The sequence below is a fragment of the Chitinophaga filiformis genome (assembly GCF_900102545.1).
GTDB lineage: Bacteria > Bacteroidota > Bacteroidia > Chitinophagales > Chitinophagaceae > Chitinophaga > Chitinophaga filiformis.
This window is the reverse complement of record NZ_FNBN01000005.1, coordinates 115,344-173,014: the sequence shown is the minus strand read 5'-3', so window position 1 is coordinate 173,014 and position 57,671 is coordinate 115,344. Positions and strand designations below refer to the sequence as shown.

54 protein-coding genes (2 of these 54 cut by a window edge) are annotated in these 57,671 nt (G+C 45.7%); 32 read left to right on the top strand and 22 right to left on the bottom strand.

The features are described 5' to 3' along the window. Window positions 1-1,706 carry the 3' portion of a SusC/RagA family TonB-linked outer membrane protein gene (locus BLR32_RS20915; protein WP_089834809.1) on the top strand. Its footprint begins 1,369 nt before the window's first position, so only the last 1,706 of its 3,075 coding nucleotides appear in the window; its start codon lies beyond the left edge, outside the window; the stop codon is at window positions 1,704-1,706. Between the two features lie 14 nt (window positions 1,707-1,720). Then, window positions 1,721-3,247 (top strand): RagB/SusD family nutrient uptake outer membrane protein, encoded by a 1,527-nt coding sequence (locus BLR32_RS20910; RefSeq protein WP_089834808.1) that lies wholly within the window; start codon window positions 1,721-1,723, stop codon window positions 3,245-3,247. Window positions 3,248-3,354: 107 nt separating this feature from the next. On the opposite strand, the gene BLR32_RS20905 is transcribed toward BLR32_RS20910, so the two are convergent. Continuing rightward, on the bottom strand, window positions 3,355-6,144 hold the full coding sequence (locus BLR32_RS20905) for a sugar-binding domain-containing protein (protein ID WP_176842371.1): 2,790 nt from the start codon (window positions 6,142-6,144) through the stop codon (window positions 3,355-3,357). 159 nt (window positions 6,145-6,303) lie between these two features. Here BLR32_RS20905 and BLR32_RS20900 point away from each other — a divergent pair, with 159 nt between their 5' ends. Next, window positions 6,304-7,212, top strand: a complete 909-nt coding sequence (locus tag BLR32_RS20900; RefSeq protein ID WP_089834806.1) for an AraC family transcriptional regulator — start codon at window positions 6,304-6,306, stop codon at window positions 7,210-7,212. A gap of 56 nt (window positions 7,213-7,268) precedes the next feature. Here BLR32_RS20900 and BLR32_RS20895 read toward each other — a convergent pair whose 3' ends face one another. Next, window positions 7,269-7,820, bottom strand: a complete 552-nt coding sequence (locus BLR32_RS20895) for a dihydrofolate reductase family protein (protein ID WP_089834805.1) — start codon at window positions 7,818-7,820, stop codon at window positions 7,269-7,271. A gap of 206 nt (window positions 7,821-8,026) precedes the next feature. On the opposite strand from BLR32_RS20895, the gene BLR32_RS20890 reads away from it, so the two are divergent. Continuing rightward, complete coding sequence (locus BLR32_RS20890) at window positions 8,027-8,452, top strand: VOC family protein (RefSeq protein WP_245705482.1); 426 nt, start codon at window positions 8,027-8,029, stop codon at window positions 8,450-8,452. Between the two features lie 212 nt (window positions 8,453-8,664). Here the strand turns inward: BLR32_RS20890 and BLR32_RS20885 are convergent, their stop codons facing one another. The 3 genes from BLR32_RS20885 to BLR32_RS20875 form a co-directional block, all read right to left on the bottom strand. After that, window positions 8,665-9,387 (bottom strand): hypothetical protein, encoded by a 723-nt coding sequence (locus BLR32_RS20885; RefSeq protein ID WP_143011534.1) that lies wholly within the window; start codon window positions 9,385-9,387, stop codon window positions 8,665-8,667. 76 nt (window positions 9,388-9,463) lie between these two features. Further along, the gene (locus tag BLR32_RS20880) at window positions 9,464-10,081 is read right to left on the bottom strand and encodes a Crp/Fnr family transcriptional regulator (protein ID WP_089835072.1); all 618 of its coding nucleotides are present in this window, start codon (window positions 10,079-10,081) and stop codon (window positions 9,464-9,466) included. 19 nt (window positions 10,082-10,100) lie between these two features. Continuing rightward, entirely contained in the window at window positions 10,101-10,811 is a 711-nt protein-coding gene (locus BLR32_RS20875; protein ID WP_089834802.1) for an alpha/beta fold hydrolase, read from the bottom strand. 195 nt (window positions 10,812-11,006) lie between these two features. Between BLR32_RS20875 and BLR32_RS20870 the strand changes: the two genes are divergently transcribed. From BLR32_RS20870 to BLR32_RS20855, 4 genes are all read left to right on the top strand, one after another. After that, window positions 11,007-11,843, top strand: a complete 837-nt coding sequence (locus tag BLR32_RS20870; protein WP_089834801.1) for a hypothetical protein — start codon at window positions 11,007-11,009, stop codon at window positions 11,841-11,843. A 353-nt stretch (window positions 11,844-12,196) separates the two neighbouring features. Next, window positions 12,197-13,036 (top strand): SDR family NAD(P)-dependent oxidoreductase, encoded by an 840-nt coding sequence (locus tag BLR32_RS20865; RefSeq protein ID WP_089834800.1) that lies wholly within the window; start codon window positions 12,197-12,199, stop codon window positions 13,034-13,036. A gap of 84 nt (window positions 13,037-13,120) precedes the next feature. Then, window positions 13,121-13,546, top strand: a complete 426-nt coding sequence (locus tag BLR32_RS20860) for a MarR family winged helix-turn-helix transcriptional regulator (protein WP_089834799.1) — start codon at window positions 13,121-13,123, stop codon at window positions 13,544-13,546. 11 nt (window positions 13,547-13,557) lie between these two features. After that, window positions 13,558-14,556 carry a phosphotransferase gene (locus BLR32_RS20855; protein WP_089834798.1) on the top strand — a complete coding sequence of 333 codons (999 nt, stop codon included), beginning with the start codon at window positions 13,558-13,560 and terminating at the stop codon, window positions 14,554-14,556. A 63-nt stretch (window positions 14,557-14,619) separates the two neighbouring features. Here the strand turns inward: BLR32_RS20855 and BLR32_RS20850 are convergent, their stop codons facing one another. The 3 genes from BLR32_RS20850 to BLR32_RS20840 all read right to left on the bottom strand — a co-directional run bounded on the left by BLR32_RS20850 (window position 14,620) and on the right by BLR32_RS20840 (window position 17,122). Next, window positions 14,620-15,345 (bottom strand): hypothetical protein, encoded by a 726-nt coding sequence (locus tag BLR32_RS20850; RefSeq protein ID WP_089834797.1) that lies wholly within the window; start codon window positions 15,343-15,345, stop codon window positions 14,620-14,622. Window positions 15,346-15,433: 88 nt separating this feature from the next. Then, on the bottom strand, window positions 15,434-16,207 hold the full coding sequence (locus tag BLR32_RS20845; RefSeq protein ID WP_089834796.1) for an isocitrate lyase/PEP mutase family protein: 774 nt from the start codon (window positions 16,205-16,207) through the stop codon (window positions 15,434-15,436). A gap of 99 nt (window positions 16,208-16,306) precedes the next feature. Further along, window positions 16,307-17,122 carry a helix-turn-helix domain-containing protein gene (locus tag BLR32_RS20840; protein WP_089834795.1) on the bottom strand — a complete coding sequence of 272 codons (816 nt, stop codon included), beginning with the start codon at window positions 17,120-17,122 and terminating at the stop codon, window positions 16,307-16,309. 509 nt (window positions 17,123-17,631) lie between these two features. Here BLR32_RS20840 and BLR32_RS20835 point away from each other — a divergent pair. The 3 genes from BLR32_RS20835 (at window position 17,632) to BLR32_RS20825 (ending at window position 23,635) form a co-directional block, all read left to right on the top strand. Beyond that, window positions 17,632-18,912: a TCR/Tet family MFS transporter gene (locus tag BLR32_RS20835; RefSeq protein WP_089834794.1), complete on the top strand. Its 1,281-nt coding sequence runs from the start codon at window positions 17,632-17,634 to the stop codon at window positions 18,910-18,912. Between the two features lie 360 nt (window positions 18,913-19,272). Next, on the top strand, window positions 19,273-20,910 hold the full coding sequence (locus BLR32_RS20830; RefSeq protein WP_089834793.1) for a tetratricopeptide repeat protein: 1,638 nt from the start codon (window positions 19,273-19,275) through the stop codon (window positions 20,908-20,910). 100 nt (window positions 20,911-21,010) lie between these two features. Beyond that, the gene (locus BLR32_RS20825; RefSeq protein WP_089834792.1) at window positions 21,011-23,635 is read left to right on the top strand and encodes a T9SS type A sorting domain-containing protein; all 2,625 of its coding nucleotides are present in this window, start codon (window positions 21,011-21,013) and stop codon (window positions 23,633-23,635) included. Window positions 23,636-23,699: 64 nt separating this feature from the next. Here the strand turns inward: BLR32_RS20825 and BLR32_RS20820 are convergent, their stop codons facing one another. The 3 genes from BLR32_RS20820 to BLR32_RS20810 form a co-directional block, all read right to left on the bottom strand. Continuing rightward, window positions 23,700-24,107 carry a DUF6157 family protein gene (locus BLR32_RS20820; RefSeq protein WP_089834791.1) on the bottom strand — a complete coding sequence of 136 codons (408 nt, stop codon included), beginning with the start codon at window positions 24,105-24,107 and terminating at the stop codon, window positions 23,700-23,702. Window positions 24,108-24,243: 136 nt separating this feature from the next. Then, on the bottom strand, window positions 24,244-25,236 hold the full coding sequence (locus BLR32_RS20815) for an aldo/keto reductase (RefSeq protein ID WP_089834790.1): 993 nt from the start codon (window positions 25,234-25,236) through the stop codon (window positions 24,244-24,246). A gap of 6 nt (window positions 25,237-25,242) precedes the next feature. Beyond that, window positions 25,243-25,842: an NAD(P)H-dependent oxidoreductase gene (locus BLR32_RS20810; protein ID WP_089834789.1), complete on the bottom strand. Its 600-nt coding sequence runs from the start codon at window positions 25,840-25,842 to the stop codon at window positions 25,243-25,245. A 102-nt stretch (window positions 25,843-25,944) separates the two neighbouring features. Between BLR32_RS20810 and BLR32_RS20805 the strand changes: the two genes are divergently transcribed. The 4 genes from BLR32_RS20805 to BLR32_RS20790 all read left to right on the top strand — a co-directional run bounded on the left by BLR32_RS20805 (window position 25,945) and on the right by BLR32_RS20790 (window position 29,534). After that, on the top strand, window positions 25,945-26,847 hold the full coding sequence (locus BLR32_RS20805; RefSeq protein WP_089834788.1) for a LysR family transcriptional regulator: 903 nt from the start codon (window positions 25,945-25,947) through the stop codon (window positions 26,845-26,847). Between the two features lie 213 nt (window positions 26,848-27,060). Continuing rightward, the gene (locus tag BLR32_RS20800; protein ID WP_089834787.1) at window positions 27,061-27,543 is read left to right on the top strand and encodes a GNAT family N-acetyltransferase; all 483 of its coding nucleotides are present in this window, start codon (window positions 27,061-27,063) and stop codon (window positions 27,541-27,543) included. A gap of 411 nt (window positions 27,544-27,954) precedes the next feature. Next, window positions 27,955-28,818, top strand: coding sequence for a helix-turn-helix domain-containing protein (locus tag BLR32_RS20795; RefSeq protein WP_089834786.1), 864 nt, complete (start codon window positions 27,955-27,957; stop codon window positions 28,816-28,818). 65 nt (window positions 28,819-28,883) lie between these two features. Further along, complete coding sequence (locus tag BLR32_RS20790; RefSeq protein ID WP_089834785.1) at window positions 28,884-29,534, top strand: HD domain-containing protein; 651 nt, start codon at window positions 28,884-28,886, stop codon at window positions 29,532-29,534. Between the two features lie 59 nt (window positions 29,535-29,593). Here BLR32_RS20790 and BLR32_RS20785 read toward each other — a convergent pair whose 3' ends face one another. Continuing rightward, a complete protein-coding gene (locus tag BLR32_RS20785; RefSeq protein WP_089834784.1) occupies window positions 29,594-29,920 on the bottom strand; it encodes an ArsR/SmtB family transcription factor in 327 nt (108 codons plus the stop codon). Between the two features lie 102 nt (window positions 29,921-30,022). Here BLR32_RS20785 and BLR32_RS20780 point away from each other — a divergent pair, with 102 nt between their 5' ends. The 5 genes from BLR32_RS20780 to BLR32_RS20760 all read left to right on the top strand — a co-directional run bounded on the left by BLR32_RS20780 (window position 30,023) and on the right by BLR32_RS20760 (window position 35,599). Continuing rightward, complete coding sequence (locus tag BLR32_RS20780; RefSeq protein WP_143011533.1) at window positions 30,023-30,265, top strand: hypothetical protein; 243 nt, start codon at window positions 30,023-30,025, stop codon at window positions 30,263-30,265. Between the two features lie 17 nt (window positions 30,266-30,282). Then, a complete protein-coding gene (locus BLR32_RS20775) occupies window positions 30,283-30,819 on the top strand; it encodes an alpha-amylase family glycosyl hydrolase (RefSeq protein WP_089834782.1) in 537 nt (178 codons plus the stop codon). Window positions 30,820-30,926: 107 nt separating this feature from the next. Next, window positions 30,927-32,342 carry an FAD binding domain-containing protein gene (locus BLR32_RS20770; RefSeq protein WP_245705481.1) on the top strand — a complete coding sequence of 472 codons (1,416 nt, stop codon included), beginning with the start codon at window positions 30,927-30,929 and terminating at the stop codon, window positions 32,340-32,342. A 7-nt stretch (window positions 32,343-32,349) separates the two neighbouring features. Further along, window positions 32,350-34,656: a xanthine dehydrogenase molybdopterin binding subunit gene (locus BLR32_RS20765; RefSeq protein ID WP_089834781.1), complete on the top strand. Its 2,307-nt coding sequence runs from the start codon at window positions 32,350-32,352 to the stop codon at window positions 34,654-34,656. Next, a complete protein-coding gene (locus BLR32_RS20760) occupies window positions 34,619-35,599 on the top strand; it encodes an XdhC family protein (RefSeq protein WP_089834780.1) in 981 nt (326 codons plus the stop codon). The genes BLR32_RS20765 and BLR32_RS20760 overlap by 38 nt, the downstream gene beginning before the upstream one ends. Window positions 35,600-35,616: 17 nt before the next feature. Here the strand turns inward: BLR32_RS20760 and pucL are convergent, their stop codons facing one another. Beyond that, a complete protein-coding gene (pucL, locus tag BLR32_RS20755; RefSeq protein ID WP_089834779.1) occupies window positions 35,617-36,462 on the bottom strand; it encodes a factor-independent urate hydroxylase in 846 nt (281 codons plus the stop codon). 77 nt (window positions 36,463-36,539) lie between these two features. On the opposite strand from pucL, the gene allB reads away from it, so the two are divergent. From allB to BLR32_RS20720, 7 genes are all read left to right on the top strand, one after another. After that, window positions 36,540-37,871, top strand: a complete 1,332-nt coding sequence (gene allB, locus BLR32_RS20750; protein WP_089834778.1) for an allantoinase AllB — start codon at window positions 36,540-36,542, stop codon at window positions 37,869-37,871. A gap of 161 nt (window positions 37,872-38,032) precedes the next feature. Beyond that, window positions 38,033-39,277, top strand: a complete 1,245-nt coding sequence (locus BLR32_RS20745; RefSeq protein WP_089834777.1) for an allantoate amidohydrolase — start codon at window positions 38,033-38,035, stop codon at window positions 39,275-39,277. Window positions 39,278-39,281: 4 nt separating this feature from the next. Then, window positions 39,282-40,028, top strand: a complete 747-nt coding sequence (allE, locus tag BLR32_RS20740) for a (S)-ureidoglycine aminohydrolase (RefSeq protein ID WP_089834776.1) — start codon at window positions 39,282-39,284, stop codon at window positions 40,026-40,028. Between the two features lie 13 nt (window positions 40,029-40,041). Continuing rightward, window positions 40,042-40,548, top strand: coding sequence for a 2-oxo-4-hydroxy-4-carboxy-5-ureidoimidazoline decarboxylase (gene uraD / locus BLR32_RS20735; RefSeq protein ID WP_089834775.1), 507 nt, complete (start codon window positions 40,042-40,044; stop codon window positions 40,546-40,548). Then, window positions 40,545-40,883: a hydroxyisourate hydrolase gene (gene uraH / locus BLR32_RS20730; protein ID WP_089834774.1), complete on the top strand. Its 339-nt coding sequence runs from the start codon at window positions 40,545-40,547 to the stop codon at window positions 40,881-40,883. Before uraD ends, uraH begins: the two co-directional genes overlap by 4 nt. A 16-nt stretch (window positions 40,884-40,899) precedes the next feature. Continuing rightward, window positions 40,900-42,333 carry a DUF6986 family protein gene (locus tag BLR32_RS20725; RefSeq protein ID WP_089834773.1) on the top strand — a complete coding sequence of 478 codons (1,434 nt, stop codon included), beginning with the start codon at window positions 40,900-40,902 and terminating at the stop codon, window positions 42,331-42,333. A 41-nt stretch (window positions 42,334-42,374) separates the two neighbouring features. Then, on the top strand, window positions 42,375-42,584 hold the full coding sequence (locus BLR32_RS20720) for a KTSC domain-containing protein (protein WP_089834772.1): 210 nt from the start codon (window positions 42,375-42,377) through the stop codon (window positions 42,582-42,584). Window positions 42,585-42,603: 19 nt separating this feature from the next. Here the strand turns inward: BLR32_RS20720 and BLR32_RS20715 are convergent, their stop codons facing one another. Then, window positions 42,604-43,428 (bottom strand): ThuA domain-containing protein, encoded by an 825-nt coding sequence (locus BLR32_RS20715; protein ID WP_089834771.1) that lies wholly within the window; start codon window positions 43,426-43,428, stop codon window positions 42,604-42,606. A gap of 86 nt (window positions 43,429-43,514) precedes the next feature. On the opposite strand from BLR32_RS20715, the gene BLR32_RS20710 reads away from it, so the two are divergent. Then, window positions 43,515-44,855: a serine hydrolase gene (locus tag BLR32_RS20710; protein WP_089834770.1), complete on the top strand. Its 1,341-nt coding sequence runs from the start codon at window positions 43,515-43,517 to the stop codon at window positions 44,853-44,855. A 182-nt stretch (window positions 44,856-45,037) separates the two neighbouring features. On the opposite strand, the gene BLR32_RS20705 is transcribed toward BLR32_RS20710, so the two are convergent. After that, window positions 45,038-46,015 (bottom strand): 2-hydroxyacid dehydrogenase, encoded by a 978-nt coding sequence (locus BLR32_RS20705; protein ID WP_089834769.1) that lies wholly within the window; start codon window positions 46,013-46,015, stop codon window positions 45,038-45,040. Window positions 46,016-46,531: 516 nt separating this feature from the next. On the opposite strand from BLR32_RS20705, the gene BLR32_RS20700 reads away from it, so the two are divergent. Continuing rightward, window positions 46,532-47,233 carry a M949_RS01915 family surface polysaccharide biosynthesis protein gene (locus BLR32_RS20700; protein ID WP_089834768.1) on the top strand — a complete coding sequence of 234 codons (702 nt, stop codon included), beginning with the start codon at window positions 46,532-46,534 and terminating at the stop codon, window positions 47,231-47,233. A gap of 18 nt (window positions 47,234-47,251) precedes the next feature. Beyond that, entirely contained in the window at window positions 47,252-48,292 is a 1,041-nt protein-coding gene (locus BLR32_RS20695; protein ID WP_089834767.1) for a S41 family peptidase, read from the top strand. 74 nt (window positions 48,293-48,366) lie between these two features. On the opposite strand, the gene BLR32_RS20690 is transcribed toward BLR32_RS20695, so the two are convergent. From BLR32_RS20690 to BLR32_RS20680, 3 genes are all read right to left on the bottom strand, one after another. After that, the gene (locus tag BLR32_RS20690) at window positions 48,367-48,909 is read right to left on the bottom strand and encodes a YbhB/YbcL family Raf kinase inhibitor-like protein (RefSeq protein ID WP_089834766.1); all 543 of its coding nucleotides are present in this window, start codon (window positions 48,907-48,909) and stop codon (window positions 48,367-48,369) included. Window positions 48,910-48,981: 72 nt separating this feature from the next. Next, entirely contained in the window at window positions 48,982-49,869 is an 888-nt protein-coding gene (locus tag BLR32_RS20685) for a helix-turn-helix domain-containing protein (protein ID WP_089834765.1), read from the bottom strand. Between the two features lie 45 nt (window positions 49,870-49,914). Continuing rightward, complete coding sequence (locus BLR32_RS20680; RefSeq protein ID WP_089834764.1) at window positions 49,915-50,589, bottom strand: TIGR02117 family protein; 675 nt, start codon at window positions 50,587-50,589, stop codon at window positions 49,915-49,917. Window positions 50,590-50,699: 110 nt separating this feature from the next. Here BLR32_RS20680 and BLR32_RS20675 point away from each other — a divergent pair, with 110 nt between their 5' ends. Then, the gene (locus BLR32_RS20675) at window positions 50,700-51,371 is read left to right on the top strand and encodes a suppressor of fused domain protein (RefSeq protein WP_176842370.1); all 672 of its coding nucleotides are present in this window, start codon (window positions 50,700-50,702) and stop codon (window positions 51,369-51,371) included. 56 nt (window positions 51,372-51,427) lie between these two features. Here BLR32_RS20675 and BLR32_RS20670 read toward each other — a convergent pair whose 3' ends face one another. Further along, window positions 51,428-52,270, bottom strand: a complete 843-nt coding sequence (locus BLR32_RS20670) for a rhomboid family intramembrane serine protease (protein WP_089834762.1) — start codon at window positions 52,268-52,270, stop codon at window positions 51,428-51,430. A 146-nt stretch (window positions 52,271-52,416) separates the two neighbouring features. Here BLR32_RS20670 and BLR32_RS20665 point away from each other — a divergent pair, with 146 nt between their 5' ends. Further along, entirely contained in the window at window positions 52,417-52,950 is a 534-nt protein-coding gene (locus tag BLR32_RS20665) for a DinB family protein (protein ID WP_089834761.1), read from the top strand. Here the strand turns inward: BLR32_RS20665 and BLR32_RS20660 are convergent. The 3 genes in view from BLR32_RS20660 to BLR32_RS20650 are tightly spaced (at most 24 nt apart) and all read right to left on the bottom strand, a layout consistent with a single transcriptional unit that may run on beyond the window. Next, window positions 52,924-54,177 (bottom strand): alkaline phosphatase family protein, encoded by a 1,254-nt coding sequence (locus tag BLR32_RS20660; RefSeq protein WP_245705480.1) that lies wholly within the window; start codon window positions 54,175-54,177, stop codon window positions 52,924-52,926. The genes BLR32_RS20665 and BLR32_RS20660 overlap by 27 nt on opposite strands. Before the next feature lie 24 nt (window positions 54,178-54,201). Then, on the bottom strand, window positions 54,202-55,653 hold the full coding sequence (locus tag BLR32_RS20655) for a SusD/RagB family nutrient-binding outer membrane lipoprotein (protein ID WP_245705479.1): 1,452 nt from the start codon (window positions 55,651-55,653) through the stop codon (window positions 54,202-54,204). An 11-nt stretch (window positions 55,654-55,664) separates the two neighbouring features. Continuing rightward, window positions 55,665-57,671 carry the 3' portion of a SusC/RagA family TonB-linked outer membrane protein gene (locus tag BLR32_RS20650; RefSeq protein ID WP_089835069.1) on the bottom strand. The gene runs 1,413 nt beyond the window's last position, so the window shows 2,007 of its 3,420 coding nt (coding positions 1,414-3,420); its start codon lies beyond the right edge, outside the window; it ends in the stop codon at window positions 55,665-55,667.

The following is a 57,671-nucleotide window of genomic DNA, read 5'->3' as shown; positions in this document are numbered from 1 at the left end:
TGGGATACACCAACTCTTTCGGTAATACAGACGATTACCAGCGGCGCTATGTGGTTGGCGGCCTTTTTGCACATGCCACCAATGACCTCAGTCAGACCAAAGAGCGCACCAACCTGGTAATGCTGGAAAATACGCTGAACTATAATAAAGATATCGGGAAACATAGTATCCAGCTGCTGGCGGGATACGCCTACCAGCGACTCAAATATAATTACTGGCTTGCCAGTAAAACAAATCTCCCTGATGGAATAAAAGAACTCGACGCTGCTTCCGGTGCAGCGACAGTAGGTGGTAACAGTACTGAAAGTGTACTCTTATCACAACTGGGACGTGTGATCTATTCTTATGATAACAGGTACCTGCTCACCGCCAGCTTCAGAAGAGATGGTTCTTCACGCTTCGGCAAAGCCAACAGGTACGGGAACTTCCCATCTGTTGCTGTGGGGTGGAACCTGTCCAATGAAAAATTCTTTCGTGCAGATCCCAGGGTGTTATCTTCTCTGAAAATAAGAGGTAGCTATGGTATACTGGGCAACCAGGAAATTGGCGATTACCAGTATAGTGCGGCCATCGCCTCCAACATCAATTATGTAATAGGTGCAGCTCAGCAGAAATGGTTTGGTGCTATCCAGACGGCTTTTGCCTCTCCTAATATCAAATGGGAAAATACAAAAACAATCAACGCCGGTATTGACGCAGGTTTCCTGAACGGTAAACTGAATATGAGCGCTGATTACTTTACAAAAAGGACCACCGATGTACTATTAGAGGTTCCCATTCCCGGTTCCGCCGGTTCTTCTGAAAACCCTACCGTGAATGCAGGCATCTTGCAAAACAAAGGCTTTGAGCTGGGTATCAACTATGGCAATAAGGCAGGTGTATTGAATTACTCTGTGTATGGAACATTCTCTTCTATTAAGAATAAAGTGATTGAATTGGGCACGGGATCCCAGCAGATATTTGGCGGACAGCCAACCCACCACGGTGCATCTACCACACTTACCGAAGCTGGTGGCCAGGTGAGTGCTTTTTACCTGATCAAAGCAACAGGCATCTTCCAATCACAGGAAGAGGTGAATGCTTACAGGGATAAAAGCGGGAAGGTGATCCAGCCAAATGCATCTGCCGGAGACATTAAGTTCCTTGATGCGAACGGCGACGGCAGCATCAGTAATGCTGACAGAGTGAATTGCGGCAGCCCCTTTCCTAAGTTTGAGTACGGACTTGGAGCGAATCTATCCGCCTTTAATTTTGACCTGAACATATTTATGCAGGGAACTTCCGGCAATAAAATATATAATGGCTTAAGACAGGATCTTGAAGGGATGAACCTGGAGTTTAATTATTCCCGCGCAACTTTGAATGCATGGACACCTACCAATCACTCCAACATTCCGAGAGCCGTTATCAATGATCCAAACTTTAATACACAGACCTCTTCCCGCTTCCTCGAAAGCGGTTCTTATTTTCGCCTTAAAACGTTACAGATAGGTTATACTATCCCCGAAATCCTGAACAATAAATTTAAGATCACCTCTATGCGCGCTTATATCAGCGCAGATAACTTATTTACCATAACGAATTACAGTGGCTACAATCCGGATATCGGCAGAACAGGCAGTATCCTGGACAGAGGCGTCGACTTCGGGCATGTTGCCTATCCTCTTGCCCGTGTAGTATCGTTCGGTATTCAGTTATCATTATAATTAAATCATTCATCATGAATAAGATATTTTTTGCAATAGCAACAACGGTTGTTATAGCAGGCTGTTCAAGCAAAGAGCTGGATCTTACTAACCCTAACAAGATCACTACTGAAACATTCTGGAGAAATGAAGCGGATGTACAAAGCGCCTTCGCAGCAACCTATAGTCTGTTCAAGAATGTAGATGGTGGTTACTGGGGAGTAAGAGGTGTTGAACTTTCCAATGGAAGAGGAGATGATTTCTTCATCAGAAATGATGTGAGTTACTTATACCAGCTTTCCACCTTTACCAATACACCGGATAATTCCGCTGCCAACAATGTGTTTAATATCTCTTACCGGGCTATTTTCCGGGCGAACCAGATCCTGGCGAACATTGACAAGGTTGGCGGTTTAGACGACACCAAGAAGAAACAGTACATTGCGGAAGCAAAATTCCTGCGCGGCCTGAACTACTATATCCTGGCTGTAAATTTTGGTGCTGTTCCTTTGAGGATCACCATCCCGGCTTCAACTGCTGATTATTTTATTCCTGTTTCTCCAGAGACCGAGATCTGGGCACAGGTAATAAAAGATTTCACTGAAGCAGCTGCCGGCCTGCCAGTCTCTTATTCCGCCGCAGACCTGGGTAGGGCCACCAAAGGTGCCGCACTTGGTTTCCTCGGTAAGTCTTACGTGTATCTTAAAGACTGGCCCAATGCTGAAGCTGCCTTAAAACAGTTAACTCTTGCGCCTTTCACTTATCAGCTAATGCCCAACTACGGCGATAATTTCACTGTTGTAAATGATAATAATATAGAGTCCCTTTTTGAGATCCAGTTGGCTGATGTGGGTGGTACTAATCCCTGGGCAGGCGAAAATGCAAATGAATCGATCGGCGTTACTACCGCACAGGAGTTTGCCCCTTCGGAAGTCTCCGGTTGGTTTGAGGTGAGTCCTACAGACAAGTTGTTCAATGAATTTCAAAAGGAAAAAACTACTGCCGGCGAGCTTGATCCGAGAATGTATGCGACACTGATGTGGGATTATCCGGGGGCTACCTTTTATAACAAACCGTTCAGCGCTTTCAGCTTACAGTTCGGTTATAAATCCATGTTTAAGAAATACCAGAACTATACAAAAGATAATGAGCTTACTGGTAGCAATGGCGGTAGTTATACTTCCAGCATTAATGAAAAAGCACTCCGGTATGCAGATGTATTATTGCTGCTTTCCGAGGCAGTAACGATGCAGGGCAGGCCGGCTGATGCCTATCCATATATCACCCAGGTTCGCAGCAGGGCGCAGTTACCTGCATTGATTGCCGGCCTGGACGACACCAAAATGATGGCAGAGATCAGACACCAGCGGATGCTTGAATTTGCACGCGAAGGTCAGCGCTTTTATGATCTGAAGAGATGGGGCTTATTGCAACAGGAACTGACCAACAGTGATAAAGTAGGTAAGCAGTTTTACGTGGTTAACAAACATGATTATTTCCCGATACCACAGGACGAGATAAATTCTAATTCTAAGGCAGAACAGAATTCATACTGGAAATAATTGACCCTTTTATAGACGCCCACGGCCTTTCATCGGCAAAATACAAGAAACCCGTATCGCACTTGATACGGGTTTCTTGTATTCAGATACCTGATGTAGACTTTTATTTACTTGTACAGTTCCTGTATTTGTTCTGGTCTGACGGCAACTACAGGATTAAATGCTTTTGTTTGCATGTATGACAGCAAACTATGATAAAGCTGTCTCGCAGCTAACCTTGTGTCCAGATCATGCTGCAGATCGATAGAAGTCACTACTATCTTTCCCTTTCCTACCCTTGCCTCAAACAATATACCCAGCTTCCTCGCTTCAAACCAGGTATCTATTAGTTGTACAGAGGGTTTTAATTCAGCAGGGAAATTGTCCAGGTGCATCGGCTGCGCAGTATGAATGATATCCCACCACTGCCAGTTAGAATGGTATTCCGTTGGAAAATCATTAAAAAGAGGTGATGACGGATCACATAGAATACCCAATGTATGGGGAGCCTGTCCTTCGGTCCATGCCGTATTCCAGAAGATCGCTGACATCCCTGTTTTAATAGCAGCTCCTTTCTTTTCAGTGATCTTATTGTTTAATTGTAACAGTACAGTAGCACCGGCCTGCAACTTTTCAGATATGGCAGGTGTAAGTTCATCTGTAACAGTGATGTCACTACCGGTTTGCACATCTACCATATCAGGATATACCCAGAAGTCCCAGTCATTTGCACCTAATCCATCCACTATGATTTCCAGGTTGAGCTTTTCCGCTTTGCTGATACCAGAAAGTTTACAGGAGATATTACCTGCGGGGTTATCATTCTTCCAGTCGAGGTTCGCAGATAAAACGCCATTCGCTATCACCCGTTTGTTATTGCCGGTAATCTTCCATTTTACCGGTATTTTCTTCAACTGCTCTTTTCCGAAATGGGCAATCTGTACATCAGCTGTAAATACTTCTGAGTTCTTCCATGTAAACTTACTGATCACTGCAAGTGGCACTGTAGCAGAAGAAAAACGGTGGAAGGCTGCCGGTGTGAAATATGGCTTACTATTCCAGAAAGGATCCAGAATGCCCACCAGTGCAGTACCCTGACCGGGAAAATCATGCAGGTCCAGTAACTGGTAACCTGCATAATCAGTACGCATACCAGCTTCTATATCTGCTTTGTAACACAAGGCCTGCAACTTTCCGGAAGCCATGAGAAAATCATGTGCCTGCGACTGCAGGTGTTCTTTCTTCATGAAGTCGTAGAAGATATCGAAATTGCGTGCCTGTAACAGACCAGTATATTTCTTTCGTTCTGTGAAATCAGGATATACACACCACTGTCCTATTTCATGCGCTACAACCGGTTTGTTGTCTTTGAGCTTTTCTTTAAAGTTAAACTGTGAATTAGGAGCCTTGGCATTAATGACGCTGTTAAGTCCTTCGCCCCAGGCCTGAATACGCGGTTCCGGCAGCACATGATAATCGTTTTCTGCAATGGCCGGCCATCCAGAACCGGCACTATAAAGGCGTCGTTTATCTTTGTTTTTCCAATAGTTTACGAATGCGGCCAGATACGGGTCGCGGTTTTTACCTCCTGCAGGTTCATTAGTAGGTACCATCATCAAAAAAGAAGGATGATTACCATAAGCAGCAATGATCCGGTTGCTTTCTTCATACAGGAAGTTATCTACAGAAAGTCCATCTCCTACTCTTGCCCAGCAATCTACCTCCACAGAAAGATATACGCCAGCATGATCCGCAGCCGTAAATGCGGCTTCCGGCGGACACCATGAATGAAAACGCATATGATTGAGGCCATGTGCCTTTATAATGCGGAAAATCCGTGCCCATGCAGCAGTATCCGTAGGCGGGTAACCCGTTAACGGAAAGATAGCGCATTCCAGTGTTCCCCGCAGGAATATAGGATGATTATTGACCGTAATTTTTGAGTTGGCAGTCCCCACACTACGCATTCCAAAACTAACCTTTTTACTATCTATGCTTTTTTTATCCGCTGTTTGTAGTTGTACTGTGAGTTGATACAGTTTAGGATTAAATTCATCCCATAATGCAGGATGATCGCCCATTGGATAAGTGAATGATAAGGAACTGTCATCCTTGCTGAAAGATTGCTTTAAGGCAGGTAACTTATCTACGGATATAGAAAGACTGCCTGCTGAAGTCGCATTACCGGTACGGCCGAGGACTATTTTAAGCTGAATATTCCTGTTGAGGATATCAGGATAAACCTGCACCTGCTTTACAAAAACGGGACTCCCGGCTTCCAGCACAATGTCTCCCGCAATACCATTCCAGGTCCCCTGTGTCTGATCACTGGCACTGTGGGCATTGATACCTACTTCTGAGAGATAACGGTTGTCTACGCGGATAGTAAGTGTATGTTTACCCGGACTGAGGTGGCTTAGGTCATATACATGCGGGGTAGCCAGGCTGCTATCCGCTCCGATAAGTTGACTGTCTGCATAAACAGTAGTGCCCCAATGACAACGTTCCAGCGTAAGACTAATATGTTGCCCGGTCCAATGTGATGGAATATTAATGACCTTCTGGTACCATGCAGCCCCCATGTAGTATTTTTTGGGAGTTAGCCAGAAAGGGAATTTGAAGTTGTCGTCCTTTCGGTAAGGTGCATATTTGTCTTCCTTCAGAAAGGCTTCATATCTGTCACCAATCCATTTTGTGTTGACAGAAGGCTCATCGCCATACCCCTGGGATTGCATCGCACCGGGTAATTTCAGGGAGTCCTTCAATTGTTGGGTATACCATTGCTGTTTAATACCCTGATCGTCTCTATCTATCCGGAATTTCCATTTCCCAGCCAGCGAGATCCTGTTTTGTGCCGGCACAGCAGCGTGAATCGCCATCATTGCCACCAGCAATATCAGTTTAACGTGTTTATTCATTTCAGGCATGTTTTATTAATACTTTCAGTTGTTCCTGTGTTTGCCCAGTACGGATTCAAAGAATCAGACTTCTTTACAAAAAAACTTTTTTTAACTTTAATAAGGAGCGACTATATGACTATTCTTGTGGACATTCTTACTTTTTTTTAAAAAACTAACATGGTAAAGAGGCAGCGAAAAAAGGACGGCTTCCAGGGGCAGAAGGCCGTTATCATTCCAAGATCTGTGCTAAACAACAAATGTAGTGCACATCCACTGATCAGAAAATTATACATTACTGATATTGGCTATTACCCGAAAGCGCGCTACCATTATAGGGAACGTTTGCATGGCACAGACCAGCATATTCTTATTTATTGTCATGAGGGAGAAGGTAGTATGATCATCGATAAACAGGAATATAAGATATCGCCAGGTGATTTTTATCTTATACCTGCTTTAACCAGGCATACCTATGCAGCCAATGCAGACAATCCCTGGACAATCTTCTGGATCCATTTCAAAGGAGAATGTGCTGATGACTGGGTAAAACAAATACATCAATATTTAAATAGTTACGGCGGATTTATACCAGACGGTGAAAAAACAATCCGGTTATTCAATGAAATATATACTCCGCTGGAACGGGGGTATAGTATGGAGCATCTGATGTATAGCAATATGTATCTCTGGCACTATCTGTCGACCTTTATTTATCAGGAGAAAAATAAATCCCGGATGAATAATACTGAGACTGACACCATAGATAGTGCTATCGACTACATGCAGAAGAATGTAGATCAGAATCTGACACTGGAGAAGATTGCACAGCATGTCCAGTTTTCGCCTTCTCATTTTTCCCTGTTATTCCGGAAAAAAACGGGGTTCTCTCCTATTGAGTATTACAATCACCTGAAAATGCAGCAAGCCTGTCAATACCTGCTGTTCACAAAACAGCGAATCAAGGAAATCGCGCTGGAAGTAGGTATGTTTGACCAGCATTACTTTTCGCGGATATTTAAAAAGACAATGGGAGTTTCTCCTCAGGAGTATAGAAACAAAAGAAGTTCAGAGGTAGGAACACGGTAATAATAAGCAGCTTGAAAATTACAATCCGCTACTCCGGCATCCCGCAAACATTTCCATCACTGTTTCACATAGTGATGTGCCACACATCCGGATTTGAAAACTATTGTATCCACCAGCTTTAAATCAAGGTTTTCCTGAAGGCTCCCGGCGTCCAGCAACCGCCTTCCTTTCCCCACAAGCACCGGATGGACAACTAAACGAAATTCATCGATAAGGCCCGCTGCTATCAATTCCGGAAGCATGCTTACACTGTCTACTGAAATCTTTTTGCCGGGTTGCTGTTTCAATTTCAACAGTTCCCCTGCAGGGTTGCTACGAACAATCCGTGTGTTTTCCTCCACCTTGTCTAATGATCGTGAAACAACAACTTTATCGATAGCAGTAATCCTTTGGGCAAATCTGTTTTCATCTTCTGTGCCGGATTGACTTTTTGCCATATCGGACCAATAGGGAAACATAAGCTGATACATGACACGGCCGAAAAAGAGTAGGTCAGCGTCGGCCATCATTGCCGTAAAATAATCATGAACATCTTCACTGGGATTAAAACTAGTGTGATCGCAATAACCATCGATGCTAATATTCATACCAAATGTTACCGTTCTCATTTAATTGTTTTTTGTTGATTGAAGGGTGTAAGTCAAAAATAAGAGATGACATTCTATATCATGAGGGCGATCCGGGACAAAAAAAGAGGTCGTTTAAGCCAATGTTCCTATTTAAGGCTACCTGGCGTTGAAAAAACCTTTAAATTGAGATTACAGATTTAAAATTACAAAGAGGCAAAGCAATGTCAAAAAGCAAATTACTACGAATGGACAACGTTCTCATCGTTGTCGACAACCTCGAAGCTACGAAAGCCTTCTTTCTTGAACTCGGATTCGAGCTGGAAGGTGAAACGATTGTTGAGGGCCCCTCTGTAGATCGTCTCATTGGCCTTCAGAATGTTCGTGCTACGCTCGTGTTTATGCGTACTCCAGACGGCCATGGACGGATCGAGCTGGACAAGTTCCACACACCAGACGCAATCAGAACAGGCCCTGAGAAGGCTCCCGTAAACGAGCTTGGCATCCGCCGTATTATGCTCGCCGTCGATAACATTGATGAGTTGGTGGCGCGCCTGCTTGTTCATGGCGCCGAACTGGTCGGCGAGGTAGTGCAATACGAGGATATGTATCGGCTCGCTTATGTACGGGGTCCTGAGGGTATTATTGTCGGTTTGAGTGAGCAGCTCAGGTGATAAGTTGTCAGCCATCTGCAAAAGTAAAAAACAGTTAACGTGTCCGAAGCGTACTCCTAAGCCTCCCCAGTGAAACGAATAAAAGCATGTAGAAGCTAACGATCAGTAACCACGAATTATTCCATGCTTCCATTATCATGGCCGAAACTCGTTTTTGAGGTTCCGATTTTGAAAGCATATTCCATAAACCAGCCCGTTGATCCACTGCCCTTCTAACTCCCCTCAACTATACGCAGCAATCTATCATCTATACACTCCGTAAAAATATTTGAATATACCTGAGAAGTATCTCGACAACGCCCCAGTGCCAGACGACAAGATACAGCGTATTCCCCACTAAAATGGCCAATTTTAGATATAATTACCTCCCCCGGCATCAAATATAGGTTAGGCTGTCCGGTACCGCAAAACCACTGCTCACACAATTTCTCATTCACCTTTATCCATTGTCCCCGACTGTTCAGCATCTCCCTGTGTATATGGGAAATACTAAAGGAAGTACCCAGGGATATAGCCGTATCTGAGGTATTACGTATACTGATCATTGAAGCATGATAATAACGGTTTGAGTCGCAATAACGGTCAATTAACCTCTCTTCACTAAGGTATTCCATCGCCAGGCATGCAGAGAACAAAGTATCTACCTGTATAGATATATTATACTTTGAATACTTGAAAATACAATATTCTGGATACTCTTTGAACCTCTTTTCGCGGCGTAGCCAATAACGACTTCCAATACTAATAGTATCCTTTAAAGGTCCAAGGTAATAGACAGGATATCCATCATCCTCGAAAGACTGTAGATACTCATTTGCAATGCGGGAAGTATCTTCCAGAATAAATCCCCCTGTATTAAAGTAACTGATAGGTATAGATTCACGGAAGCAAGAGGTCAACAATAGTACCAATGAAAGCATAAGTCCTGTTCGCATAGCGTTTTCCATATAGATGCCAGACAGGAAATATTCCATATTACTATCCTCTCAACATATAAAGATACCGTGGTTCTTACATAAAAGACCCACATGAATTCTGCCCGCCTAATTTCTTCGTCACCATAATCCTCGCCCGGCTCAACGCCTCCCTGCTCGTAAAAAGATACCTGGCGATATTAGTCAAAGAGATCTTCTGAATAATTGCAGGACGATGACGCATCAGAAAACGATACCGTTCTAACGGACTTTTCAGTGATAGTATATACTGATGTTCTTCCTGTTCCTCCATGATATGCTGATACACCTGAAGGTTGACGTGTAGTATGCTGCTGTGCAGGTCATACAATGGCCGGACATTATTAATATTAAACCTTAAAATCACAGAATCCTCTAATGCGGTAATGTTCAGATAAGAAGGCTTATTATTATTAAAACTTTGACAGTTGGTAAGAAAATCATCTGTAAACCCAAATTTCAGGATCTTCTCACTTCCTTCATCATCGGTAAAGTTATATTTAAAATGACCGGATAAAATAAAAGCAGCATATCTCGCTACTTTTCCTACCCGCAGAAAGTGTTCGCCTTTTTTAATATGCCTGACAGTAGCCAGTTGATCGAGCAAATGCCACTCGGCGACTGACACCTGGGGATATTTCACGATAAGCCTTTGATAATAAGACGGTAGTGACATAGTGGTATATGTTATCAGTTTATTTGGTAATACCCTCATGCAAATAATGTTGCAATGCAAAATTAAACTCCTCCGGCTTTTCCATCATCGGAGCATGGCCACACTCATTTAGTATTACCAGTTTAGTATCAGGAATCATGCCTGCAAATTCCCGGGCAACGTGAATCGGCGTGATCCTATCATCCCGTCCCCAAATTAATAATGTTGGCGCAGATATTTGAGGTAAAAGATCCGCCACATAATGACGCTGAGCGGATTTTGCAACCCGGAGAACACTCAGACATTTCTGAGAATCTACTGTAATACTTAACACCTGTGAAATAAGCGCTTCGGTCGCTATAGCCGGGTCGTGAAATGTATATTCAACTCTTGCCTTAATATAGGCAGCCGTGCTCCTTTTAGGAAAACTCCCCATGTTAGTATTTTCGTATAGGCCAGAGCTGCCGGTTAAAATTAGATTTTTAACATTATAACTGTGACGTGAAGCATATAAAATAGCAACATGCCCTCCCAGCGAATTACCAACCAGTATAACGTTCTTCAGGTCATTATCCTTTATAAATCCTTCCAGAAATTCCAACAGAAAAAAAAGCGACTCATCCTTCGGCGTATCATAAATTGGCAAAGCGGGAACATATACATTGTAGGACACTCCAAATTGCTCAACAACACTATCCCAATTGCTAAGTTGCCCGAAGAGGCCGTGAAGCAAAATCATACTTTGTTTCATCTTATAATTTTGAAGCAAAAGTAGATGCTACGATTATTTGTGTCCGTGACTACAATCACAATCACCACTATATCCCGTTAAATCTATTTAAAAAAACTTCATGAGGCTTTCAGGAATTTTGCCTTATCTTTCCCACAATACCACTAAGCACCAACCGACCCTATTATACCATTAGACTATAATACTTATCTAACAATGGACACCCATGTAAACAAATCGGGGGAACAAAATAAGCGGGCAGCGGCAGATAGTGAGGCTCCAATACAAGGTGAGAGTAGCCAGGCTTTCATGTTTGCCGACAATCGTCCCCAATCTGTTATGCAACGTAAGCTGCAGGAGGCTATTATGAATAGCCCCAGGGTGCTGCAGTTAAAAGCCATCCAGGAAATGGCAAATAACAGCGTTCCATTAAAACAGTCCAATAAGATACAAGGTACACCTGTCGCCCAGTTATGGTGGGTACATCATGAGAATAGCAATCAATCACATTGGGAAGGTCGCCGCGAGCCAACCGAGCATGATTTGCAGGAATTGGCAGCGATGGGCAGAGTACGTGTGGATAATGTATTAGCCCCACCCCTTTCTTTGGGCGCATCCTCATCCCGGCCTAATGGTCTTTTTTTAGCCGCCGCTGATGCAGCAGAGGGTGCAGTAGGTGCTCCATTCCCCTTACCCCCTCCTACAGCGGGACAAGCAATGCCTCAGCGTGAAAGAATCACAAGTGTGGCCTGGCCACATGATGGACAACGGGTCGCTCATCCTGAGGAGCGGAGAGCCGAACGGACTATTAATGGCGGAACAGCACGTGCTCAGGCCGCGGCCTATGGCTTACCAGATTTCCCCAGGGCTGCCCATGCGCATATTCAGCCAGATCACGCCATTCCTCTTGGAGAAGATCGTGAAAATCCGGCTAATCGCCATCCTTCTACAGAAGCTGCCAATCAGCAACATTCAACCCGTGAGCATGCCCAATCCCGCATAGGGGAACATTCAGCGATGAATTTCTTTTTGTCCGGGATTACCCCAATATAGCCAGAACTCTCCTCCAAAACGCAGGTATGGGGCCCGGAGATGCCCAGGCCTATGTTGATGCCTTTGCTGTACAAATCAGAGCGTACGGAGCTAATCATGGATACGTTCACCGTGACATACAGAACGCTATTTTAAGACAGCGAGGCTTAGATAATGATTTATTGGCAATCATTCGTTATATGAGGCGCGGATAAGAGAGACAATTCATAGATGCAGTTGTCTGTTCAAATGTGATATGGATCACGTAATCGCTACATAATTCCTTTGCACCTTTGTATTGTTATTAAAATACAAAGCAGTCCGGCCGCTTAATTGCCCCCGTTTTACGCTGCTTCACTCCAAAACTAAAAGTCATGAACAATTCAAAAGTCTGGTATGTAACCGGCGCCTCACAGGGATTGGGACTCACACTTGTTAAAAAACTGCTCGAAAGCGGTTACCGTGTGGCAGCAACTTCACGCAACGCCCAAACCTTAAAACAAGCTGTGGGCATCATCGACGCAGACCGCTTTCTTCCGCTGGTCGTTGACCTGAACAATCCCGATTGTATCAATGAATCTATCCAGCAAACAATCACTGCTTTCGGCAGCATTGACGTTGTTGTTAATAACGCCGGATATGGCATGATGGGCGCTGTAGAAGAAATTGCCGAACAGGATATCAGGAAGATCTTCGATGTAAACGTATTGGCTGCCGTTAATGTCGTAAAGAGTGTATTGCCGCTGATGCGTAAACAGCAATCAGGTTACATTATTAACATCGGTTCGGTTGCCGGATTTGTAGGAGCGCCTGGCTGGTCCATTTATTCGGCTACCAAGGCCGCATTAGCCGCATTTTCAGAAGTACTTGCGCTGGATGTGAAAGAATTCGGCATTAAAGTAACTGTTGCGGAACCCTCAGGCTTTCGTACCGGCTTTCTTACTGAAAACTCCCTGGCAAATATTACCACGAGCATCGAAGGCTATGAAGCAATCAAATCTACCCGCGAGCGCTATCTGGCAAATAATGGTAAACAATCTGGCGACCCCGAAAAAGCTTCAGCCATATTAATTGAACTCGCAGAAAGTAAAGAACCACCGGTCCATTTGTACCTCGGACAAGACGCATACAATCGCGCATCAGAAAAAATTGCCGGCATGGCTGCAGAACTGGAAGCATGGAAGCAGACTTCCATCTCGGCAGATTTTAAGTAATATACCCTCCACAAGAATTTTCCTTCATTTTGTTTGTAATCCGGAAAATATATTTACTTTTGAAATACTTGACAACTCAAGTATATGTCAACAATAAACCATTCTCTCAAGTTACTTCTGAACCTGGCGAAAATGCAGGCATTGATGTCCCGCAGATTCGACGGATTAAGTGTGCATGGCATCGGTTTTACCGATTTCGCGATCCTTTACCTGCTTCACCAGGCTCCTGGTGGGAGACTCCGCCGGACCGACCTGGCAGAGAAAGCAGGACTTACCGCATCCGGTATTACCCGTATGCTACTACCCTTGGAAAAAACAGGCCTGGTTGCAAGAGAAGCCAGTGAAAGAGATGCCCGCGTAAGTTATGCCGCACTAACACCCGCAGGCCGGCGTATTTATGAAGAAGCAAGAGAAACCGCCAACGCCATTGCCAAAGAGATTGTTCCCGCAGAGATTACCAGGAATCAATCCCTTACCGAACTATTTAAACTACTCGGCACGACCATTTAAACCCATGCTATATGTCACAGACACTTGCCCAACACATCCCTGCACCGCTGACAGCCGCAGTTGAAGCAGCTTTACAGCAGACTTTCGGCACCACCAGCGTTACAGATATTTCGCTGCTGGTCGGCGGACTTTCCGCCGCTCCTGTATTTAAAATCATCGTCAACGACCAGCCATATGTGCTGAAACTGGATAAAACGGCCATATTCTCTCCCAACCATAAACTGGCAGCAGAAGCAGGCATCGCTCCTCCCCTGCACTTCCAGGATACAGCAAATGGCATTTCTATCAGTGGCTTTATCGATGGCAAACCTGTACGCACCATCTTTGGACCAGAAAGATTACCTCAGGAACTGGCAGCAACAATCAAAGCCATTCATAATGTACCTTATCAGGGTAGCGGCAATGACCTCCGGGAAACTATCGACGACATAATAGCAGGGTTCAGACAGTGCAACATCCTGTCAGGTCCCATATTCGATGAATGTTTCAGCAACTATAATACAATCAGAAGCAAATATCCCTGGAATGATGCTGAGAAAGTATTCAGCCACAATGATCTTAATCCCAGCAATGTCTTATGTGATGGAGAAAGGATCTGGATCATTGATTGGGCGACCTCTTTTCTAAACGACCGCTACATTGATCTGGCCAATGCTGCGAATTTCTTTGTACATACCGAAGAACAGGAAAAAGTATTCCTCCATACATACTTTGGTGGTCCGGCAGATGAATATAAAACAGCCCGTTTTTACATCATGCGTCAGGTGGGCAGGATCATTTACGGCTCGCTGATGCTCCAGCTTGCAGCCAAAGGCAAACCTGAAGATTATGCGCATAACCAGGAGATGGAAGGCATCACACTAAAAGAATTCAGTGCTCAGATGGGAGCCGCTAAAATATCCCTGGCTGCCTATGAAGGTCAGCTGATGTATGGTAAAGCGCTGCTGAATGAGGCTGTTCATCAGATGCGTACGCCTCGTTTTGAAGCGGCACTTGCAGTGCTTGGATAAATGCCGGTATAACATTATCCCCTGTTATAATTTTTCAAATATCTATAACAGGGGATAATACTACTATCTAAAGCTAACGCCACCGACGCGTCTGTGTCCTGGTTTCGGTTCCGCTAATTCCCCACATTCCTGCTCTCCAAAATCAAATTCTTCTTCTTTCTGATCAGGAGAATAATTCACGATAATGGGCAGAACCCTCACCTTGTCAGCAGTGACCATGAGGTGACAATACGTTTCCCCTGTCTCAGCAGATTCCTCAAAAACCGCTATGCCCTTTTTCGGATCAATGATATGAACTACGATTTGGTGAATTCCCGTATATGGGCTTTTCAGCTTGAAATGGTATGTACTGCTATCAACTCTCTTAAAGGATATTATCCTATTTGCGAGAGGACCTTCTCCATAATAATCTATATAAGTGGAATCCGTTACCCTGACCATATAATGACTCATAAAATCACTGGGATAATAGACATAGAATTTCTTCTGATATTGATACACCTTTATCCATTTCCTGGGAAACGCTTTACTGGTAAATCTTGTCAGCCGCTTATCTTTGACGATTGCCAATGTGCTGGCATAAATTTTCTTATCATCGCCAGTGAAACTGAAATCAGAGATCGCTTTGTAATACCGTGACGCCGGATTAGTATCAATAAAAACAGTATGATAACCGGTAGGTCGCTTCTCTCTCAACAGAAAGAGGGTATCCTTCTTTCCTGTCGACTGTGCATAGATATTACATAAATACATTGTCAGCAACGCCGTCAGTATATATCTTATTTTCATGGTAGGGATATTAGCGGATCTTATTCAATCAATGTCCGTTTGCATTGATTAGTTTTCAGGCTCCGCCAATATAAGACAAATTCCACGGTTAAAACAGACTGGCAAAGCTATCCTCGGATCTGATCTTCGAGATAATGTCCTCAAACTCTTTATAAACATGCATATTCAAAAAAGGTCCGTCACTCACCCTTTTTACACCCGCCTTTTGCAAGTCATCAAACGATGGCAAGCCAGGTATACACATCACATTTACCGGCAATTTTGATGCAGCAGTGAGTTGTTTAATATCTCCTATCTTGTTAATGCAGGGGAAAAACAATCCATGCACACCGGTTTCCTGGTATACCTGTATTCTCGCCAATGCATCTTTCAATGCACCCGGCATATCAAGTAAAAAGCTATCCGACCTTAAGTTGACAAACATCTTAACACCATCTTTATTGAGCAGCTCCATTATCTGTCTTATTTTCTCTGCAAACTCCCCCGCATCTGTGATACGTCTTTCCCCACCGGTTACAACAGAATCTTCTATATTGATACCCGATACACCTGCCTCATATAAACGTTTAATATTACTGCTGATCTCTTCCAGAGTACGGCCATATCCTCCTTCAATATCCACACTTACTATTGCATTTGTTGATGCAAGTATCCGCTGAACAACCAATAAATAATCCTCAAAAGCCATTTCTTCCCCATCGGAAAAACCCAGGGATGATGCTACCGCAGCACTGGATGTTGCCACTGCCTTAATCCCCTGCGCTTCGTATACTTTTGCGCTCTGTGCGTTCCATACATTTCCGATGTGTAATAAATCATTGCTGTGATGCAGTGCCTGAAATTCGTCAAATCTGTTTTTCATGATCTGTATTATTTTAAATTGATGTGTTGATTTACCAGTTATATTTCATGGCAAAACTATCACAGCAGGACAAGTACAAATTGTATAAAACGGAAAAGATTAACTGGCTGCCAATACCTGGTTGATGGGTGAAGCCTGCTTAGCAAAAGTATTAGGGGTTACACCAGTGAAAAGCTTGAATTCTTTGATGAAGTGCGCCTGGTCAAAATAACCGGAACTGTACGCAATACTGGTCAGCTTTTCCTCGCTCTGGGAAATGAGGTTAAGGCTATGCTGAAAGCGGTTTATCTTGTAAAATAACTTTGGAGCTAACCCGGTGTATTGTGAGAACAACATATTCAGATACCGGGTAGATATATTGTGGCGATGGGATAACGATACAATATTATCCTCACTGTAATTCTTCTTAAGATAATGCACAATATCGCCCACGAATTTGATCTTGTTATGTCTCTTCTCCGATGCGGCCAGTTTCTGCCATAAATAGTCCTCCAGCAATGCAATCCTGGATTCCAACTTACGCGTCTCCAGCAACTTATCATGCAGTGTTTTTAACGATGGCCCCAGCGCATCAACAGCATCAACTATTTTATTATTAAATTCAGATACATGTTCGTTAAAGAAATAAGCGGCAGAATGTGGATAAAATTTAAAGCCCAGCATGATATTCCGGCCAACTGACTGTATGGCTAACGGTTTTGTGATCTGTCCCCAGAGCTCAATAGGCGGAGTAGTGTAAAAGGTATCATCCGTTTTTGACTTCCAGTTTCCTGCTCCTAAATTAAAGATCACTTCCATCGTCCCGCTGGGAAACACAATATCATCATAGCTGCTATCCGAATCAGATTCGTAATAGTAGAAGCATTTGATATATGGCTGCAACTTTAGGCCCGGTATGATTTCTTTAAATATCATGATTACAAATATAGCCCTATTGGCGGAGGCAGCATTGTAAAAAACGGAACAGTTTTCCGGCTTACAGGCTCACCGACTTAATCCCTGCTTTCACCGGTTTTTTCCGCAGCTTTACCTTTAGCAGCTTGCCCTCCCCTGCTGTAGAGATTACTTTTGCATCATGAAACAAATACTGTTTCATGCTTGATAAACATATTTAATTATATCTTATCAATCAGCTAGTTATTATGAGACATCCGGATGAAACCATGCAGTTTGACGCAATTCCCCCTGTAATTTGGCGTATTTGCCTCCCTTAATATTAAGTATTTCGCACTAAGTTTGTGTTATAGGAAGCAGTATATGCAAATACAGATCAACAACAATCATATTAATATCGGTAATAACGTTTGCAGATAACTATATGGCTACATAAGTGATGACAGTGCCATATCACCGTTTACATTCTAACGTATTATCCCGCCGGAAAGGCCGCAGTATTCAATTTCATAAGTCTCAATTACAATTCTATGCATACAACCAGAAAGTCTGCAATTGGCTTTATTTTTATTACTTTATTGATTGACATCATGGGATGGGGACTGATTATCCCCGTTATGGCTGACCTGATTGCCCAGTTGAAAGGCATTTCAGTGAATGAAGCCAGTCCTTATGGCGCATTGTTGTTATCCGTTTTTGCTATCACGCAATTCGTTTTTGCGCCGGTAGTCGGCAACCTGAGCGACAGATTTGGCCGCCGCCCCATCCTGTTGTTTTCCCTGCTGGGCTTCGGTATTGACTATATCATCCTGGCATTAGCGCCTACATACGGATGGTTGTTTATCGGACGTGTCATCGCAGGTATGACCGGCGCCAGCTTCACCACTGCTACTGCCTACATCGCAGATGTCAGCCCTGATGAAACAACGAGGGCCAAGAACTTCGGAATGATCGGCGCTGCCTTTGGTCTGGGCTTTGTACTCGGGCCAGCTCTTGGTGCATTACTGGCCACCTGGGGTATCAGGGCGCCATTTTATGCCGCGGCAGTACTCTGTCTCCTGAATTGCCTGTATGGCCTCTTTATACTGCCAGAATCTCTGAGCAAAGAAAACCGCCGTCCCTTTGAATGGAAACGTGCAAATCCTTTCGGCTCACTGAACTTCCTGACAAAACATCCTGAGATCGGTGGATTGGCCATCAGCTTTTTCCTCATCTACCTGGGTGCACAGTCCGTACAGGGTAACTGGAACTTCTTTACCATCTACCGTTTTCACTGGAGTGAGACAATGGTAGGAATCTCCCTCGCTGTAGTAGGTGTATTGGTAGGAGGTGTGCAGGCCGGACTGACCAGAGTGATCGTTCCAAAGATCGGCAACGAGAAAAGTATTTATATCGGTCTTCTATTGTATACATTGGGCCTGGTACTCTTTGCCTTCGCAACACAGAGCTGGATGATGTTTGCCTTCCTGATCCCCTATTGCCTTGGCGGTATTTGCGGTCCTTCACTGCAATCAGTTATATCCGGTCACGTACCGCGTAATCAGCAGGGGGAATTACAGGGTGCACTTACCAGCCTGATGAGTCTGACCACTGTTATCGGTCCGCTGATTATGAATAGTTCCTTCAGTTATTTCACATCTGATAAGGCGCCATTCTATTTCCCAGGTATCCACTTCTTAATTGGTGCAGTGTGTATGCTGCTCAGTGTTGTTATTACCTACAAGGTAATGACACGTGAAAAGAAAGAAAATCCTGAACTGGCGAAAGTGATCTCTGGTTCCGGAGAGTTGACAGATGCGCCGATGCATTGATGAACAAAACTGTATAATAAAAAAGGACGGATGAAATTCCGTCCCTTTTTATTATATAAACTTATAAGTAAATTATCTGGCGTTCTTAATAATACCATGGAGCTTATTCCTCCTCTATAACCTTGTCTTATCAACTAACTCCATATCTCACATTATACCCTATACGATATACCCGAAAGAACAAGCATTGCTACTAAGCGCCCAACGGCTGATATTGCTACGATACATTGTAACATTCTGCTATCATAAACGTTATACCCACAAACCATATAGCAGCTTTATTCATTTTTTACTATTTTCAAACACTGCCTTCAACAGGCCGCCAACCAAAATCTATATTCTAAGTCATCCCTCACAACGATGAAAAAGTATTTATTAATAACTACATTGCTCTTATTCTCCTGTCTGTATGCTCATCCTAACAGCAAACCCTACTGTGACTCCCTCATCAAAAGAGGCATCGACTCTATGATGGCAAAAAAATTCGTACCGGCGATTACCCTGCTCACAGAAGTACAACGCCTCTCCTCCGAAAAGCACTGGCAGAAACAACTCTTCCTCGCTACTAACAATATCGGCCTCACCTACTATTTCATGCTGGACTACGGCGAAGCATTACGGAACTTCCTCAATGCATACAACATCGCAATGGAAGAAAAGGACGCTACCCTGGAAATGACAGTCCTGAACAATATCGCCATCCTCTACTCCAAGGAAAAGAACTTCGACAAGGCCACAGAATACTTCCAGAAAGCCTACACCATCGCTAAAGAAAAAAACGATAAGATCAGGATTGGTAATTACGCCTTAAACCTGGGCATCGTACACAATGAAATGCACAAACTGGAAAAAGCCAGGGAATACCTCCGGGAAGCGACTGTTTACCTGCAGAACGATGCCCGGAAACTGCTGGGCGCCCAATACTCCTATGCCCAGAACCAATTCCAGCAAGGCTATACCATCGAAGCAGACCACCTGTCCACAAAGTTACTCGCAACCGCCCGCGATTCAGGTTACAGGGATGAACAGATCACCATCTATACCCTGCTTACCTCAGTGAAACTGAAAGAGAATAACCTGGACCAGGCCCTCTCCTATGCCAATGAAGCCCTGGCCCTTTCTCCCAACCTGGAGGAAAAAATAGAACTCCACCAGACATTGTCAGATATTCATTTTAAAAATCATGCCTACGCCCTCGCACTGGCTGAGAAAGACTCCGTATTACGGTTCCGGGATACTATTAATATTATCAAGAACGGTCAGCAATTCGAGAACAGCAAACTGAAATTTGAGCTGCTGAACTCTAAACACACTCTCTCCCTGAACGAGGCCCAACTCAGCAGCCAGCGCCGATTACTGTATACCGCCCTGGCCTTCATTGCCGTCGTCATTGCATTTTTCATCTGGCTGATGCGCATCAAAACGGTAGAAAACCGCCAGAAAGCAGTGATCGCAGAACGAAGCCACAAGATCATGGCACTGGAATTTGAGAACGAAAAAAACCAGAAACTGCTGTTGGAGGAACAACTGAAGGAGAAAGAAACTGCCGCCCTCCTGGAGCAGGAACGATTGAAAAATGAGATCGAGATCCGGAACCGTAAGCTTTCCGCCAAAGCCCTCTACCTCTCCGGCAGAAATGAGCTGATCGACGAGATCATCACCGCCATTTCGAAAATGCCTGATTTAAGTAAGGACAGCACCCGGCATATTTCCCAACTCAAAAGCTACCTGCGGACCGACGATGAATGGGACGACTTTAGCACCCATTTCCAGGAAGTGAACCAGGGATTCCTGAACGCCCTCCGTCAGAACCATCCCTACCTCACCTCAAACGATGTTCGTTTCCTGTCATACATCTACATGAACCTGAATACAAAGGAAATTGCATCACTGCTGAACATCACTCCCGAAGGTTGCCGTAAACGAAAAGAACGGATCACGAAAAAGATGCAACTGGCTGATAATACCTCACTTTTCGAATATTTATCGGGGTTATAGGACAAATGTCACACTTTGTCCCACCCCTGTCCTGTTAATTACATATGCGTTTTGAGAGAAGCGGGGTACTTTCACGGCAGTACCCAATCGACCAAAATTCATGAGAAAAATTTTACTCTTTAACCTATTCCTCTTACTGTTTTTTTCAGCCAGGGCCCAGTTTTCCTATGAAGCAACGGGCGACCATGGAAAGCTGTGGGAGATTACGCAGGATCCATCAGCACCCGAAAGACTATATGCCGTCAGCCTGATCAACCATATCATGGTCTCCTACGACAGGGGTAAGACCTGGGAGATCTTCTATTCCTTTGAAAACAGCCGTACCCGGATATCATCCTTCAAACTACTGCCTGGCAACAAATCATTCTCTTTTGTAGCCACCTCTTCTCCCGATATGTCCATGAACGGCCTGTATGTAGTCGACCTGGAAACCAAAGCCACCATCCGGCATTATATTACACCTGATCAATACCTTGATGCATGGGTAGCATCCTATGATATTTATGACCCGGAAGGAAAGATTGTAGTCCTTAATACCCAGTACATGGAAGGCTTCTCCCTGGTGATCACTGAAGTCTATTTTACCAAAGATGGTGGTGAAAATATGTCAGGCATCTACTATAGCAGGGAGAACCAGAGTGTCCATGTCAATAATTCATTCTTCCATCCTGACGATCCCAAAAAGATCTATCTCGCCAGAAGCCTTGGCTCCGAGGGGGTAAACGGAGGATTGCTCATTTCTTCAGATGAAGGTAATACCTGGCGCGAAGAACTGGCCGGTAAAGGAACATTCTCCGCTGTCGCCTTTAATCCTAAAGATCATAAAGAGTTCTTCATCGGTTCCTTTATCAATTTTGGTGCAGGCCCCGAAGCACTTTTCCATACCCTTGACAGCGGAAAGACTTTTGAACAGGTACCGGTGACCTTTACCGACCAGACACTGGACAATATTACCCAGATAGTTTACGACCCTGGTAATAACAAAAACCTCTGGATGACCGATGAGAATGAGATACTGAAAAGCACTGATGGAGGCGCTCACTGGACCTCAACCGTTTTTCAATCCAGGTCACCCGTATACTATTATGGCACCTCCATGGCCATCAATCCGAAAAACAGTAATGACCTGCTCATCTCTTCTGATGCCTGGCCACAACACACCACCGACGGAGGCAAAACTTTCACCCAGCTCAAACTGCCTTTCTGTGTGGCTTCATCAATGGCGCTGGGTAATGGCAGCAATCCGCAGTTATACTATTCCGTATTGGGCGGATACATCTCTAAAAATCTTACCACCGGCAAATCAGCCGCTTACAATATCCAGCCGTATGACGTGGTCAACGTCCGTGAAATGCAGGTAATACCAGATACCACCGTACCCGGACGCATTTTCCTGTTCCGGGCCAGCGACGGATTCTCTAATCCTGCGGAACTGTTTTACAGCGACGACCAGGGCGCAACGCTTAAGCAGCTGCCCTCCGACCAGTTTGCAACGGGCCTGGGATTTATTCAGCGGGATCCCAATAACAAAGACCGTTACTGGATTTCCTATTCCTATTACTCGTCTTTCTCTACCCTTTTCCGGGTCGATTTCAGTGATGCCGCCAACCCCGAAGCGATACCTGTATCCCTTCCCTACGATGGCTTGCTGACAGCAGCCTTTGTTCCTCATGGCAACGGCGGACAAACACTCTATCTCTCTGCCGGCACGAAGGTATACCTGTCTCAGGATGGGGGCGTTACCTGGGGTGAAAAGATCCAGGGACTGGAACTGACAGAAGGTTACGATATGGTGTGGGACCTGAAAGCCAATCCTTTCGATGAAAAGACAATGGCCGTTGCTACCACCCAGGGCATCTTCCAGACCACAGACGGCGGCGATCAGTGGACACTGTCACTGCCTGCCAGCGATCTTAAAAGAGTGACTTACTCCAATGCCGTAAACGGGCATATTTTCGCAGTTTCTCTTTCCACCAACTATACAGATACCCGCCTGGCATTCAGCACAAATAAAGGCGCCAAATGGTCAAATGTATCTGCCGATATGCTGGCGTACATTTCCTGCAGTTCATCCATTGAATTCAAATGTTATGAAAACAGTGCGGATATCTATTTCGCAACGCCAGATCTGGGTGTGGTGAAATATAAGCTGAATAATCTTTTGTCGCCTCAGTTACTGTTCCTCACATCTTTCACCGGCAGTCTTCAGAGAGGCAATGCATTCCTGGAATGGAGAACAAGAAATGAGGAAGGTTTATCCCGCTATGAACTGGAAAGAAGCACCAACAATAAAGACTTTTCCCTCATCAATACGCAACAGGCAACCAACAGTAACGGCTCTTTCTACTACAAGTATGAAGACCAGGAATTCCCTGCCCTTGCAGCGCAATTTGGTAACGTTTATTACAGGTTAAAGCTGGTCAGTGAAGACAACAGCTTCGCTTATTCAGATACTGTTAAACTGACTGCCCGTGATATGTACATCTATCCGGTGCCGGCAACCAACGTTATCAACCTGCACGTACAAGGGGTTACACAGGCTGCTAAGTACCGGATCTTACTGGTGGATGTTTCCGGCAGACAATATTCTATACAGCAATATGATGTGCCTACAGGACAGACAACTATCACCATGCCTGTTACACGCCTCGCCAGTGGCATGTACATCATGCTGGTAGAAACACGTCCGGGAGATATACGGAAATTTAAGTTTATCAAGCTATAAGCTGTCCTATGTAATCCTCTATCTACCAAAGCGCCTCGTCCGGGGCGCTTTTTTCTTTAACAGATCATGCCTTTTTTGAACGCATGGCTTTCACTTGTTTAAGGGTCTTGTCCCTCGAGAACTGTTGATATTCTGCTGATTCCACCGGGTAAATCGCCATCCTGCCTTCGTCATTAAAATGAGCGCCCCAGCCATAGCGTTTGGTTAACGGAGAAGAACGGAAACAGGCCTGTCCTTTGGAAAAGAACAGTGCTCTTTCCGCATCAAATTCTTTTGTTTTCAGATGACTTTTTGCAGCATACACATGAAAAAGCACATCATCGGAAGTAAACTCATAAGGATTCTCGATCAACAACTCAAATTCAATATTGGCGATAGTCTTCTCGCCTCTCATGGGTGGAACTTCAGCGGTTTTTACGGGGCAATCTTCTGCAACCTCAATAAAGGTGTTGTAATAATTGGTTGTTTTCATCTACATGCTGTTTACAGGGTCAAGCTGACATTACAATACCTGAAATATAAAAAATTCCTGGCAACATTCGTTACCAGGAACCGAAACTGTTCAACAAAAGTATATATTACTTATTTAATACCTCCTTTCTGTCGTGCTATTCCCCATATACTTTCTCAAGTTCCTTATTAATAAATCCAATCTCATCCGCCGTCAATTGCAGGTTCATGGTTTGTGCATTCTGTTCTGCCTGTGCAGCATTACGGGCGCCTGCCAGCACTATGGTAATACCGGGCTGTAAGGTAGTCCAGCGTAATACCAGCTGTGATAATGTCGCCTTTTTACTTTCCGCCAGCGGAGTGATACTATCCAGGAAAGTCTTTACCTTATCTGCTGAAAACTGACCGAAATAGCCGTTCCGGTGGTCATCTGCTTTTAAAGCGGTATTTCCGAAATATTTGCCGGTTAGCAAGCCTCTTTCCAGGGGACTATAAGCAATGATTCCTATATTCTTTTCGATCGCATAGGGTATTAATTCCTTTTCAATACCCCGGTTCAGCATACTGTAAGAAACCTGGTTGGACGCCAGCCGGATTGTTTTCTCTGCTTCCCTCATCAATGGCAGATCATAGTTGCTGACGCCAGCAGCCCTGATCTTTCCCTGGCCAATCAATGTTTGCAACGCCTCCATTGTTTCCTCTACCGGCGTGGTTGCATCCGGCCAGTGCAGTTGCAGCAGGTCAATATAATCAGTACCCAGGCGTTTCAGGCTTTCTTCCAGTTCTTTGATGATATTCGTTTTTGAAGTCAGCTTGTACACGGGAATGGTTTTTCCATTCTCTGATGCATCAAAGAAGTATTCTCCCTTTCCCTGGTTACTGCCATCCCATACCAGCCCGAACTTTGTCAACAGCTGTATTTTACTTCTGTCCTTATCTTTAATAGCGGCCCCAATCAGTTCTTCACTCAATCCGAAACCATAAAAAGGCGCCGTGTCTATTGTTGTTACGCCATTGTCCAGCGAAGCGTGGACAGCTGCTATTGAATCTTTTGCTTCATTACCGCCCCACATATTACCACCTATGGCAAATGCGCCATATGTGATAGCTGATAACTGCAGGTCTGTATTGCCTAATGTTCTGTATTCCATTGTGTGTTAGTTAAGATTTGTAACTATATTCTCCAGATGTTGCTGGTACTGCCCCAGGTCCCTCTTTACATCCGCGTTCTTCTCTATATCGTGGAAATGCATACCAGGCAAGGGTTCCAGTCCTATAAATGCATTCATACGGTGAAAGCCGAACAGGATGCCTTCATCTACGCTCGTTTCTTTGAAGAACTCCCCGGGTAATGTAAATGCCTCCTTAGGCGCATTCCATGAAGTGGTCACCATATATTTCTTTCCGTGCAACATACCACCTGTACCATAGTTGATAGCAGGATTAGCAGAAGAACGCCCGTCACTGCGATAGATCCCTGTACCATGTCCTTCAGTGAATACTTTATCTATGTACTGCTTGAAACCGTGCGGCAGTTGAAACCACCAGATAGGCGTGTGATAGATCACGATATCGGCCCATGTATATTTTGCGACCTCTTCCCTGAGATCGTAGTCATGATTGATGTTGGTGGTCTTCACTTCAAAACCAGGTCTGTTCCGGAAAAATTCAGCGGTAGCCGCTGAGATGGTCTCGTTGAACCGGCCGCCGGAATGGCCGAACTGCTGACCTCCATTGATGATAAATACCTTTGTCATAATGCGTTATTTTCTTTTTGACATGACAAAAGTACCCCGCACCTTATTATTATTAAAACAAGTTAAATCATACCTTTGTATCAGAATTATAATAGTATCCTTATGGTCAATCTCGAATGGTACAGAACATTCAAGGCGATATATAAAACAGGTACGCTCACAGGAGCAGCGGAAGCCCTGTTCATCTCCCAACCCGGTGTCAGCCTGCATTTAAGCTCACTGGAGAATTATGTGGGGTATAAATTATTCGACAGAACAGGCAGGAAAATGGTGCCTACAGAGAAGGGAAAGGTCTTCTACAACTTCATTATTGAACCCCTCAATAAGCTCGAGGATGCAGAAAAGAACTTTCAGAAAAGCACCGAGAAACATACGCCGACTATCAGTGTAGGCATGTGCTTCGAAACCTTTCAGATCACACTGGAACAATACATCTCCACATTACCTTTCAATGTCATCATCCGTTTTGGAGATTACCCGGAAATGCTGGATAATCTTGACAAGGGCATCCTCGACCTGATCATCACACCACAGAAAGGTACTTCTGGCAATATTGACCACGACGCCTTCTCTTCTGAAACAATTGTATTGGTAGCAGGCAATGAGGTAGATACAAAAGCATTCAACAAAGTGACCAAAGGAAAAAATATGGACGCTATTGAGGAATGGCTGAAAACACAGAAGTGGTACGGTACTACAGGCGATATGGAACACCTGTTCAGGTTCTGGAAACTGAATTTCAATCATCATCCTGACTTCAGACCCAACTATATTGTCCCCAACTTAAACTCTATTGTGCGTTGCCTTAAAAGCGGGAAAGGCATAGCTGTAGTACCTGATTTCCTCTGTAGAAAAGAGATCGAAAACAAGGAGATTAAATTGCTGTGGGAAGGCGCGACTAAACTGAAGAATACATTATACTTCGGTACCCGTAAGAAGACAGCCTATGCCGATGAGATCAACCTGATTAAAAAACTATTCAGGAAAGTGATGCTGCCTGTATGAGATAAACTGTCCGGATAATAGTTCATTACCGGATTCCTTTGGAGAGACCTCCTCAGCGACTCTTCCTGTATGATCGTATGCTTTATTGCGAACACTGGCAGGGTTATTCTTCTTAATGAATGGCTTTATTATAACACTGTTTACCCTCATTTTCAAACAAGTGCGTATCTTTCAGGAAGAATCATTAAGTACATTAATAACCATAAGCACACCATGCCAGTCAACATCAGAACCATTGCCACAACAGATAATGCCGCATTAGCGAAGATTGTACGTGATACATTCGAAGAATTTGATATTCCAAAAGAGGGAACCGTCTACTCCGATCCTGAAACAGACAGGTTATATGACCTCTTCCAGATACCCGGCAGCGCGTATTTCGTCGCCGAAGAAGGCGGCGTAATACTGGGCGGCTGTGGCCTGTTCCCCACAGCAGGCCTTCCAGAAGGTTGCGCCGAATTAGTAAAATATTATCTCTCCGACAAAGCCAGGGGAAAAGGTATCGGCAGAGCCCTGATGGAACACACCTTCGTAGCTGCCAGAGAGCAGGGATACACGCAGATGTACCTCGAATCCTTTCCTGATTTCGCCAAAGCTGTAAGTATGTATGAAAAAGCCGGTTTCCGCCACCTGGATAAAGCATTGGGTAATTCCGGGCACTTTGCCTGCACCGTATGGATGTTGAAAGATCTGTAGCGCCTCCCCGTTTTCGGTGATTTCCACATTCAGAAAAAAGGTGAACCTTGCACCTGTATACAATGGTTTGCCCCTACCGGAAAGCAACAACCGGCAAAAGACATAACGGAAGCCATATCCTGACTAGAACAAACACTATGCTTGATTTCCATGTTATGGTGGCCTTCACCCTATGGGGTGAAGGTTTTTTTTCGTCTCCCCGGGTTATCACCCGGGGCTACAAACAAGCCGGCTCCTGGCGAAGCCGATTGTCGCGAATGATTTATTATATTCCCGGGGTTGAAACCCCGCGCTACAAACACGGAGCTCCTACGGAGCCGATTGTCGCGAGTGATTCAGCTATACAGTTGATCTATGCGACCTTTCCCCAGGTTTTTCAATTTGCCCCTCTTATTTCCGTAATTTTGCCTCATGCATGCAGCACATATACTGAACATTGATATCAACCCTGCCCTACAGGATTCTTTTTCTGTGGCGGAAATCAGCGGACAATTGTTCGAAGACAATACCCTGCGTCGCATTTCCTTTAATGAACTGATCCTCGTTAAAGAAGGACATGGCAATATCTCCATTGATGGCGCCACCTACAATATTACACCACATAGTCTTTTCATTATCTCCAAAGGACAGATCTATGCCGTAAACGGCGACAACCACCTGGAAGGTTACGCACTGCAGTTCGGAGATTGCTTCTGGGAAAAAGCGCCGGCCAGCGCCAGTAACTGTAAGGCCGTCCTGTTCAACGATCCTTCAGGACATCAGCAAATGCAATTAAATCAGCAGGATGAGGAAGCGCTGGTTAGCCTGCTGAAAACCATCCTGGATGAATTCAATACCCCCGACTATGTAAACAAAGCTGATGCCCTTGCCGCTTACCTGAAGATCCTCATGATAAAGGTAGCCAACATCAACAGCCTGCTGCACGAAGGTCACAGTACAATTGAGAATAAGCTATATCGCCAGTACGTAGAACTGGTCAGCAAAGAATACCGCAATACCCACGAAGTAACCGACTATGCGGAGAAACTAGGCATCTCCTACCGGCAACTGGCTGACCTCTGCAAACGTTGCGCTGGTAAAAGAGCCAAAGATATCATCAATGGCCAGCTGGTAGCAGAAGCCAAAAGAATGCTGCAATTCTCATCCAAACCCGTGAAAGAGATCTCTTACCTCCTAAACTTCGCTACTCCCTACCAGTTCAGTAACTTCTTCAAGAAAGAAACACAACTCTCCCCCAACGACTACCGCACCCAGTTTGTGAAAATTGGTATCTGATCCGCAGTTTTTAGCATTTCCCACACCTTCCCCTGCCGGTAATTTTGTGGCATAAATTTAAACTTATGCCAGTAACAAGATTAACAAGACTAGCCGGAATAGACATACCAGACAGCCAGGTAGCGAAACAGGCCACGGAATTACTGCTGGAATACGGTACGGAATTTCTCTATAATCATTCCCTCCGCGTGTTCCTCTTTTCCTCCCTCAATGCAAAAAGAGGGAACATTAAACATGATACTGAACTGTTATACGTCAGCGCCATCTTCCATGACCTGGGACTAACACCGCATTACAGTAGTCCGGACAAACGTTTTGAAGTAGACGGCGCCAATGCCGCGAGGGATTTTCTGAAAAGTCACGGATATCCTGAACAGGCGCTGCAACGCGTATGGGATACCATCGCCCTGCATACAACTATCGGTATCGCTGAATATAAGGAACCGGAAGTAGCACTGATGTATTCAGGCGTGGGGCTCGATGTGATGGGAGAAGGATATGAGCACCTGAGTGAAGAGCATAGGAAGGAGATCATTCAGGCATTTCCGCGGACTGATTTCAAAAAGAAAATCATCCCCACTTTCTTCGACGGATTTAAACACAAGACAGACACCACGTTTGGAAATATCAAGGCGGATGTCTGCGCTTTTATGATACCCAACTTCCACCGTAAGAACTTCTGCGACTGCATTCTGCATTCGCCCTGGAGTGAGTAAAATTGCCTTGTCAACCAGATGTTAAGCGGGAGGCTGTTCAATTGACTGGTAGCCTCCCTTTATTTTTTTCCGTTTTCTTTCTTGTCCTTTTCCAGGAAATCTTCGAGCGCATCCAGTTTCTGCATCCAGAACGATTTGAACTGTTCTGCCCACTCAGACACTTCCTGCAGTTTCTGCAGGTTTGCCTTACAGTAACGCTCCCTCCCCTGCTGGGTGATCATCAGTAAACCACATTCTGTCAGTATACGGATATGTTTGGACACCGCCGGCCTGCTGATGTCAAAATTGTCAGCTATCGCATTCAGGTTCAATGCCTGATGTGCCAGCAGATTGATAATCTCCCGCCTGGTAGGGTCGGCTATTGCCTGGAAAACATCCCTTCTCATCTTTGATAAACGTATTTTAAGCAACCGTTCGGTTACAAAATTAAGGAAAGCGGGGGTGCTTTCAATGGCCTCCATTTTGTTTTGATGAAAGAAACGGACATTATGGAAACACATGAACTAAAGATCGAATATGGTGGCCAGCAGTACATTATTCAGGCGGGCATCGAAAAGATCGGCCATGAATACAAAATATCTGCTACGGTGAATGGTACGGAGATCATATTCTATGAAAATGATAAACAGCGGCTGGTTCCCGATTATGTGGAAGAAGCAAAACACCTGAACAGGGAGCTCCTGGACAAGATCGCTCTGACCATTGAAGAAGAGTGCCTGCAAAGAGATTAATGCCCTCGTGCTTATTTATGGCTGAATCGGCCCTGTATTTTTGCCACCAGGGCGTGTCAGGCTTCCAGCTGGACGCAGTTCCGTTCATTATTGAGAAACCAGGATCAGATCCTGACAAGCCGGAACATGATCTCAGGATCATCCCGGAGATCCGGCGTTTTGTACAGTGGCGGAACGGAGAGGCACTCATCCTGGGAGAAGCCAACGTGATGCCGGAAGAAAACAACGACTACTTCGGGCAGGACGGGAATGGTATGCATACGATGTTCAACTTTTATGCTAACCAGTACCTGTTCTATGGCCTTGCCACCGGAGATATTGAACCCTTTAAAAAAGCGCTGCTGGATACGCGGGAGATTCCACCTACCTCCCAGTGGATGTTTTTCCTGCGGAATCATGATGAAATAGATCTGGGCAGACTCACAGATAAACAGCGTGAAAAAGTATATCAGCAATTCGGCCCTGAAAAGAATATGCAGTTGTATGACCGTGGCATCAGACGCAGGCTGGGACCATCAACATTATCCACCTGCGCAAAGAATGCCCGGAAATAGGCCTGGGCAAATGGCAGATCCTGGACACAAAAGCACCCCGAATATGGCTACAGCTGGTACAGGATGGAAAATTTTCATTAACTTCAGAGAAACCTCAATTGTTACCCGTGCTGAAGTTTATTCTGAATAATGAAGATGTTGGTACCACCCTCCCACCTGGTATGCCGCTGTTGGATTTTATCCGTTACCATCAGCACCTGACCGGCACAAAAACTGGTTGCAATGAGGGTGACTGCGGCGCCTGCACCATCCTCGCAGGCGAGCTCCGGCATGGTGTGCTGACCTACCGCTCCTTTACCTCCTGCCTGATGCCTTTAGGCAATGCCCATGGCAAACATATCGTGACAATTGAAGGCATCAATATGCTGCCGGCGCTCAACACCATACAGCAGGCTATGGTAGACAATGCCGCTACCCAATGTGGTTTCTGCACGCCCGGTTTTGTGATGTCCCTGGCCGGATTCTGCCTCAGCAGGCAGGCTCCCACCCCTGAAAATGCGATTACCGCTGTCGATGGTAACATCTGCCGTTGTACCGGGTATAAATCCATCGAAAGAGCCGCCGCCGCCGTTGCCAAACAACTGGCAGGCCGAAATGACGAGGAACCGGCCCAATTTGCCGCTGAACAGCAAATTCTTCCTGCATACTTCTCAGGCATAAAAGAGCGCCTTAAACGCCTTCTTTTGTCCCTAAACGGGGAATTGACACCTCCTTCAGGAATGGTACCCCGCTTTATAGGTGGCGGAACCGATCTTTATGTGCAACAACCGGAGGAAATACAGGAACAACCCCTCCGCTTCATGTTCGGACAGGAAATGCTGAAAGGCATCACCAAAGAAGACAACCGCTGTGTGGTCGGCGCGGCCTGTACCGTCAATGATCTGTTGGCATCTCCCATTATGCAGACCTACTTTCCTGCATTGGAAAGTTATGTCAGCCTGATCTCTTCCACTCCTATCCGCAATATGGCCACCATTGCCGGAAATTTTATCAACGCCTCCCCTATCGGAGACCTGACCATCTTTTTCCTCGCCCTGGATACCACTATTGAGCTGAGCGACGGTACCACTATCCGAACATTACCGCTACGTGAATTGTATAAAGGCTACAAACAACTGGATAAACGTCAGGAGGAATATATGACACGCTGCTGGTTTGACCTGCCCGATACCAGTACCGGTTTCCATTTTGAAAAGGTGAGCAAACGTACCCACCTGGATATCGCCAGTGTGAATACGGCGATCTGCATCACCATGAAGGAAAACCTGATCGGAACAGTTCGTATCTCAGCAGGCGGCGTGGGACCAGTACCAACATTACTCCCCGATACGGCCGCCTTCCTGACAGGAAAGGCGCCCAGCGGGGCCGTGGTAAAAGTGGCCTGTGCCATTGCACAGTCAGAGATCACGCCTATCAGTGATGCCAGAGGTACAGCAGTGTATAAGCGCTTATTGCTGGAACAACTGATAAAAGCACATTTCATCACCCTGTTCCCTTCGCTGCAGGTGGAACTGTTATTATAAACGTGCTATGAAAAATATTGATTCCAACACCCATGTCAGCGGTACTTCTGTGTACCTGGACGATGTGCCGGTCATCAACGGCACCTTGTTCGGAGCAGCGTATGGCTCACCCGTAGCACATGGCGCCATCAGGGAATTGATACTGGAAGACGCCCTGCAAATGCCGGGTGTAGTGCGCATATTCACCGCAGCAGATATCCCCGGACAGAACGAAATAGGCGGCGTTATCAAAGATGAACCCCTGCTGGCAGATCATCATGTTCACTTCTGCGGAATGCCCGTAGCTTTTGTTGTGGCACATACCCGGGAGGCCGCCAGGGCCGCCGTAAAGAAGATCAGGGTCAAGATCGATCCATTACCTGTTATTACCGATCCCAGGGAGGCACAGGCCAAAGGAGAGCTCATTATTCCTCCCCGCACCTTCACACTGGGCGATATAGACAATGCATGGCGACAGTGTACACATTTCTTTGAAGGCAGTGTGGATATCAACGGACAGGAACACCTGTACATAGAAACACAGGGCGCCTACGTCATTCCACAGGAGAATAACAGCCTGCGTATCTACTCCTCCACACAGGGTCCGGCGGCGGTACAACGGGCGGTAACTTCTGTACTCGGACAACCTATGCATCGCTTTGAAGTCATCGTTACCCGCCTGGGAGGCGGTTTTGGTGGCAAGGAAGATCAGGCAAATACCTGGGCTGCCCTTTGTTCACTGGCTGCCTGGCTGCTGAAAAGGCCCGTCAAATATGCCCTGCACAGGATGGAAGACATGGCCATGACAGGCAAACGGCATCCTTATGCGGCCGACTTTAAAATAGGACTGGATGATGATTATAAGATTATCGCCTACGAGGCATCCTTCTTCCAGAATGCCGGCGCTGCTGCTGATCTTTCCACTGCAGTACTGGCCAGAACATTATTCCACTGCACCAATTCATACTTTATTCCGCATGTAAAAGCAACCGGCTGGAGCTGCCGCACAAACCTGCCCCCGAATACCGCCTTCAGAGGCTTCGGTGGTCCGCAGGGAATGTTTGTCATAGAGGCAGCTATCGCAAAAGCGGCACAAGGCTTACAGGTAGATGCATCCATCATCCAGAAAAAAAACCTCATTCAAACAGGACAGGAATTTCCTTACGGACAAATCGCCAAAAGTGAAGCACTGACCTGCTGGGAAAAAGCAGTAACACTGTACAACGCCGACGATCTCCACAAGGCTGTCAACAGCTTCAATGCCGCTAATAAACTGTATAAGAAAGGCCTTGCATTCATGCCCATCTGCTTCGGCATTTCTTTCACCAATACCATGATGAATAATGCCCGCTCACTGGTGCACGTCTACTCCGATGGCAGTGTTGGCATCACTACAGGTGCGGTAGAAATGGGACAGGGCGTGAACACCAAGATATTACAGGTGGCAACACAAACATTTGCTATTGCACCTGAAAGAATAAAGCTCAATCATACCAGTACCTACACCATCGCCAATACCTCCCCTTCTGCAGCCAGCGCTACCGCTGACCTGAACGGGAAAGCCACCCTAATGGCCTGTACCGCTATCCTGGAACGCCTGAAACGCGTAGCAGCCGAAGGACTACAAACAACACCGGAAGATATTTCAATTGTGAATGAACAGGTACTGGTGAAAGGCTCGCCTTCCTCCTGGGACTGGCAGCAGCTGATTAACACTGCCTTCCGGCAAAGAGTAAGTCTTTCCGAACATGCACATTACAAAACACCTGAAATACACTTTGATGATGTAAAAGAGAAAGGTCATCCCTTCGCTTATCACGTGTATGGTACGGCTATCCTGGAAGTAACAGTAGATTGTCTGCGGGGTACTTACACCATCGATACCGTACAGGTAGTCCATGATTTCGGGAACAGTATGAATACAGACATTGACCGCGGACAAATAGAAGGCGGTATTGTACAGGGCATCGGCTGGATGACGATGGAGGAAGTAGTTTACGATAGAGATGGCAGGTTACGTTCCAATGCCTTATCCACCTACAAGGTGCCGGATATTTATTCCGTTCCGAAAACCATTGCGATAGACGCATTACAAACCAATGACGACAACCTGGCCATCTTCCGGTCCAAAGCAGTGGGAGAACCACCGCTGATGTACGGCATAGGTGCCTGGTTTGCACTCAGCAATGCAATACGGGCATTCCACCCCAACGCTGATATCCCTTTCAGTACACCTATGACACCGGAAAAAGTGTTGATGGCGCTATATTCAAAAACTAATCAGGAAACTAATCAGCATGAAGAAACAGTTAGCCACCTGGGAATTAATCTGTAAAAGCCTGCGGCAGAATATACCTGTTATGCTGCTCTATGTACTGGACAGTCATGGCAGCAGTCCGGGCAGACAAGGCTTCTTTATGGCCGTCAACCAGGCCGGGGTTATAGAAGGCTCCATCGGAGGAGGCATCATGGAACACAAGTTTGTGGAAATGGCCAAGGAGCAACTGGGGCATTTCGCAACGTCCTACTCCATTCACCAGCAATTCCACGACAAAGAAGCTGCCAGGCATCAGAGTGGTATGATCTGCTCCGGCGATCAGACCATTCTACTGTATAAATTGCTGCCCGAAAGCATTACGCCTGTCAATAAGATCATTGCCTGTCTTTCTCAAAACCAGCAGGGTATCCTGCAATTGTCTCCGCTGGGCCTGCACTTTACAACCGAGATACATGGTGAGCCGGACCATTATTACACCATGCAGTCAGAACTGGACTGGGAATACAGGGAGAAGATCGGATACCGGGATTTCCTGTATATCATTGGCGGCGGACACTGTGCACTGGCACTATCTGACATCATGGAGAAACTGGACTTCTACGTGCACGTCTTTGAAGATCGTCCGCAGGTCCATACGCTGGCGCAAAACACTTCAGCGCATGAAAAGACCCTTGTGCGGGATTATAGTCAGCTGAAAGTAATGATCCCTCCGGGAGATAATCATTATGTGGTGATTATGACTGTTGGTTACCGGACGGATGATATTGCACTGAGAGCACTGTTACATAAATCGTTCAGGTACTGCGGAATATTGGGCAGCGCCACTAAAATTGAAAAGATGTTTGAGACATACAGGGCAGAAGGGATTAGCGACACATTGCTAAACGGGATACATGCACCGGTGGGAATGAATATCAGTAGTCAGACGCCTGCAGAAATTGCTGTTGCCATTGCAGCAGAGATAATAAAAGTACGACATAGCATTCCGGTACTGCATTAGCTGCGCAGCTAAGAAGGCTACTCACGTGTCACTGTTGCGGTGATCAGTCCATAAGGTTCGTCAGTAGCAATGAAGATCTCATTCTGGTTCTGTATATCAAACTGTTCCAGGTTGAAGGGTATATGATGTTTGTTGGGCATTTGCAGATGAATCTCGCTGATCCCTGCATATGTTTCCAATACAGCCTTGCCCATTGCATACAAAGTCTGCTGTACGGAAAGGCTTTTATGTCCTGCAAATGTCTGCAGCAACAACCCGCGTATGCTGTTGAACTGTGCGGTATAGTCAGCAGGCAGTTTACCATAGGTCCAGGTTATTTCACACTTTGTTGCCAGGATGCGGTCGGCCGTCTCCTTCAATGTCGTGTACTTGTCTTTGATATATTTTTCAAAACCGGAATCTGTCGTTTTCAGGATCAGCAGATCTGTAATACCAGACTGCACACTAACATTAGTAGCAGTTTTCGTCACCCGGGTGGTCCGTTTCTCCGATCCTCCGCTGATATAGGCATGCGGATGTTCCACCCCATCAAACTGCATACGCTGGTACGCGTGTTCTGTTATTTCAATAGTGGATGTTGCTACCTGGGCCTGGGTCCTTACAAAGTAATCCGCCAGGTATATGGCAAAGTCTTCTATGGAAGTCTTAAAATGATCTTTCGCCAGGGCATACACGGTATTTTTCTGCGTATCTGTTGGGAGGATTTTACTGTTATCACCTGTTGTATGCGCCTCCTCAAAATCTCCCTTCAGCGATACATTCACAGTTACCTGTCTGAATTCGTGATAAGCAGGATGGCGGATGATCTTTGACAATTGTACCGCATTCTTTCCATAGCTGTTTTCTCCAAGTTTGATTTTCATAATGGGGCATTTTATTTGATGATAACATACCCTAATATAAAGAATTAATTGCCTACTTTTACTTACAACCCCACGATATGTATGACCTCATTATAAAAGGAAATAATATACTCACTCCTGATGGTTTACAACAGGCAGCAGTACTCGTCAAAGACGGCAGGATACACGCTATTCAGGCCCATCTCCCTGAGGGCGCCTTTAACATCGTTGATATTGGCGATAAGGTGTTAATGCCCGGTATCACTGATCCTCATGTACATATTAACGAACCGGGCAGAACAGACTGGGAAGGCTTTGACACCGCCACACGGGCTGCCATTGCAGGCGGTATTACCACGCTGGTAGACATGCCATTGAATTCTTCACCTGTCACTACTACCGTACAGGCATTGGAGCAGAAGATACAGGCTGCTGCACCTCAGCTACATGCTGACTGCGGTTTCTGGGGTGGTATTATTCGGGGTAATGACAATGAGATTGAACCACTGATCGATAAAGGTGTCCGGGGCTTTAAGGCCTTCCTGGTACATTCAGGCATTGATGAATTTCCGAATGTTACAGCCGCTGACCTGGATAAAGTGATGCCCATCATTGCCAGGCATAACCTGCCATTGCTGGTGCATTGTGAACTGATGGCAGAAGGCCAGCATCCACCTGTACAGGAGAACAAACGTTCCCACCGGCAGTATATGGCCTCCCGGCCGCAGGCATGGGAACAGGCTGCTATAGACCTGATGATCCGCCTCTGCGAAAAATATAGCTGCCGCGTACACATTGTACATCTTTCTGCAGCCGATGCAATTGAACAAATAGTGGCAGCGAAGGAAAAAGGATTGCCATTAACTGTTGAAACTGCCCAGCATTATTTGTATTTTAATGGAGAGGAAGTACCAGACGGTAATACCAGTTTCAAATGCGCTCCTCCTATCCGGGAAAGGGAAAACAATCAGCAGTTATGGGATGCATTGAAAGCAGGTGTAATAGACTTTGTCGCGACAGACCACTCCCCTTCCCCACCCGAGTTAAAAGAACTGGAGACCGGTGATTTTACCAAAGCCTGGGGCGGCATCTCCTCCCTGCAACTCGCACTGCCCGCATTATGGACAGCAGGCCGTAGCCGGGATGTAACACTACCACAGATCGCGCAATGGCTGTGTGAAAAGCCCGCTATACTGGCTGGTGTACAAGACAGGAAAGGAAAAGTAGCGGCCGGATATGATGCAGACTTTGTGGTATGGGACCCGGAACGGTCATTCACGGTGAACGCTGAAGATTTGTATCATAAACATAAACTAACACCATATGTTAATGAAACGCTTTATGGTGTGGTAGAACAAACGTATATACGCGGCAAAAAGGTATTTGACCAGGGGAATTTCATATCCCTTCATCAGGGAAAACGATATTGAAATACATACGCCCGGATTGAATCCGTAGATTAAACGCCGCAGCACCAATATTTACGCCCCGGGCTTGTATTCCCCGGATTAAAAACCCGAGGCTACAAACAAACGATTCCTAACGGAGTCGACCCAAGCGATATTTGAGTCTTTAATCCTAATTGTCTGACATGGATTATCTACAAAGAGCAAACGCAGTGTTAGCCAGGATCCACGAACTGGCATGCATCAGTGAAGATACGCATTGCGTGACCCGTACATTCGGTTCATCCGCCTTCATCAGCGGTTGCAGTAAAGTGCTGTCGTGGATGCAGGAAGCCGGTTTGCAGGCAAGGATAGACAATATCGGCAATGTCAGAGGCAGATGGAACAGCAATACACCCAATGCCCGCACATTGGTCATTGCCTCACATATAGACACGGTCAGAAACGCCGGTAAGTTCGATGGTCCTTTAGGCGTGACCATGGCATTGGACCTCATTACACATCTTCAACGGGAAAATATCAGCCTTCCGTTCAACATAGAACTGATTGCCTTCAGCGACGAAGAAGGCGTACGCTTTCATACCACCTACCTCGGCAGCGCCACCGTTACCGGTCACTTTGACGCCAAACTGCTCGATAAGACCGACAGCGCCGGAATCACACTCAGGGATGCCATCAAGACCATCGGTGGCAATATAGATGCATTGGCGGCCGATGCTATTCCTCCGGAAGAATGGCTGGGGTATTACGAGATCCATATTGAACAGGGGCCGATATTGTACGATCAGAATCTGCCTGTTGCTGTAGTACAGGGTATCGCCGGACAACAACGTATCCGTGTCAGGTTTCACGGCAGCTCAGGTCATGCAGGTACGGTGCCCATGGAAATGCGGAAAGATGCACTATGCGCCGCTGCAGAATTTATACTGGCCGTAGAAAATATGGGCCTGCAATACAATGATAACCTGGTAGCTACCGTCGGTCTCCTGGAAGTCGCCAATGCAGCCAGCAATGTGATACCCGGAGAAGTAGCCTGTTCTCTCGATATCAGAAGTACAGATAAAATGCTGCTTAAGAAAGTACGCCGTTCGCTAAAAGATGTGGCTTCACAGATCTGTGCAGAAAGACAGCTTACCGCCGACTGGGATATTATACAAAAAATAAAACCGATAGAATGTGATACCGCGCTGAATCATCTGCTTGCACAATCTATCACAGCGGCAGGTTATAATGTGAAAGAGCTTGTGAGTGGCGCCGGACATGACGCGGTAGTAGTAGCAGCTGTTGCACCGGTATGCATGCTGTTTGTAAGATGTTACAAAGGCATCAGCCATCATCCGCAGGAACATGTGGAAGCAGCAGATATTGCTGTCGCCATACAGGTATCAGATCACTTTATTCATCGCCTTACAGCCGTATACAAAAAGTAGTAATATGGAAATATCAGCATTGACGAGATCTGTAGTAAAAAGAAATCATGCCCTCATCTGCCCGGACGGACACGTGAACAGCGTAGTGCCCGGATGGACACATTGCAGAGTGAATGTCATCATCAATGAACAGATGGGCGCCAGACTGGGGCAAACACTGATCACAGCTGAAAAGGATTGTATCATTGCAGGCGATACCGAAACTGCACAGATCTTTTTCTATGTCATCTCCGGACAATGCACAGTGAAAACGGCAACACAAACAAAAGTGCTGAACGGCGGGCAGTTTGTCTATGTCCCATCCAGGCATGCTTACCGCCTGGAACAATTCAGCGGAGGCACACAGATCGTTACCTTCCACAAGGTATATGAAAAGCTGGCGGGGTACGATCATCCATCGGTGATATTCGGAGACGCAGCCACTGTACCCGGACCGGCCTTTCTCGGCGATCCCGCATTGCGCTTACAGGTGCTGCTCCCGGAAGATCTCTCCTTTGATATGGCCGTGAATATATTCACCTACGATCCCGGTGGCCACCTGCCTTTTGTAGAAACACATATCATGGAACATGGCCTGTTATACCTGCAAGGACAGGGCGTTTACATGCTCGATCAGGAATGGTATCCTGTTAAAAAGGGAGACGCCATCTGGATGGCTCCTTACTGCCAGCAATGGTTTACTGCAATGGGAAAAGAACCTGCCGTTTATATCTATTACAAAAACGTGAACAGGTTTCCCACTACTCTATAATAAATTCCACCCAATGACTTTGACAGCACTTAATGCATTACCACCAGAACAATTAAATGAAACGCTCAGCACCTGCTGTGGCGCTACCGCATGGATTGAAAAAATGAAAAAAGAATTTCCTGTAAAAGATGAAGAGACGCTGCTGGCAGTCGCCGCTAAACACTGGCAGGAGTGTACAGAAGAGGACTGGCGGGAAGCCTTCAGTCATCATCCGAAGATAGGCGACCTGCATTCCCTGCAACAGAAATTTGCCGCCACAGCACAATGGGCCAGCAGAGAACAGGCAGGCACCATTGATGCATCTACTGTTATTCTCCAGGCCTTTGCAAAAGGAAATAAATTGTATGAAGATAAATTCGGTTACATTTTCATTATATGCGCTACGGGCAAGTCGGCTCCTGAAATGCTGTCTATTCTCACAGAACGCCTGAAGAATAGCCCTGATGAAGAAATAAAGATCGCCATGCAGGAACAGGAAAAGATCACGGCTATCCGGCTGAAAAAACTATTGAGCGCATGAGCCAGATCACCACACACATTCTCGATACCTCCAGTGGTACCCCCGCACAGGATATAGCCGTCAGCTTATTCCGGCAGGAAGAACAGTTATGGACCTGCGTTGTGGAAGGCATTACCAACAAAGACGGCAGGATCACAGACCTGCTGGCAAAAGATGTGATCATACCTGCCGGCATTTATAAGCTCAGATTTGAGACGAAGATCTACTTTGAGTCCCGCGGCATCACTACCTTCTATCCCTTCGTAGAAGTGGTCTTTTATATCAGCGGCAGTGAACATTATCATGTTCCCCTCTTATTAAACCCATTTGGTTATTCCACTTACCGTGGTACCTAAAAACATCCATCATACTATGCAACTGGCAATAGCAGAAAATGAAAAAGAACAGCTGCTGCAGGAACTCCGGAAGGCTAACCTGCGATTCCAGCAAGTATATCCGGGCGATAAACCCGACAGGCAGCCCGTACATACTGTATATGGCGGCGCGAATCTCTTTAAGGCCGATACCTGCGTGCGTATGGGAGAAATCGCGCTCAAACACCTGCACACGTACGCACCTAACTTTGTAGCCCTTGCAAGAGCGCTGCACCTGGAAGGACATACCCAGCTACCACAACGGCAGGCAGATATCGCCCGCCTCGAGGAAAAACTGGAAGGCATGTCTGACACCGCCAGGAAACAGGAGTCGGCCTGGCTGCATTATACCGTATACAAAAAGATAACAAGGAAACTTGCTGTGGAAGCAGTAGAAGATTTCCGCATCGACTTTGAGGATGGATTCGGCAATCGCCCTGATGACGAAGAAGATGCTACCGCCATTGCTGCGGCAAAGGAACTGGCGCAAGGCATGCAACACAAAACAATCTCTCCGTTCATCGGCATCCGCATCAAACCATTTACGGAAGACCTCAAGCATCGTGGTGTACGCACACTGGATCTCTTCCTCACAACACTTTTAAAAGAGACAGGCGGCATCTTACCCGATAATTTCGTAGTGATGTTACCCAAGGTCACTATCCCCGAACAGGTCACTACACTGGTAAGGCTCTTTGAACTATTGGAAAAAGCACACAACCTCACACCAGGGACCCTGAAGATGGAAACCATGGTAGAGGCCACACAGATCATCATGGATGATGAAGGCAGGAATCCGTTAATGCGCATCATACGAGCCAGCGAAGGCCGTTGTATAGCGGCGCACTTTGGTACCTACGATTATACCGCCTCCTGTGGTATCACAGCAAAGTATCAGACCATGGCGCATCCTGTGTGTGACTTCGCACATCATATGACGAAAGTGGCACTGGGCAGCACGGGTATCTTCCTCTCAGATGGTGCTACCAACGTAATCCCCGTAGCGCCGCATAAGGGAGATCACCTCACGTCTACACAATTGCAGGAGAATATAGACACCGTACATTATGCATGGCGTGTAGGTTACGGCCATACCATGCACTCCCTGATCAACGGTTTCTACCAGGGCTGGGACCTCAATCCGGCACAACTGCCCATGCGTTATGCCGCCACCTATCACTTCTTCCTGAGCAATTATGATGATGCGCTTTTTCGCCTGAAAACATTTGTAGAACGTGCTGCCATCTCTACCCTGACTAAAGACATTTTTGACGATGCAGCTACCGGTCAGGGACTGTTGAACTTCTTCCTCAAAGCCATCAATTGCGGAGCTATTTCAGAAGAAGAAGTACTGGCTACCGGCCTGACAATGGAAGAGATCAGAAGCCGTTCCTTTTACAGGATACTGGAAGGCAGACGAAAGCACAGCTGAAGCTGCTGGCATTGGCCCGGCAATTGTATTAACGGGGATATATGCCTTCGTCTGTTGTATATAGGATGCATTACGATAAGGATACCGCCACCTTGCGGATCATATTCGTTTCAGGACTTATCTACGACTATAAGAACGTCCCGGAAGAGGTGTATCATGCCATGAAGACTTCCGGCTCCAAAGGCACTTACCTCAACAAACATATCAAAGGGCATTACGAGTATGAAAAAGTAGCCGAAACAGATCACTAGCGGATGATCTATGTCCAACTCAGCGCCCTCCCAGCCACAGCAGTGCATTCAGTGTGAGCTGATCCTGTTCCTTGTTCCCAAAAGTGAGTGAAAGGTCTTTATTGGTATGATGCTCGTAGTCGATATCATTATGCCCCATATTCATATAGATCATCCTGTATTTTTTGTTTGTCCATACCACAGGATAGTAGCCGCTATGCCAGATCTCATGCTGTTTAGGACCCGTACCCAACGGGAAACTGCTTGAATCAATAGACAACAGGATGGTAATGTTTTTATTGGCGGTCAGGTCATTAGACCAGCGGTACCATTCATTGGGAGATGATTTGAAGGTGGTAGATATATGCTTCAAAGCAGGGTGCTCCGAATGTTCCACCCGCAGGATAGCAGAAGTAGGTCGCCAGGTATTACTGCCATAGGAACCTGATCCCAGGAATTCATTGTGATACCAGTCCCAGTTCTGCGGATAGTCTGAAGGTGTGAGCGCAAATGCAGAAAAGTGGAAACCCATCCAGGCGCCCCCCTTTTCCATATATTGCCGGAAGGCTTCCCGCTGTGCTGGTGTATCAGGTCTCGTATCGAGGAATAGCACTACCTGGTAACGGGACAGGAAAGCAGGGTTCATATTACTCCAGTCATTGGTGGAATCGTAAGTAAAGTTGTATTCTTTAGCCCTGGCGGCAAACCAGCGGTTGGCTTCATGTACGAAACTGATATGCGCCTGATCATGCAGGGCGGTATAAAAACCGATCACTTTAAAGGGCTTCCCTTTCTTCTGGGCATTTGCAGTGATAAAGGTCAGGCAACAAAGGCTTACCAATATGAGTAACCATATTCTTTTCATGAGACGTGGATTAATATAATTCCAAAATATAACTTTATCTTTAGGTACACAACATAGCCCTGCCGTCTTCAAACCTCACATTTGCCATGAAAAAGTTATTATGCCTCCTTTTCTTCCTCGGTGGCTTGCACTATACGCATGCCCAGGACACTACAATCGCAAAGCTGGACACCTTGCTCAGCACCTACAACAGGCTGTACAAATTCAATGGTACAGCATTGATAGCACAGCATGGCAGGATACTGCTGCATAAAGGTTACGGCATCCGTAATATAGCCGAGGGCACCCGCGATGATACAGGGACCATCTTCCAGCTGGGCTCTGTCACCAAACAATTCACGGCTGTTGTTATACTGAAACTGGAAGAAGAAAAGAAACTCAGCGTACAGGACAAAGTATCAAAATACTTCCCCGATTTTCCCAAGGGAGATAGCATTACTATACAGCATCTGCTGACGCATACTTCGGGTATTTACAACTATACCAATGACAGGACTTTCATGGAGAGCGAGGTCTTTAAACCTGCGAGTCGTGAGAAGCTCATGGCATTATTCAAAGACAAACCGCTTGATTTTTCTCCGGGCACCAAATGGAATTATTCCAACTCAGGTTACTGCCTGCTGGGATATATAGCCGAGAAAGCGGGCAACAAACCTTATGAACAGCTGGTAAGGGAATATATTTTTAATCCTCTGCACATGAACAATAGTGGCTTTGATTTCAAACGCCTTAACAACAAGGAGAAGTCCACCGGTTACTTTTTCATCAACCAGGACAGCAGTAAAGTAGCGCCAGGCGTAGACTCCTCCGTATCATTTTCTGCAGGCGCTATGTATAGTACTACCAGTGATCTGTACAAGTGGCATCAGGCGGCGCAACAGCATAAGATCCTATCCAAAGCAGACTGGGAAAGGGCTTATACGCCGGTCAAAAATAATTATGGCTATGGTATGATCATCGACTCTATAGCAGGGAAAAGAAGGATCAACCATGGTGGCGGCATCCATGGTTTTATTACTACGCTGATCAGGATCCCCGAAGATGACGTATGCATTATCCTGCTGGACAACGCCTCCGACAATACGATCGGCAGAATAGGCGAATCCATCCAGTCTATACTCTATAACAAACCTTATACACTTCCTAAAGTGCGGAATGCTATATCCGTTCCGGAAGTTAAGCTACAGCAATATACAGGAGAGTATGACATGAAGGGCTTTACGATCACTGTTGCTGTGAAAGATGGCATGCTGACAGGGCAACCCAGCGGACAGGGTCCCGCTACCTTATACGCGGAAAAAGAGGATTTCTTTTTCCTGAAAATTGCTGATGTACAGATTAAATTCACCCGTGACGAAAAGAATGAAGTGAACGGTATCATCCTCTATGAGAATGACAGAGAGAAAACCGGCACGAAGATAAAATAACAGAATGCCTGTCCGGAGCTTTTCAAATCAACATCCAAACCTGAAAAGCTCCGGATAAGCTCTAATACTATTGGCTTCACGTCTTTCCCCAATACTGATTATCTCCATCTTTCAATTGCACCATATAATGTCCCAGGAAAATGTGCCAATGATCGCATTTAAGCTATTACTCAGTTCACTGTTCACGTTAGATGTACATTTTCTACTACGGCATGCTCTAAAGGACGTCGTTGTAGCGCCAGGATCACATTTCTTGCGGCAATGCCTGCCATCTTACTGCGTGTATCCACAGTGGCAGAACCGATATGCGGCAGAATAGCCACGTTCGTCATGTTCAGCAAAGGATTATCTGCTGCCATCGGTTCGGGGTTTGTAACGTCCAGACCGGCTCCCCAGATAGTACCGTTTTCCAGTGCAGCGATCAGGTCTTCCTCATTATGCACACCTCCCCTGGCGGTGTTGATGAAGATAGAAGAAGGCTTCATTTTACTGAATGCAGCCTTATCAAAAAGCCCTTTCGTTTCTGGTGTTAGGGCGGTATGTACAGACACTACATCGCTCTGCTGCAATAGCTCATCAAAAGATACACGTACTGCCCCAAAAGCTTTCTCCGCTTCCTTATTTCTACCACGGTTATGGTAAATGATCTTCATGTCATATGCGCCCACACACCGCTTAGCCAGTTCAAAACCGATCTTGCCCAGGCCTACAATGCCTAATGTTCTGCCACCCAGTTCCAGTCCGAGATTGGCAGTAGGATCCCAGAAATTCCAGTTGCCACGTATAATTTCCTTATGCATGTGGAACGCTTTCCTGGAGGCAGCCAGCATCAGCAGGAAAGCAGTATCTGCTGTTGCACCGCTTAATACGCCGGGGGTATTTCCAACGGCGATGCCTAAGTCCTTTGCAGCCTCAGTATCAACGTTATCGTAACCGACAGACATGAGCGACACTATTTTCAGATGACGGCAGGACTCCAGGAAACGCCGGTCTACTTTTACAGGACCAGATACCAGCACCGCATCATACTGCTGCAGCACCTTAATCAGCTCTTCCTCCGGCTGGTGGTAGCTTTCCGTCCACACGGTAATGTCAAGACCGGCGTCTTTTAACAGCTTCAGCCCGGCTTCGGGAATATTCCTTGTTATATACACTTTCATATCACTATATGGTTTGCATTTACATTCGGTTAACAAAATACATAAATGCCGGATTTCAGGGATACTTTCGACAAACTTGTTCCGTAATTTTGTACCGCATAATAAAAGATCGCCTTTTCCCTCGCACCATTTGAGAACACAGGTCAATGGTTAAAGCGCTTTAAGTTTATTTGTTTATTTGTTTATTTTTAGTCTAGTCAGGAAAGCCTTTTAAGTATCACTTAAGAGGCTTTCCCATTAAAATAGTTTCTCCCCATATTTGTTTCCCGGTCTATAAACACACAGCCCTTTACAACGTCCCAACCTACTTAGATTTTCCCCAGGAATTCAACTTTAGTTATTTCAGTTCTTATTGTTTTGTTAAAGCGCTGAATTATGTGTCACCTACATTGTAATAATTAGTGAATAATGATAACTTGCACACGGTTCAATTGCCCGCCCATACAGCGTTAACAATTGATTTAAGATACTAACAATCTGTTTAAGATCGTAACAATTCATTTAAGATTCATCAGTATGAGGATACTCCTGGCAGCTATATTCATTATCGTATTGAGCGGAAAACAACTATATGCACAACAGGTTAAAACCAGGAGTGAGATACTGTCGCAAGCGCTTACCGCAACAGTATTTACAGATGATTATATTAAGCAGTATGGCCTCAAATATCCCATCAGGAGAGCGTACGCCTATGAAGACCAGTCTGGCGCTTATTATCTGGTTCTTTGTGAGAGCATAGACGACATAACAAAGGATGATACACTGCATCAGCGGATACAAGCCGTTAATCTGAAAAAAAGTGATAAGGACCTTGTCAAAACATGGGAACTGAATGACTTCATAAACAGTAATGACCAGAGCAGCGGACAGGAAACTTCCATCTGGTTCTGGACAAAGTTCTGTGAAGTGAAAGACCTTGACGGTGATGGTAATACTGATCCCCTGCTCGTTTATGGCAGCAGTAGTGATAACGGATATGATGACGGAAGGATCAAGATCATTCTCTACTATAAAGGACAAAAGATCGCTATCAGGCATCAGAACTCAACCATGGATGAAGGACGAAATATACAGATAGATGCTGCTTTTTATACACTGCCAAAATCAATACAGCAACACATCAGGCAATTGATGCAGACGCTGTCCGAAAAGGGTTTCGCGTTATACCCTCATGAGTATGAAAACGCCATGGCCCAGAAGAAACTAGTAATACATTAACACCCTGACAAACTTTGTATGAGACTAAACTACTATAAACCTGCTGCCCTGCTGGGCTTATTTTCCCTCCCTCTTTTCCTGTCTGCACAAACAACAACAAAAGAGGCTGCACCTGTAGTGAGTAAAGAGGCTACACATGAAATCATTGAAAAGATCAGTAACGGACTGGATCAAAGCTATCCCTTCCCCGATATTTCAAAGAAATATATCGCTGCTTTAAAAAGCCAGGAAGCGAAGAAAGCATACGAGAACCTGCCGGCTGACCAATTGGCGAAAAAGATCACTAAAGATCTGCGTGATGTACATAAAGACGTGCACCTGACTATATTCTACAACAAAGACTATTTCAACCAGATCACAAAGGAAAATACCAACACCAGTACGCCTGAAGATGAAAAACTTGAGCTGGAAAGGAAAAGACAAAATAACTATGGCTTTGATGCCGTAGAACTGGACAAAAAAACGTCTACCGCCTATATCAAAATATCCGGAGGTTTCCATGGAGACCAGGAAGCATTTGAAATGGCTGCTGCTGCGATGAACATGGCCGCTTATTCAAAGAACATCATTATCGATATCAGGGATAATGGCGGCGGTACCGGTATGATGGGACGTTTCCTGGCTGGTTATTTCTTCAACCCGGGAGATGAACGTTATTACCTGCACGGCTATCATAAAGACAGGACAAAAGATATCCAGGAATGGACATATCCTTTCGTACCTGGTAAAAGAATGGCAGACAGCAAATTGTATATACTGGTAAATAAACGCACCGCTTCTGCTACAGAAGGTTTCGCTTTTGCCATGCAGAAAATGCACAGAGCTACCGTTATTGGTGATACTACTGCCGGTGCAGGTATTGCAGGCTCTATGATACCGCTGAAAGAAAGCCTCATCGTATTCCTGCCGGTGAAAATGGTAGCAGCACCAGATTCAGACCAGGGCTGGGAAGGCATTGGCGTACTTCCTGACGTAGCTGTAAAAGGTGAAGACGCAAGAACTGAAGCAGAACGCATCATCAAAAAAGAACAGGAAGAAGTAGCTGCAAAGACCAAATAAACAACGATATATATCAAACGAAAGAAAGGGAGTGTACGCCATCGCTACACTCCCTTTTTTAATGTCATACCATATTATGGATGCTGTGAATAGGCAACAATAGAAGCCTTTGCCAGCAGGTTTAAATTGAGGAATACGCCCACATATGCAGCAGGTGCATTTTTGTCCAGCTCCAGCTTTGTTTTCAATGCAAACACAGTGATGAGATACTGGTGAGGTAATCCCGGAAGTGGTGCAGGACCGATATAACCCGGCATTCCTGCATCATTGATACCATTTACAGCCCCGGCAGGTAAAAGATGCTTGCTCAGATCTCCTGCGCCAGCTTTCAGTTCCTTTACGTCTGCAGGGATATTGTATACTACCCAGTGCCAGAATCCGCTTCCTGTCGGAGCATCCACATCATACATCACAACAGCAAAACTCTGTGTACCCGCCGGTGCATTCTCCCATGACAGCTGCGGAGAAACATTCTTCCCATGATATCCCATTTGATTCCATAACTGATCATTCACAAATTGTCCGCCGAGATCGTTGCTTTTCAGCGTGAACGTCTGTGCCATGGCAGCAGAACAACTGAGGATGACCACCGCGATCAGTGTGCTTATTCTTTTCATAGTGCCTTGTTTTAAAGTGATACAAAGCTACTATGCGGCGATGGGTGGGTATTAGGGCTAACAGGTCAAATACTACGGCTGAACAGTCAATTTCTGTTGCTGATATTCACTGGGGGTAATACCATATATCTGTTTAAAGGACTGTGTAAAACTGGAATGATTTTCATACCCTACTTTGTGATAGATCTCACTGGGCTTTTCTCCCCTTGCCAGCAGCATGGTGGCGGCCATCTCCATGCGTTTCTGCAGGAACCATTTTGTAGGACTTGTGCCATACACCTTGCTGAACTTCCGCTTATAGGTAGAGAGGCTCATATTACAGAGAAAAGCCAGCTCCTCTACCGTGACATTATTATAGAGGTTTGTTTCTGCCGATTTCCTGATGACAATATCTTCCTGCGTTTCCTGCATAGTAGCCCTCAGACGCAGTAGCTGCTGCGGATAACGGTCTGCCATGTACAGGAGCAGCTCTTCAAATTTCAGCTGCTTCATCTCCCGGGATAAAGGTTTTCCTCCTTCCAGCATTAGCGATAATGACGCTACAAAGTTGGTAAGGAATCCATCTTTATTAAAAAGAAGGAAAGGTTCACCTGCCGTATTATTTGCCTGCCTATCCGGACAAGCATGTGGGTATTTCAGAAAGAAACCACTTAATACATTCGGCTCAAAAGAAAGCAGAACGCTTTTATATATTCCCTCATCCGAGATATGCTTCTCACTCATAATGCAGTTGCCGGACGACAACAACAGGAATTGCGAATGATCTATCACCGCATGTTTCTCTGCATAGTATACATGCTTCTCCCCTTCCATCAGGAAACTGAACAGGTTATGCCTCAGCATGATCTTACTTTTCATCCGGTTCTCGGTGGATTGATAAGACAAGATATGGATATCATCCTCTCCGAAATCGTCAGAGAGCAGGAAATCTGGCATTGTATAGCTGTCTGGAATTGTCATAGTGCTGAACAAAGTTACACAAATACAGGATCAGGGTATATACATCTACCTGTACTGGTGGAAAATACCTTTATCGAAGGGCGTCCATAAGGCAGCCTTTTGTCCGCAGCTTTTCAAACCACTGTTTGCCCATGTATTGCAGGTATGAAACAGGCTGTAACTTCCTTTTGCCTCATAGAATGCATCTGTATTACCGTAGTTGGCATTGGTCACAATATGTATGATATTCCCTTCAGCATCTCTGTCAAAACTCTGCTGGACATAATCGATCAATCTTGCATATTGTGCACTGTCAACATTCAGCCGGATACAGTCATTGCTTTCCCTGATACCGCGGTAGTAAGTGGCATGGATGGCAGATGTGCTCAACCCTGTTGCCGCCTTAAAAGCGGTGCTGAATTTCAGGTCTGCCCAGGTAGGCGTTTCAAGGTAAAAGCCCTTGTCGCCCCAGCCAAAAGCGATCCATTGAGCAGTAGTGTCCCTGCCCCTGGTATTCTCAAAAAGCACCTCTTTACTCCAGTCTATCTGTTGGTTGCGTACGGGCATTACCAGGTCGGTATGTACACCATTGGTGAGGATATAAAGCGGGATATCCGCGCTGGCAGTTTCCTCCTTCGCCACGGAAATGCGGGATAATACATAAGCTGCTGACAGGTACAGGGCGACCAGTAATACGGGGGTTAAAACTGTCCACCCGATGATCTTCAATATCTTCTTCAAGTTGTTGGTGTTTACGGGGAGGGTTGTCGCTCTACCCGGTTTAAGAAATTATGAACACTTTGTTTCACAGGTACAAAGATATATATTACGGGATATTTAATATAAACACCATGGATACGTACGAAGAGCACTTTGAAAACTCCTGCAAGCTAAGGAATGAATTCTGGGAAGCCATCGGTGAACTGGAACCTGATGTTATTGCACATCTGATCAACCCTTCCTTTATGGGCGGCCCTGCCTGGCCTTCCATAAGACAGGCGTTTGCCACTATCCGGCAGCCGGAATATACTATTATCGCCAGCGATGGATTGAGTGATCCCTATGAGGATATGGAAAGCAACACCACCAATGCCGCTTATAATGGTTTTGGACTGGAAGTATATGTGAAGGCAGAAGAGATCACCGGCCGGGTAAATACTACCTGGGAATTTCAGCTGGTCTACCAGGCAGCACAACTGATCGCCAATCATGGCAATGTGGTAGGCCTGCTGGATGAAATGACCTATATCACTACTGAATTCTATAACGTGGATGTCCCTAAGGAATTTGTCAATGCTGAAGGAAGAGTAGGCGCTATACTGGGACTTCCTGATGAAAAAATACCCGGCACTGTACAACTTACGCTGGAACCGGTAAAAATGGTGAATGTGAAGTTACTGACGCTGGCGGAGCTGGACTATGTGATTGCACATGGAGAAGAAGGCCGTACGAAACTGGCGGAGCTGTTAATAGAACAAGGCGACGCCACCCTGTCCAGTTTAAACAGACCTTCCGTGATCTGATCTAAATAAACACTACGCAATCGGCTCCTGATGGAGCCGTATTGTTTGTAGCCGTTTCACACCGACTGCGAATACTTCTCCAAGGTATCCCGCTCTTTCTTCGTAAGACTTTTCATCCCCTTCTTATGGATCTTCTCCAGCAGGAAATCAATCTCCTGCTGCCGGTCCATTTTACCCAGGTTATAACGGTCGTCGATATCATAATCGCCGATATGGGTTTTGAAATACTGGTTGTCAACCAGCAGCATATGAGGGCGGGTGATGATCAGGTAAACGGCCAGGGCACCAGGGAGGAGAATGGACAATATAGTGGGATAATTTTCCGCAATGGCTTCCGGCACAATACATACCGCCACCAGCATGCCAATCAGCGCACCACCAAGATGCGCTTCATGCCCGATATTATCCCTTTTTGATCTGATACCATAAATAGAATAGAGCACATACAGCAGACCATAAATCCAGGCAGGAATGGAAAACGGCAGATAAAGGAACCCTATTCTCATACCCGGAAACAGGGCAATAGACGCGAAGATGATCCCGCAAACTGCACCAGAAGCGCCTACCGCACTATAGTCGCCATGATTGCGGTGTATCATCAACGACAACAGGTTGCCTCCTACCAGGCTGGCAAAATAAAGCGTCAGGAAACTGGATGGTCCCATCCGCAATTCCAGGCTGCTGCTGAACATGTAGAGCGCCACCATGTTGAATAACAGGTGCATCCAGCTGACGTGCAGGAAACCCGACGTGACCAGTCGCTTGTAGTCCTTGTACACAAGAATATTGTCCACTTCAAACGAATACCTGTCAAAAAAGGAATGATCTTTCAATCCTTTGTAAGACACAACAATGTTTACAACAATCAGTGCCAGGTTAATGAGACCAATGTATGCCATTCAATGCGGGTTTTAGAAAACTATAGGGAACGTCAGCTGAATATCTTGCTCACTGCAATATTGCGATTAATGCAAATATATCCAAATCTGCCGCCACGAATTCGCGCTTTACGGAAATTTATTTAATATTAGCAAAAATCGCACCCATGATATCCAAACCTCAACCTGGCGAATTTCTACCCTACCAGGGCGTCTACATCGACTGTGTAGGTAACGCCGAAGTCCCTGCTATCCTACAGGAACTGAAAGACAGCACGTATGCTTTCTTCACTTCTATTCCGGAAGAAAAAGCCAGTTACGCCTACGCTCCAGGCAAATGGACCATTAAAGAAACACTGGGGCACATGATTGATACAGAAAGAGTATTTGCCTACCGGCTGATGTGTTTTGCCCGGGGAGAGCAACAGGGGTTACCAGGCTTTGAACAGGACGATTACGTCCTGAATTCATATGCCAATGACCGCACCTTGCAGGACCTGGCAGATGAATTCAGGACTGTACGTGAATCGTCCGTTTACCTGTTACGTAATCTGAAGAAAGACCAGGAAGCCATTATCGGTAAGGCCAACAACAACCCTATTTCAGTGAGGGCGCTGGCCTATATGATCCCTGGTCATGAATTACATCACCTGAGGATATTGAAAGAGCGTTACTTACCTGGACTTGGCATCCAGATCTAACCACTCATTCACGGTATTGGTACTTGTTTCCAATACGATCTTATAAAAGCTGGATGGCAGTTTTGATACATCCAGCAACGCATGACGGTCCTGAACGGGTACTTCTGCCAGCAGATGGTACTCGTCAGTACCGCCCGTCTTGAACAGATTTGTCGTCGTTACCCAGATCTTCACCTTACCGGTATCCTGCAAAGCTACCCACTTCACATCGATATGGCCCTGTATGAAATTAGCGGAAGGCTTTACTATCGCTACCTTCCCGATCATAGGAATGCCATCCACTTCACGAGCCGTTTCCTGCGGGATATTCATATTCAGATAACGCGTAATAGTCGGCATGATATCCACAATTGCAGGCTCATAATAACGGGCATAATCATTCGCAGGCTTATAGCTGGTCGCCATCCAGGTGCTCCGCTGACGAGGGGACTGTCCACCGTGATTGCGGCCGGTCTTTTCATCACGGCCATGATCTGTAGTGATCACCAGCATCCAGTCTTCTGCAAAATGCTGCTGCCTGTAAGTGATCGCTTCCCAGAGGCGCCCCATCTGCTTGTCCATCATTTCCACAGCGGTGTAGAACTGCGGACTATCGCCATAACCATGTCCCATATCGTCTGTATACTCCAGGTACACCCATGTCAGGGAAGGCGCATCCTTCTTAATACCGGCACTTGCCTCATCGATCACCTTCTCGTCAATGCGATGCATGTATTCCGATTTCTTGTCATGCGGGAATTGAACCGTATCCAGTTCATAACCATCTGCATGCAGGTCTATCTTCACATTACCAGCTTCCGCCAATCCATCACCCGCCAGTTTGGTACGGTTATCCAGCCAGCTGGAATAGATAGCGGTCTTCTTTTGCGGGTACTGTGTTTTAAACAGCCGGAAAAGGTTATAATAATGATAGTTAGGCGCTTTGATATCGTTGTCAGGCACATTGTGTTTGTTCACCCATACGCCTGTCAGCAGGCTGTTATACCCCACCGCGGAGATGGTAGGCGTCTGGTTGTAGGTATCCTTGTCCCCACCCACATGCATGCGGGTATACCTGCCTGCAGCAACGATACGGTCAATATTGGGCGTGTTCAGTTTTTCCAGCACATCCGCCGGAATACCATCCGCAATAACAAATACTACTTTTTTCTCCCTTTGTTGCTGGGCCTGAAGGCCTCCTGCCAGCAAAAGGCTGAGACAGGAGGCAAGGTATATTTTCTTCATCATGAACATAAAAATATAAAATACGATTTATTCTGCTTTCAGTAGCCACATTACTCCGTTGATATTGTCATCACCAGCAAACTGACTGTTAATGGCAGCATCCACATTCGTCTGGTTAGTCTGTAATTCTGTTACAGGATACATCCAGCGCTTAGGTACTCTCTTGTTGTTCAGCACACCAGCACCTGATACATCAAATACCGGCAGACCTGTACGGCGCTGCTCAAAGAAGAAATGCCAGTCGCTGTTCATAAAGGAAGCGATATACTTCTGTGTCATGATCGCTGCCAGCTGATTCGTAGCAGGGAATGTGTTCAACGCCAGATAAGCATCAATGGAAGCCTGGTCTATACCATAGAACAGCATAGATGCCTGTATACCTTTCTTATAATAAGCAGCAGCATCTCCGTTGATCCAGCCACGCACCACCGCTTCTGCCAGGATGAACTGCAGCTCGCCATAACCGATAGCTATACTTGGTTCATTCACCGGATTATTGAAGTAACGGGATTTGATCTTGGATACTTCACCAGCCAGCACCTTATTACTGTTGTCATTTACAGGATCGCTGCCTTTTGCACCACCATAAGCACTGAAATCGTTATCAGGCAATGAAGCATACTTAGGCGCTTTCTCTGCAAAACGGAACAGACGAGGATCTTTCAGGCCTTTCAGCAGGTCTACAAAAGTAGCATCCAGGTAGTAAGCAGTCTGCAGGTCGTTGTCGTTGTATGTCGGATAACGGGTACCTAATACATCATAGAATACCAGCTGACCGTTATCAGCATTGCCCGTCATCAACGGATAAGTGTTCGGATCATTTACAATCTCTGCAAACCTTCCTTTCACATTCAATGTTGAATTGTTCTCTTTCAGAGATAAGCTCATCAGGATACGAAGCGACAGTGTATTGATCAGTCTTTTCCACTGTTGCATAGAACCGTTGTACAGGATATCGCCCTGCACTTCTGCAGTGGTATTGGTGATCAGTGCATTTGCTGCCTTCAGATCATTCAGTACAGAGATGTAGATATCCTGCTGTTTGTCATACACCGGAGCGATCGTATCCTGTTCTCCTTTTAATGCAGCAGCATAAGGAATATCACCAAATGTATTTGTCAGTTGCATGAAGTAATAGGCCTTGAAGAATTTCACCAGCGGAATATATTCCGGCTTCTGCATCCTGTTAGCCTCCTGCTCCATCTTCATTACCTGACGGAGATCTTTATAGGTATCAAAACTGGCTCTTGTCCAGCCGTAGTATTGTTCATTAGACACACTATTCACAAATACCATCTGACGGGTAGCCAATGTTGCGCCCAGCGTAGTGGACTGAAATGCCTTCTGGATCACCGTTGATAACAACAGATCCGGAGTAGCGTTTGTTGGCTTGTTTGGATCTGTCTGGAAATCATCAAACTTCTTACAGCCTGCTGCAATGATCAGCAGCAGTACCGCTATGCTATATATTTTTCTCATGGTAGCTGACATTAGAATTTAAGGTTAAGGTTAACACCAATGCTTCTGGTAGATGGTGTCTGTAAATTATCCACACCAGCATCCGGATCTACATTCGGCATCTTAGAGAACAGCAACAGGTTACGGCCTACAGCAGAAACATCTGCTGCGCGGAAGATGTGCCCCTTCAGCCATTTGGATGGCAGTCTGTAGGTCAGTGTTACCTCTCTCAGTTTCAGGAAAGTCTGTGAGTAATAGTTGTAGTTCACAAACTGACTGTTGCTGGTATTGGTCATGTAGTCAATATAGTTCACGCCCTGCGTGTTCGGTGCAAAAGTCCGGTTGTCGGTGATGATGTTACCATCCCTGTCGTAGGTAGCCTGACCGGAAGTCACGATCACACCTTGTCCTACGTAAGTAGATTTACCTTCATTCGCTTCATCCCTGAAGTGATTCACAGTACCCGGATTGGTACCACCCCACCACATTTTCTGGTTCGTAGTGGAATACATCAAACCACCAATACGTCCATCTACCAGGAAACGGAAACTGAAGTTGCCATAAGAGAAGCTGTTCTCCAGACCATAGATCAGGTCAGGATCGCTGTTACCTATCAGACGCTGTATGTTATCTTCCTGCGGGAATCCATCTGCCCTGTAGATTACATTACCGGAAGGATCTTTCTGATAAACAGTTGTGAAGATCTTGTCAGCTCTGTCACCAGCCTTCAGGTATCCAAGCCTGTCGCCACCGGTGATCTCTTTCAGGTAACGGCGGTAAGTGCTCAGGTTCAGCAATACATCCCATCTGAATTTCTCTTTGCGCACAGGGGTAGCAGTAGCCACGATCTCAATACCTCTGCGTTGATAAACGTGACCATTTTCAAGACGGCTGGTAAAGCCACTACCCAATGATACCGGGATCTCCAGGATGTTGTTGAAATCTTTCGTCTGGAAGTAAGTCAGCTCCAGACCCACTTTGTTGCTGAAGAACTTAGTTTCCACACCTGCCTCCCAGCTGTCGGAAGTCTGCGGATGCAGTGACTGATTATAGATCACATCTTTGTAAGTCAGACCCGGTTTACCATTCCATGTTGTACTCTTATCATACGAAGGAAGATAACCATAAGTATAGCTGTTATCCAATGTACCGCTGGATACCCTGGATACTGCACCTCTCGCCTTCAGGAAAGAGAACCACTCAGGCAGGCGTACCAGCTGTGATACTACTACCGATCCTGATAAGGATGGATAGAAGAAGCTATTATTAGCAATAGGTAACGTAGAGATCTTGTCATTACGGCCTGTTACAGAGAGGTAGATCGCGTTATACAGTTCTACGTCTACAACACCGTAAAGGCTCGCTGTTCTGCGTTCCTCCAGTGAATTGGTTGACTGTACAGCATTGGCAGAGTTACTCAGGTTATACAATCCCGGAATAGTTAAACCATCGGTGTTACTGGATGCATCTTTCTGATTCCTGTAATAGTTGGAACCACCAGCCTGTGCGTGCACTTTAAACTTATCGCTGAAAGTATGGTTGTAGTCAACGATCAGGTCAGACACTATGTCAAAGTAAGTGCTGGAAGTGATAGTGTACTGTCCTCTTGATTTATTTCCATAACCGATATAGCTCTTCGGCTCATTATAATTACGGTTCAGGCTATACTGGTTAATACCATTACGGAACCTGACATTGAAAGAAGGACTGATCTTATAGTTCAGATCAACTGATCCGAAGGTATTGTTCTTATCATAACCTCTCAGGTATTCATAAGCCTGGAAGTATGGGTTATTATAGTAAGAGATGTTATAGTGACGTTGCTGAACGCCTTCTTTACCAGGTACCCAGTAATTACGCAGATCACGCACGTCAATATCCGGACCTGTCCAGAGGATCAGGTTATACAGGTAGTTGGTCGGACCATAACCTGTTTCCGGGAAGTTGTGTGTGTATTCCTTGTTATAGCTGATACGGCCATTCACACTGAAATTCTTACTCAGGTTGTATGTACCTGACAGGTTGAAGGAAGTATTCTT

Coding starts and splice junctions, on each gene's coding strand:
- BLR32_RS20800 (WP_089834787.1), top strand. CDS start 27,061: ATGCCAGTCAACATCAGAACCATTGCCACAACAGATAATGCCGCATTA.
- BLR32_RS20705 (WP_089834769.1), bottom strand. CDS start 46,015: ATGAAAGTGTATATAACAAGGAATATTCCCGAAGCCGGGCTGAAGCTG.
- BLR32_RS20885 (WP_143011534.1), bottom strand. CDS start 9,387: ATGCGAACAGGACTTATGCTTTCATTGGTACTATTGTTGACCTCTTGC.
- BLR32_RS20790 (WP_089834785.1), top strand. CDS start 28,884: ATGCCAGTAACAAGATTAACAAGACTAGCCGGAATAGACATACCAGAC.
- BLR32_RS20695 (WP_089834767.1), top strand. CDS start 47,252: ATGAGACTAAACTACTATAAACCTGCTGCCCTGCTGGGCTTATTTTCC.
- BLR32_RS20775 (WP_089834782.1), top strand. CDS start 30,283: ATGGCTGAATCGGCCCTGTATTTTTGCCACCAGGGCGTGTCAGGCTTC.
- BLR32_RS20890 (WP_245705482.1), top strand. CDS start 8,027: ATGGACAACGTTCTCATCGTTGTCGACAACCTCGAAGCTACGAAAGCC.
- allB (WP_089834778.1), top strand. CDS start 36,540: ATGTATGACCTCATTATAAAAGGAAATAATATACTCACTCCTGATGGT.
- BLR32_RS20780 (WP_143011533.1), top strand. CDS start 30,023: ATGGAAACACATGAACTAAAGATCGAATATGGTGGCCAGCAGTACATT.
- BLR32_RS20905 (WP_176842371.1), bottom strand. CDS start 6,144: ATGAATAAACACGTTAAACTGATATTGCTGGTGGCAATGATGGCGATT.
- BLR32_RS20715 (WP_089834771.1), bottom strand. CDS start 43,428: ATGAAAAGAATATGGTTACTCATATTGGTAAGCCTTTGTTGCCTGACC.
- BLR32_RS20875 (WP_089834802.1), bottom strand. CDS start 10,811: ATGAAACAAAGTATGATTTTGCTTCACGGCCTCTTCGGGCAACTTAGC.
- BLR32_RS20810 (WP_089834789.1), bottom strand. CDS start 25,842: ATGACAAAGGTATTTATCATCAATGGAGGTCAGCAGTTCGGCCATTCC.
- BLR32_RS20855 (WP_089834798.1), top strand. CDS start 13,558: ATGTCACAGACACTTGCCCAACACATCCCTGCACCGCTGACAGCCGCA.
- BLR32_RS20900 (WP_089834806.1), top strand. CDS start 6,304: ATGGTAAAGAGGCAGCGAAAAAAGGACGGCTTCCAGGGGCAGAAGGCC.
- BLR32_RS20670 (WP_089834762.1), bottom strand. CDS start 52,270: ATGGCATACATTGGTCTCATTAACCTGGCACTGATTGTTGTAAACATT.
- BLR32_RS20690 (WP_089834766.1), bottom strand. CDS start 48,909: ATGAAAAGAATAAGCACACTGATCGCGGTGGTCATCCTCAGTTGTTCT.
- pucL (WP_089834779.1), bottom strand. CDS start 36,462: ATGAAAATCAAACTTGGAGAAAACAGCTATGGAAAGAATGCGGTACAA.
- BLR32_RS20720 (WP_089834772.1), top strand. CDS start 42,375: ATGCCTTCGTCTGTTGTATATAGGATGCATTACGATAAGGATACCGCC.
- BLR32_RS20710 (WP_089834770.1), top strand. CDS start 43,515: ATGAAAAAGTTATTATGCCTCCTTTTCTTCCTCGGTGGCTTGCACTAT.
- BLR32_RS20760 (WP_089834780.1), top strand. CDS start 34,619: ATGAAGAAACAGTTAGCCACCTGGGAATTAATCTGTAAAAGCCTGCGG.
- BLR32_RS20895 (WP_089834805.1), bottom strand. CDS start 7,820: ATGAGAACGGTAACATTTGGTATGAATATTAGCATCGATGGTTATTGC.
- BLR32_RS20910 (WP_089834808.1), top strand. CDS start 1,721: ATGAATAAGATATTTTTTGCAATAGCAACAACGGTTGTTATAGCAGGC.
- BLR32_RS20860 (WP_089834799.1), top strand. CDS start 13,121: ATGTCAACAATAAACCATTCTCTCAAGTTACTTCTGAACCTGGCGAAA.
- BLR32_RS20660 (WP_245705480.1), bottom strand. CDS start 54,177: ATGATGAAGAAAATATACCTTGCCTCCTGTCTCAGCCTTTTGCTGGCA.
- BLR32_RS20745 (WP_089834777.1), top strand. CDS start 38,033: ATGGATTATCTACAAAGAGCAAACGCAGTGTTAGCCAGGATCCACGAA.
- BLR32_RS20685 (WP_089834765.1), bottom strand. CDS start 49,869: ATGACAATTCCAGACAGCTATACAATGCCAGATTTCCTGCTCTCTGAC.
- allE (WP_089834776.1), top strand. CDS start 39,282: ATGGAAATATCAGCATTGACGAGATCTGTAGTAAAAAGAAATCATGCC.
- BLR32_RS20815 (WP_089834790.1), bottom strand. CDS start 25,236: ATGGAATACAGAACATTAGGCAATACAGACCTGCAGTTATCAGCTATC.
- BLR32_RS20700 (WP_089834768.1), top strand. CDS start 46,532: ATGAGGATACTCCTGGCAGCTATATTCATTATCGTATTGAGCGGAAAA.
- BLR32_RS20830 (WP_089834793.1), top strand. CDS start 19,273: ATGAAAAAGTATTTATTAATAACTACATTGCTCTTATTCTCCTGTCTG.
- uraD (WP_089834775.1), top strand. CDS start 40,042: ATGACTTTGACAGCACTTAATGCATTACCACCAGAACAATTAAATGAA.
- uraH (WP_089834774.1), top strand. CDS start 40,545: ATGAGCCAGATCACCACACACATTCTCGATACCTCCAGTGGTACCCCC.
- BLR32_RS20820 (WP_089834791.1), bottom strand. CDS start 24,107: ATGAAAACAACCAATTATTACAACACCTTTATTGAGGTTGCAGAAGAT.
- BLR32_RS20850 (WP_089834797.1), bottom strand. CDS start 15,345: ATGAAAATAAGATATATACTGACGGCGTTGCTGACAATGTATTTATGT.
- BLR32_RS20880 (WP_089835072.1), bottom strand. CDS start 10,081: ATGTCACTACCGTCTTATTATCAAAGGCTTATCGTGAAATATCCCCAG.
- BLR32_RS20835 (WP_089834794.1), top strand. CDS start 17,632: ATGCATACAACCAGAAAGTCTGCAATTGGCTTTATTTTTATTACTTTA.
- BLR32_RS20725 (WP_089834773.1), top strand. CDS start 40,900: ATGCAACTGGCAATAGCAGAAAATGAAAAAGAACAGCTGCTGCAGGAA.
- BLR32_RS20665 (WP_089834761.1), top strand. CDS start 52,417: ATGATATCCAAACCTCAACCTGGCGAATTTCTACCCTACCAGGGCGTC.
- BLR32_RS20805 (WP_089834788.1), top strand. CDS start 25,945: ATGGTCAATCTCGAATGGTACAGAACATTCAAGGCGATATATAAAACA.
- BLR32_RS20840 (WP_089834795.1), bottom strand. CDS start 17,122: ATGATATTTAAAGAAATCATACCGGGCCTAAAGTTGCAGCCATATATC.
- BLR32_RS20865 (WP_089834800.1), top strand. CDS start 12,197: ATGAACAATTCAAAAGTCTGGTATGTAACCGGCGCCTCACAGGGATTG.
- BLR32_RS20845 (WP_089834796.1), bottom strand. CDS start 16,207: ATGAAAAACAGATTTGACGAATTTCAGGCACTGCATCACAGCAATGAT.
- BLR32_RS20825 (WP_089834792.1), top strand. CDS start 21,011: ATGAGAAAAATTTTACTCTTTAACCTATTCCTCTTACTGTTTTTTTCA.
- BLR32_RS20785 (WP_089834784.1), bottom strand. CDS start 29,920: ATGAGAAGGGATGTTTTCCAGGCAATAGCCGACCCTACCAGGCGGGAG.
- BLR32_RS20765 (WP_089834781.1), top strand. CDS start 32,350: ATGAAAAATATTGATTCCAACACCCATGTCAGCGGTACTTCTGTGTAC.
- BLR32_RS20655 (WP_245705479.1), bottom strand. CDS start 55,653: ATGAGAAAAATATATAGCATAGCGGTACTGCTGCTGATCATTGCAGCA.
- BLR32_RS20870 (WP_089834801.1), top strand. CDS start 11,007: ATGGACACCCATGTAAACAAATCGGGGGAACAAAATAAGCGGGCAGCG.
- BLR32_RS20675 (WP_176842370.1), top strand. CDS start 50,700: ATGGATACGTACGAAGAGCACTTTGAAAACTCCTGCAAGCTAAGGAAT.
- BLR32_RS20795 (WP_089834786.1), top strand. CDS start 27,955: ATGCATGCAGCACATATACTGAACATTGATATCAACCCTGCCCTACAG.